Here is a 55,754-nt window from a genome sequence, read left to right on the forward strand (position 1 = left end):
TGTGGGATGAAGTGGATTCGGTGGTGATGACCTCGGCGACGCTGACCGGCGGCGGCGATTTCCAGTCGCTGGCGATCGACAACGGCATCCCCGAAGAGGCCGAGATGGTCTCGCTGTCGTCGCCGTTCGACCTGCCCAACCAGGCCGAGCTGATCGTGCCCAGGTTCCCGGTCACCCCGGACGACCGCGAAGGCCATCCGCGTGAGGTGGCGCGCTACCTGGATACCGAGCTGGATTGGGCCAAGGGCTCGATGGTGCTGTTCACCTCGCGCTGGAAGATGGAAAAGGTGGCCGGGCTGATGTCGGCGGCGCGCCGCAAGCAGGTGCTGGTGCAGGGCGAGATGTCCAAGACCCGGCTGATCGAAGAGCACCTGCGCCGCGTCGAAGCGGGTGAGGGTTCGGTGCTGTTCGGCCTGAACTCGTTCGGCGAAGGCCTCGACCTGCCCGGCGAAGCCTGCACCACGGTGGTGATCACCCAGGTACCGTTCGCGGTGCCGACCGATCCGCAGACCGCCACGCTCAGCGAATGGTTCGAGGGCCGCGGGCTCAATGCGTTCAACCTGATCGCCATTCCGCACGCGCTGCGCACGTTGACCCAGTTCGCCGGCCGCCTGATCCGCACCTCCACCGACACCGGCCGCGTGATCATCCTCGATTCGCGGCTGCTGACCCGCCGCTACGGCAAGCGCATCATCGACGCGCTGCCGCCGTTCAAGCGCGTGATCGGCTGAAAAAAGGGGACGGAGGGGATTAAGTCGTTTGAGGCACAGACGACTTAATCCCCTCCGTCCCTTTTTTTAAGATGCCGGCCAGCGGCCGGCACTACCGGATCGGCATCAATCGCCGAGCAGGGCGGTGTTGCGTACGGCACCCTTGTCGGCGCTGGTGGCGAGCAGGGCGTAGGCCTTCAACGCGCTGGTGACCTTGCGCGGGCGCGGTGCGCGTGGCTTCCAGCCGCGTGCATCGGCCTCGCTGCGGCGCTGGGCCAGCGTGGCCTCATCCAGCAGCAGGTCGATGCGGCGGGCCGGGATGTCGATGCGGATGCGGTCGCCATCTTCCACCAGGCCGATCGCGCCGCCACTGGCCGCTTCCGGCGAAACGTGGCCGATCGACAGCCCCGAGGTGCCACCGGAGAAGCGGCCATCGGTGAGCAGCGCGCACTGCTTGCCCAGTCCCTTCGACTTCAGGTAGCTGGTCGGGTACAGCATCTCCTGCATGCCCGGGCCGCCCTTCGGGCCCTCGTAACGGATCACCACGACGTCGCCCGGTTGTACCTCATCGGCGAGGATGCCGGCGACGGCGGCGTCCTGGCTTTCATAGACGCGCGCGGGGCCTTCGAACACATGGATCGATTCGTCCACGCCGGCGGTTTTCACCACGCAGCCATCGACGGCCAGATTGCCGCGCAGCACAGCCAGGCCACCCTCCAGCGAATACGCATGTTGCAGCGAGCGGATGCAGCCCTCGGCGCGGTCCAGGTCCAGCGCGGGCCAGCGGGTGGCCTGGCTGAAGGCCTCCTGCGTGGGGATGCCGGCCGGACCGGCCTTGAAGAAGGTGTGCAGGGTGTCGTTGTCACTGCGCACCACGTCCCAGCGCTCCAGCGCCTCGGCCAGGCTGGCGCTGTGCACGGTCGGCACTGTGGTATCGAGCAGGCCGGCGCGATCCAGCTCCCCGAGGATGCCGAACACGCCGCCGGCGCGGTGCACGTCCTCGATGTGGTACTTCGGTGTGTTCGGCGCCACCTTGCACAGCTGCGGGACGCGTCGCGACAGCGCGTCGATGTGGGTCAGGTCGAAGTCGACCTCCGCTTCCTGCGCTGCGGCCAGCAGATGCAGGATGGTGTTGGTGGAGCCGCCCATGGCGATGTCCAGGGTCATCGCGTTGGCGAACGCGGCCTGGGTGGCGATCCCGCGCGGCAGCGCGCTCGGGTCTTCGCCGCCGTACCAGCGATGGCAGAGCTCGACGATCAGGCGGCCGGCGCGGCGGAACAGCGCCTCGCGGTCGGCATGGGTGGCCAGCGTAGTGCCGTTGCCGGGCAGCGACAGGCCCAGCGCTTCGGTCAGGCAGTTCATCGAGTTGGCGGTGAACATGCCCGAGCAGGAGCCGCAGGTGGGGCAGGCGCTGCGTTCAAAGGCCGCGACCTTCTCGTCGGAGGCGCTGTCATCGGCGGCCACCACCATCGCGTCGACCAGGTCCAGCTTGTGCTCGGACAGCTTGGTCTTGCCCGCTTCCATCGGCCCGCCGGAGACGAACACCACGGGGATGTCCAGGCGCAGCGCAGCCATCAGCATGCCGGGGGTGATCTTGTCGCAGTTGCTGATGCACACCAGCGCGTCGGCGCAGTGCGCGTTGACCATGTACTCCACGGCGTCGGCGATGATCTCGCGGCTGGGCAGCGAATACAGCATGCCGTCGTGGCCCATCGCGATGCCGTCGTCCACGGCGATGGTGTTGAATTCCTTGGCGACGCCACCGACCTGTTCGATTTCGCGCGCTACCAGCTGGCCGAGGTCCTTCAGGTGCACGTGGCCGGGCACGAACTGGGTGAAGGAGTTGGCGATGGCAATGATCGGCTTGTGGAAGTCGCCGTCCTTCATGCCGGTGGCACGCCACAGGGCGCGGGCGCCGGCCATGTTGCGGCCGGCGGTGGAGGTGCGGGAACGGTATTCGGGCATGGCGGGCGGAACGGGCGGGCCGTACGACGTGGGGGTCAGCCGATCATGGCCAATTTTTTCGGTTGCTGCTGCAACCACCGGGAAGGGAGTGGCAGGGCTGCGCCCTGCACCCGTGGTAGCGCCGGCCGCTGGCCGGCAACCTCAACAGCATCAGCTGGGCTATCCGCGGGACCCAGCCCGCCTTCGACAGTTTCCTGTGGCTGTTGGTAGGTGTCGACCTTGGTCGACACGATGGATCCACGTCATGCGTGGCTGATGGGGAACGACGAAAATGAAATTCCGTTCATCTTTCCCACTTTGCCGATTCCGGTTGTTGGTGAGGATTTGGCATCATTGGGGCATTGATCCGTCGACAGGGCATGAGGCCATGAAACGTTCCCGCACCACCGCGCTGCTGCTGATGAGCGCCGCGCCGCTGCTGTTCACCGCCTGCCAGAAGGAGCCGGAAGTGAAGGTGCAGGAAGGCCTGTACACCTCGGTCGAGGCCTGCACCGAGGCCACCGGCGACCCGTCGTCGTGCCGCAATGCCTTCGCCGAAGCGCAGAAACAGGCCGCCGATGCGGCGCCGAAGTACGCCAGCAAGGAAGCCTGCGAGAAGGATTACAAGCCGGAGCAGTGCGTGCAGCAGCACACCTCGGCCGGCACCTCGTTCATCGGCCCGATGATGATGGGCTTCTTCATGTCGCAGATGCTGAGCAACCGCGGCGGCCTCGCCCCGCAGGCGCCGGCGTCGGCACCGGCTTACCAGGACAAGAACGCTGGCTGGGCGCGCCCGGCACCGGGCGGCACCGGTGGCCTGAACACCGCCAGCGGCATCGGTGCCGGCAAGGCTGGCCTGGCGCCGGTCACCAGCGAGCCGAACCGTGCGGTCACTGCCAGCCGTGGTGGCTTTGGCAACACCAGCGCACGCCGCAGCACCAGCGGCAGCTACGGCGGCTGATCGACCCATGCAGCGCATCCGGATTGCCGAGCGTGCCCAGTGGCGGGCACGCGCGGAGGAAGCGGGTTTCCGTTTCCATACCATCGATGGCCAGCCCTACTGGGATGAAAGCGCGTACTACGCGTTCACCCTGCGCCAGATCGAACAGGACATCGAAGACCCCAGTGCCGAGCTGCACCAGATGGCGCTGGATCTGGTCGGTGATGTCATCGGCAGCGAGCGGTTGATGGACCAGCTGGCGATTCCGTCGCATTACCGCGACTGGATCGCCGACAGCTGGCGCCAGCGCCAGCCGCACCTTTACGGCCGCCTGGACCTGGCCTACGACGGCACCGGTCCGGCCAAGCTGTACGAGCTGAACTACGACACGCCGACCTCGCTGTTCGAGGCCAGCTTCTTCCAGTGGCAGTGGCTGGAAGACCAGCGCAACGCCGGCCGCCTGCCGCAGCATGCCGACCAGTTCAATGCGATCCATGAGGCACTGGTCGAGCGCTTCGGCGAACTGGCCACGCAGCTGCCGCCGCCGCTGTACTTCAGCGCGGTGGGAAGCTCGGAAGAAGACCGTGGCACGGTCGAGTACCTGCGCGACTGCGCGTCGCAGGCCGGCCTGCATGGCCAGGCCATCGCGATCGAGGACATCGGCCTGTCCGAGGACGGCCGCTTCACCGCGCTGGATGATTCGGTGATCGGCACGCTGTTCAAGCTGTACCCGCTGGAAGACCTGATGGCCGAAGAGTTCGGCCGCGCGCTGCCCGGTTCGGGCGTGCAGTTGCTGGAACCGGCATGGAAGGCAGTGCTGAGCAACAAGGGCATCCTGCCGTTGCTGTGGCAGCGCAACGTAGGCCATCCGAACCTGCTGGAGGCGCACTTCGATGACGGCAGCGCGCTGGCGTCGGGCTGGGTGCGCAAGCCGCTGTTCTCGCGCGAAGGTGCCAACATCGAGATGCACCTGGCCGATGGCAGCACCCAGCGCAGTGACGGTCCCTATGACGGCCCGGCGATCATCCAGCGCGCCCATCCGCTGACCCGCTTCGAAGGCGGCTACCCGCTGATCGGCAGCTGGGTGGTGGGTGACCACGCCTGCGGCATCGGCATCCGCGAGGACGACAGCGCGATCACCCGCGACAGTGCGCGGTTCGTGCCGCACGCGATCGTCGACGAGGCGCCGACGCGGATCTACGTCTGATGACGGTGCGGCGTTGGCCTGGCCGGCATGGACGTGCCACGCCCGCGCCGGGCCGGCATTTCGATGACGGGCGCAGCCTGCAGGCCTTCGCCGACCGCGTCGCGGTGCGTTGCCACCGCTGCGATGCCCCCGGTTGGGTGATCGCCCGCTGGGAACCCTATCGATGGACCGCGCGTTTCCGCTGCACCGCTTGCAGCGCTGCATTGGACAGCGGCGACTGGGTGGGTGCAGTCCGCATTCTGGGCCGCCAGCCCTGTGGATTCTGCGGGCATCAGTGGCTGCATGTGTGTCGACCGATTCCCGTCGGCATCCCCGCGCCGGCATCCTTCCCCGCCCGATGCGCACAGTGCGGTCGCAGCACCGAGGTCGCGGTCTCGGTGCGCCCACTGCGTGACGCCGAGCCTGCCGATCCGCATTTCGGTCTGCCGCTGCGCCTGGTCGAATCGATCCGCGCGGGCCTGCTGTGGGCCTACAACGCCGAACATCTGCAGGCACTGCACGAATACGCGGGCGCGACGCTGCGCGAAGGCCGCGGCCATCATCGATCCATGATCTCGCGCCTGCCGCAGTGGATGAAGCTGGCCCGCAACCGGGTGCTGCTGCAGCGTGCGGTGGAGCGGTTGCAGCGGCGCTTGCTGCAGGGGTAGGTAGTGCCGGCCGCTGGCCGGCAGCCGAGCATGGGCTCGGCGCTACAGACAACCCGATCCGTGTAGAGCCGAGCCCGCGCTCGGCTCAGAGCAGCCCTTCGCGCTTCACCGCCAGGTAGCGCTCCACCAGCGCGCCGGGCAGGGCGTCGGCGGTGACGTCCAGCACCATCACCTTCTCGCTGCGCAGCGCTTCGTGCGCCTTCGCGCGCTGCTGCAGGTACAGCGCGGCGGCACCGGCCTGGGTGGCGTCTTCCAGTGTCTGCACTTCGCCCTCCAGCACGCCGTCCAGCTCGCGCTCGCGCAGGCTGGCGACGCACACCAGGTGGCGCCGCTGCAGCAGGCGCACCGCCGCCAGCAGGTCTTCGATGTCTTCATCGCGCACGTTGCTGACCAGCATCACCAGCGCACGTCGCCGCTGGCGCAGCGATACCTCGGTGGCGGCGGCCAGGTAGTCGGTGGCCACCGCGCGTGGCTGCAGATCGTAGCTGGCGCGCAGCAGGTGCTCGACCGTGCCCATGCCGCGCTGCGGCGCGACCCAGCGGCGTTCGCCACCGGCAGCGAACAGGCCGGCGGCATCGCCCTGGCGCAGCGCCAGGTAGGCCACCACCAGCGAGGCATTCAAGGCATGGTCGAAGTGCGAGAGCCCGCCTTCGCTGGCCAGCATGCGCCGGCCACTGTCGAGCATCAGCAGCAACTGCTGGTTCTTCTCGTCCTGGTACTCGCGCGAGATCAGCTTGCGCGCACGCGCGGTGGCCTTCCAGTCCAGCTGGCGCAGGCTGTCGCCGACGCGATACTCGCGCATCTGGTGGAAGTCGGTGCCTTCACCACGGCGGCGCTTCACGTGTGCACCGACCAGCCGCGAGGCCTGGTCGGCACTGAACAATGCAAAGCGCGTGAGCGGCACGAAATTCGGATAGACCCGCACGTCCAGTGCGGGCGGCAGCGTGCGTTGCTGCCACCACAGGCGCCACGGCGAGCGCATGCGCAGGTGCACGCCTTCGAAGCGGAAGTGCCCGCGCTGCAGCGGCTGCAGGTGATAGTGCAGCGTGGAGGCGCTACCGGCCCGCAGGCGCACGCGCTGTGGCAGCGATTCCAGCGGCCAGCCGCCGGGGACCAGGTCGAACACCTGCACCGTCATCGCTTGCTCGGCCTGCAGCCGCAGCGCCGCCTCGCGGCGCACGCCCAGCGCCAGCGCTTCGGGCAGTTCGCGCTGTACCTGCGGCGACGGACGCCGCGATTGCCGCCACAGGTCGAACAGCGCAGGCAACGCGATGGCCGCCGCGGCCAGCGCCCAGCTCCAGCGCGGCAGCAACCCGCCCAGCACCAGGCCGCCCAGGGCGGCCCAGGCCAGCAGCAGCGCCAGCAGCAGCGGGGCAGGCCTCATCGGCGCGGTGCTTCCACCTTGGCCAGCAGTGCGCCCAGCACGTCGTCGGCGTCCTGGCCTTCGATCTGCAGCTCCGGGGCCAGTGCAATGCGGTGGCGCAGTGCCGGGCGAGCAATGTCGCGCACGTCGTCGGGCGTGACGAAGTCACGGCCGGCCAGCACCGCCTGCGCGCGCGAGGCACGCACCAGCGCGATGCTGCCGCGCGGGCCAGCGCCGACCGCGATGCCTGGCCACTGCCTCGTGGCCGCCACAATCCGCACCGCGTAGTCGATCACTTCGTCATCGACGGTGATCGCCGCGGTCGCACGCTGCAGTTCCAGCAGTTCGCCGGCACCGAGCACGCGTGGCACCTGGCTCAGGTCGAAATCGCTGGCGGCACGGCCACTGGTGATCGCGGTCACCATGCGCTTCTCGTCCTCCAGTTGCGGGTAGTCGATCAGCACCTTCAGCAGGAAGCGGTCCAGCTGTGCCTCTGGCAGCGGGTAGGTGCCTTCCTGCTCCAGCGGGTTCTGCGTGGCCAGCGCCATGAACGGCGGCGCCAGGGTGAACGCCTTGCCTTCGATGGTCACCTGGCCTTCCTGCATCACTTCCAACAGTGCCGACTGGGTCTTGGCCGGCGCACGGTTGATCTCGTCGGCCAACAGCAGATTGGTGAACACCGGGCCACGGCGGATCCTGAAGCTCTCGCTCTTCGGGTCGTACACCGCATGGCCACTGACGTCGCTGGGCATCAGGTCGGGGGTGAACTGCACGCGGCCATAATCCAGCTCCAGCGCCTGCGCGAGTGCCCGCACCAGCAGGGTCTTGCCCAGCCCGGGCACGCCCTCGATCAGCACATGGCCACCGGCCAGCAGGGCCACCAGGATCTGGTCCAGTACGTCGGCCTGGCCAATGAAGGCGTGGCCGACGGCATCGCGGATGGCATCGACGCGTTCGATCAGGCGGGCGTTGGCGGCCGCCGGCAGCTCGGGGACTTCGGTCATAGCAGGGATCTCATCTGGAGCAGCAAGCGGATGCGCTCGCGCAGGGCGGAGGAATCGTGCGGCGGAGGCGGCGTGAGCGCGCTGGCAACGCGGCCTTGCGGCCACTTCAGCAGTTCGGCGATGGCCTGTTCGCGGGGGGCGCCCTCCAGTGCGGCAGCCACCGGTGCGCGCAGGCGCAGGCGATGCAGGAACAGGGCGAGCACGGCGTGGTACAGGCGCGCGCCGTGGCCGAAGCGCAGCAGCAGCTCGCCGCTGGCACGCACGTGTTCCAGCAGCGAGCGGCGTTCCAGCACCGGCGACGGCAGGCGGCTGCCGAAGCGTTGCGAACGGCCCCACAGCCAGCCCAGCAGGGCCAGCAGCAGAGGCGCCCACACCGGCCAGCCCTGGTAGAACAGGCGCGCCCACAGCGACGGCGGGCGGCTGGCGTAGACCAGCCAGAAAGTGCCCTTGCCATAGTTCGGATCGAGCAGATAACGGGTCAGGTCGCGGTGCGAGAGATCGTGCAGGCCGTCGCTGGCCTTGCCCGCAGCCGATGCCAGGCGTGCTGCCGGCGAATCCACCTCGCCGCGCATGAACTCCATGTCGGCCAGCACGCTCACCTTGCCCTGCCCGTGGCGCAGTCGCGCGAACACCAGGTTGCGCTCGTTGCCCCAACGCCGTTCGGCTTGTGTACGGGCGGCAAAGCCCAGCGTGAAGCGGCGACCACCGCAGAACTCCACATGGCTGGGATCGTCGATGACGTGGAACGGCTGGCAGTCGCTCTGCTGGTACAGGCTGTCCACGCCGAGCTGGTCCAGCAGCGGTCCCTGCGTACTGCTGGCGTCGTCCTCTGCGGGTGGCGGCGTACGCACCAGCAGATGGCCACCACCATCGACCCAGGCCAGCAGGGCCCTGGCTGCCGGTGCCGGCAGTTCGCTGCTGTCCTGCAGCAGCACCACCGTATCGCGCGGTCCCAGCGCCATCTGCTGCAGGTCCAGTCGCGGCCGCGAGTGCACGTCGATGCCATCGGCGCGCAGTGCCTGGCCAAGCACGTACAGCGGGTTGTAGCCAGCTTCGCCCTGCGGCGGCAGCTGCACGGTCTCGGTCACCCGCTCATGCGTGCGCAGAAAGAGGATCGTCAGCGGTACGCCGAGCAGCACCAGCCCGCCCAGCAACAGCGACCAGAACAGGCGCGGGCTCATGCCAGCCACCGGTACTGCTGGCGCAGCGTGTCGGCCAGTGCATCGAAATCGGCGCGGCTGGGCAGGCGGCCACCGTAGGCGGCGTACTGCCACATGCGCACGATGCGCGCGAACAGGTCACGGTCGGTGGCATCGGGCATGCGCCGCGAGGCGCGAAGGCATTGCGCTTCGGTGGCACCGGGCGGAAGCGCGATGCCGCTGCGCTCGCCCACGGTGCGTACGCTGGCGCGGTACAGCAGGGCCAGCGCCTGACGCGGCCGGCCCTGGTCCCACAGCAGGCCGGCCTGGGTGGCCACGTCCGGCGGCAGCACGACCGGCAGCTCCACCTGTTCCTCCACCACCTGTGGTGCAGCCTCGGCCTTGCGCCGGCCACTGCCGCGCAGCCACGGCAGCCACAGACGGGCGGTCAACAACAGCACCAGTAGCAGGACGCCCAGCAGGCCCCACAGGCCCCACTCGGCCAGGCGCGCCAGCCAGGCAATGCTGGCCTTGCGGTTGCTGCGCTCGCCCTTGTCGCTGCCGTCGCTCTGCAGCGCCTTGTCTTCCTTCTTTTTTTCCTCGGCCTGTTCGATCGGCTTCCAGCGCGTGACCTGGCGGGTCGGGCGCTGCAGCGGATCCTCATAGGCGCGGTTCACCGCCTGGCGGAAACCGGCGGTGTCCACCGGCGCCGCACCGAAGATCATCGCCGGCGTATTGGCCGGATCGTTGGCCGCAGTGGCGGGTTCTTCCGCACGGCCCTCGTCCTCTTCGGCATCGTCGGCCTGCTCAGCGACTGTCTGCGCGTCCTGCGCATGCACTGGCGCGGAGGCCAGCGGCAGGGCAAGGCACAGCAGCAGCGCCAGCGTCGATGCTGCCGGCAGCAGCCGCTCGCGCAGGCGGCGCAGGGCGATCTCCACGTCCCACGCTTCCATCTGCGTACGCCGGTTCAAGTACAGGCCGAAGCCGGCGCCGACATAGAACGGTCCGATCAGCACCGATGCCAGCCAGCACGCCAGGTTGAAGCCCAGCTGCGCCCAGGCAGGCGTGTCCTGGCCGATCATGTCCCATGCGGCACGCCATGATTCGGACATCAGCTCCAGTGGCATGAACATGAACACCGCGCCGATCGCGCCGGACACCAGCACCCCTTCAAAGGCCATGCAGGCCACGGTCAGCACGACGGCGGCGCCCGCAGCACCGGCCGCCACGGCGCGGCGGCGTGCACCGCGCTGGGCCGGCGCGTTGCCTTCCAGCAGGTTCACCGGCAGGCACAGGCTGCGCAGCACGCTGAAGCGGCGCCAGCCCAGGTAGCCCCAGAAGCCTGCATTGCCCCAGCTGCGCTGCGCACGCAGCGCTGCCAGCGCGCCCACCGGCTCACCGAAGATGCCGCGCGACAGCACGTACAGCGGTGCGCGCTCGAACAGCGGCTTGCACCACCACATCGCCAGCCAGGCCCAGCCGAACGCATCCAGCCACCAGCCCAACGCGTTGAAGATCACGAACAGCGGCGCACTGGCCAGCAGCCAGCTGCCCCACACCGCACGTGCGTGGCGGCGCGACAGGGCGCTGCCCAGCTCCATCGCTTCCCAGCCACTGCGCGCGCGCAGCGCCACGTCCAGGCGGTCAATGCGCATTGCCGCCTCCGCGCCCGCCGCGCCACAGCCACAGCAGCACGCCGGCCCACAGCACGCCGGCCACGCTGAACTTGCCCCACGCCGGCACTTCGGCAATCGACGACCAGAACGCTTCGATGAACGCGGCCACCAGCAGCATGAACGCCACGCCCAGGCACAGCCGGGCCCCGATGTGGCCGCCTTCGACCAGGGCATCCAGGCGGCTGCGCCGGCCGGGGGCCAGCAGTTTCATGCCCAGCTGCAGGCCGGCACCGCCGGCGATCACGATCGCGGTCAGCTCGAACGCACCATGGCCTGCGACGAAGCGCCAGAACGGATCGCCATGGCCGATGTGCTGCAGGTGGCCGGCCACTGAACCGATGATCACGCCGTTGAACAGCAGCACCAGCAGCGTGCCCAGGCCGGCCAGCAGGCCACTGGCGAAGGTACGCAGGGCGATGCTGATGTTGTTCAGGATGTAGTGGCCGAACATCATCCAGTCCGTGCCGCTGTCACGCCCGAGGCGTTCGGCCGCTGGATCGTACATGCGCTCCATCTCGGCGATCTGGCGGTTGTCCATCACCATGTGGATCAGGTCCGGGTAGAGCTGCGCCAGCACGAAGCAGGCCACCGCCGGCAGCGCGAACATCGCCAGTGCCACCCACATGCTGCGCGCCTGGCTGCGCACCAGCAGCGGGAAGTCGGCCACCAGGAATTCCAGTGCACCGCGCCAGCGCGTCGGCGGCGTGCGGTACAGCACACTGTGGCCCTGCTGCATCAACTGCTGCAGGCGCTGCACCAGCTGCGGGCTGTAGCCGCGCTCGCGGGCCAGTGCCAGCTGCTGGCACAGGCGCCGGTAGCGCTGCGGGAAGGCGGCGTCGTCCACTGCCAGCGCGCTGGCCTTGCGCCGCGTGCGCCGCGCAGCACCAGCACGCAGCAGCAGCCAGTGTTCCAGGTCCTGCCATTCCTGCTGGTAGCGGGCGACGAACTGTTCCTGCTTCATCGCCGCCCCAACAGCCAGTTGGCCATGGCATACAGGCGCAGTACGCCGACCTGGCCGTGGGTGCCGGTCAGCGGTTCGGCGATGCCGGCCAGTTCCTGCTGGCGGGCCGCCGACAGCCGTGGCGCGCGCTCGGCGAAGGCCATCAGCGCGGCCTGCTCTTCCGGTCGCAGCGGCTGCGGCGGGGCCAGCACGCTGTCGATGGTGGGCGGAGGCGGCAGGTACGGCACGGGCGCATGCACCACCACGGTGCCGGCCACCAGATCGCCCAGGCGACGGCCATGGGGATCGAACAGGCTGCTGATCAGGCCCAGTGCATAGCCGAACGGCAGCATGTCCACGGTGCGCAGCAGGTTGCGGGTGATGGCAGCCATCCAGCCTACCGGCGCGCCATCGCGCGCAAGCACGCGCAGGCCCAGCGCGCGCTTGCCGAGCGTACGGCCCCACAGCGCTTCGCAGACGATCGGGTAGGCCCAGTACACCAGGAACATCAGCACCAGGCCGAGCCCGGAGCCGAACGAATCCAGCAGTGCCAGTGGAATCGACATCACCACCAGTACCGCGATGCGCACACCCAGATCCACCAGCCACGCCATCGCCCGTGGCACCGGGCCGGCTGCCGGCAGCTGCAGCGGCACACCCTCCGGCGTCACCACCTCGCGGTAGGTATCGAGCATCGGTGCGGCCATCAGTGCGATGGCCTTCGTTGTGGGCGCCGGAGTCCTCTCCGGCAGGCAGCCACAGGCATGGGGGTCTCGACAGGTCCTGGTCGGGCCCAGACTTTAGCAGAGCCGCATGGCGGCGTTGGCTGCTCAGCCCAGGTATTCGTCCTTCAGCCGCACGTAGTGGTCGGCCGAGTAGTGCAGCGACTCGATCTCCTTGTCGCTCAGCGTGCGGGCCGGGCGGGCCGGATTGCCCACCCACAGCTCGCCTTCGCCGACCACCTTGCCCGGGCCGACCACCGCACCGGCGCCGACGAAGCCATGGCGCTCGACGCGCGCACCGTCGAGGATGCAGGCGCCCATGCCGATCAGGCTGTAGTCGCCGATCGTGCAGGCATGGATGATGCAGCCGTGGCCGACGGTCACGCCTTCGCCGATCAGGGTCGGGTAGCCGGCCTTGTTGTAGGGGCTGTGGTGGCTGACGTGGATGATGGTGCCATCCTGCACGTTGGTGCGCGCGCCGATGCGCACGTGATTGACATCACCGCGGATGACCGTGCCCGGCCACACCGATACGTCCTCGGCCAGCTCCACGTCACCGATGACGGTGCAGGCCGGATCGATGTACACGCGCTCGCCAAGGACGGGCATCTTGTCGCGGAAGGGGCGCAGCGGGTTCATCGGTGTCTCCGGAAATCAGGACGTTCGCGACGATGATACCCGTGTGGTAGTGCCGGCCGCTGGCTGGCAACGTCAATGGGCGTACCTGGAATTCTGGGGTTGCCGGCCAGCGGCCGGCACGACCGGAAGCAGCTGCGGCTCTTCATGCCGGCGCGTGCTTGGCCAGCACCTGCCGGAACAGCTCATCCAGCCACGCCGCATCACCGTGTCCAACGGGCAGCTGTGGCGCCTGCGCAGTCCGGGTGGCCAGCTCACGATCGATGAAATCGCTGATCGCCGCGATGCGTGGTCCGGCATTGACCTCGGCACTGGCGCGTTTCACTACCAGCAGGGCATCGATGGCTTCACGCACCGGGCCATGCGGCAGCAGTCGATCCAGCAGATCCTCGAAGGCCATCGGCGGAGGTGTCTGCTCGTGCTCGATCCACTGGCAGGCCAGCAGTGGGCGCAGCACGTACAGGTACTTCTTGGTGCGTACCATCTCGCCACGCAGGTACCCGCGATGGTTCGAGCGCGCCATGCTGAAGTAGTGCCACCACGTGCCCAGCGGCGAATAGAAGGACTTTGCGGCCTCCCACAGCTGCGCCACGGCGGCGTCGTCCTGCCGGTACACGATCGGCGAACGCAGCCATTCGATCAGTGTCGGATTGGATTTTGAGACCAGCCGCAGTGCCTTGCGCAGGTCCCAGCCGCTGACGTCGAGCTCATCGTCGATCGGCAGTTCGATCACATCGCGCTGCGCTTCGCCGGGACCGGTGCTCTCGTTGACGCTGAGATACCACGGCTGGCGATGCACGTAGATGAAGCGTGCGTCGTAGTCGCTGTCCGGCGAAGAGAAGCCCCAGCCACGGCTGCCGGATTCGCAGGCCAGCAGCACACGCACATTGTGGCGCTGTTCGATGTCGGCGAGGCTGGAAAGAATGGCGGCGCGCTTGTCCGGCGCGATCGGGTGGATGTCGTCCATGCAGTTGTGTTCTTAATGTCGAGCGTTCTCGACTGTAGCGCAGGTCTGCATCGCTGCGCTCGCCGGGCATGGCCCGGCGCTACCAGAGGGTGACGTTCGTCGACGAGGCATGACGGGGTAGCGCCGGGCCAAGCCCGGCGAACGCGATCACGGTTCGTAGCTGTAGCCCATGCCATACACCGAACGGATCGGTTCGCCTTCCATGCCGGCGTCGGCCAGCTTGCGGCGCAGGTTGCGCACGTGGCTGTCGACGGTGCGGTCGACCACCACGCGATGGTCCAGATAGAGGCGGTCTAGCAGCTCGTCGCGCGCCCAGATCCGGCCCGGCGTGGCCAGCAGCGTGCGCAGCAGGCGGTATTCGACCGGGGTCAGGTCCAGGCCCTTGCCGTTCCAGGTGGCGCGGGCTGCCGGTTCGTCGATATGCAGCCCGCTGTTGGCCCGCGCAGCGGGGTCCGGGCGGTAGCGACGCAGCACCGCCATCACCCGTGCGACCACTTCGCGCGGACTGAACGGCTTGCAGATGTAGTCGTCGGCACCGATTTCCAGGCCCAGCAGGCGGTCGATCTCTTCCACCCGTGCGGTGACCATGATCACCGGCACATCGCTGCTGGCGCGCAGTTCGCGGCACAGGTCCACGCCATCGCGCTGCGGCAGCATCAGGTCCAGCAGCACCAGGTCGGGCTGGTAGCGCGCGAATGCGTCGATCACCTGGCCGCCATCGTCCACCCATTCGCTGGTCATCCCGGCGGCGGCCAGGTAGTCGCGCAGCACCGAGGCCAGGCGTGGCTCATCCTCGACGATCAGGATCTTCGCAGACGCGGCGGGGGACGGGCTCATGCAGGCTCCGGCAGGGTAATGACCACGCGCAGCCCGCCCAGCGGCGAGGGCTCGGCGTGGATGAGGCCGTGGTGGGCGAGGACGATGTTGTGGCTGATGGCCAGGCCCAGCCCGCTGCCGCCGCTGGCCCGGTTGCGCGAGCTCTCCACCCGGTAGAAGCGCTCGAACAGCAGCGCGCACTTGTCGGCCGGCACGCCTGGCGCGGTGTCTTCCACGATCAGCTGCACGCCGGCAGGCACGCGCGCTGCCTGCACGCGTACGCGGCCCCCGGCGTGGGTGTAGCGCAATGCGTTCTCCAGCAGGTTGGCCAGCACCTGCTGCAGGCGCCGTTCGTCACCGGATACCTGCAGCGGTGTGGCGGGCAGGTCCTCCTCCAGTGCCAGCCCCGCCGTTGAGAAGCGCACGCGCATGCCATTGAGCTCGCTGCGCAGCAGCGCCGCCAGGTCCAGCGGCGCGAAGCGGTAGGCCAGGCCGCCGGACTGGGTCATCGACAGGTCGTGCAGGTCGTCGATCAACTTGCCCAGTTGGCGGATCTCGCCCTGCAGGGCACCGAGGTTGGCGCGGTCCAACGGGCGGATGCCGTCCTCGATGGCTTCCAGTTCGGCACGAACCACCGCCAGCGGCGTGCGCAGTTCGTGCGAGATGTCGGCGATGAAGGCACGGCGGTTGCGCTCGGTGTCGTCCAGCGCCTGCGCCATCCGGTTGAAGTCGTTGACCAGTGCATCCAGCTCGTCATCGCTGGTGCGCTCGATGCGGGTGGCGTAGTCGCCAGCGGCGAGCCGGTGGGTGGCCGCCGCCAGTTTTGCAAGGCGCTGGCGCAGCGCGCGCGATACCAGCCAGGCCAGCAGTACCGTCACCAGCAGCAGCGCGATGCCGATCACCCACCACGCACGCATCTGGGTGTTGTAGAAGTTCAGGTCGTTGGTGGCGATGACGGTCTGGAACGGCACCATGCCCAGCCAGCCGACCGTGTGCCCGTCCACCTGCACGGCGTGCGGCTCGTCGTCGCTGGTGGCGTCCGGGTTGCCGGCTACGAACCGATGCTGTGCATCGAACAGGCCCAGGCGGGAGGGAACGCCGGTCTGGTCGGACAGCGGTGGCACGGGTCCCTCGTGCCCATGGGCCAGGTCCGGGCGCAGCAGCCGCGCCCAGCGGTCACTGTCGCCGCGCAGATGCTCCCAGCCGCCGTGCGCGCTGTACTCGCGCTGCAGGTGCGGCATCACCCGCTGCATGCGCAGATCGCCCTGGTCATTGAGGTAGTCCAGGAAGCCGGTCTGGAACGCCACGCGGCTGGCAATGCCGTTCACTGCCAGCACCAGCAGGCAGGCGGTGAAGATCGCGAGGAAGGTCTTCGCGGTCAGGCCGAATTTGAGTCGAATCTTCGCCATCGCCGGGCCATTAGCGGCGCATGCAGCGCCGAAAGCAAGCGCCCGCTGAGCCGGTCGCACAATCTCCATATTCTCTGCACAGTTCCACGGCAGCGTGCACGGGTCAACGCAAGGCCCCCACGCCCCCCATGTCACTCCTGCGCCCGCTGTCCCGTTCTCCCCGTCCGCTGTTGCTGCCCCTGCTGCTGGCCCTTGCGGCCTGCTCGGCGGGCAGGTCCGAGGCCCCGGCCATCCCTGAAGTGGGCGTCATCACTGCCAGCGCACAGCCGCTGGCGCTGCAGCAGATCCTGCCCGGTCGCGCCGTACCGTTCGAGGTGTCCGAGGTGCGCCCGCAGATCGGCGGCCTGGTCCGCCAGCGGTTGTTCACCGAAGGCCAGCAGGTCAGCGCCGGCCAGGTGCTGTACCAGATCGACCCGGCGCCGTACCAGGCCGCCTTCGATACCGCGCGTGGCCAGCTGGCGCAGGCCGAGGCCACTGTGTTGTCGGCGCAGCCGAAGGCCGAGCGCACCCGCACGCTGCTGGGCATGGATGCAGCAAGCAAGCAGGACGCCGACGATGCCACCTCGGCGCTGAAGCAGGCACAGGCGAACGTGATCGCCGCGCGCGCCGCATTGCAGGCCGCGCGCATCAACCTTGACTACACCCGGGTGACTGCACCGATCGCGGGCCGCATCGGCACCTCCAGCGTTACCGCCGGCGCGCTGGTTACCGCCGGCCAGGACGCGGCGCTGGCGACCATCCAGCGGTTGGACCCGGTGTACCTGGATGTCACCCAGTCCAGCACGCAGATGCTGGCGCTGCGCAGGCAGCTCGATGCCGGCCTGGTGAAAGCCATCGACGGCAAGGCACAGGTGAAGGTGCTGCTGGAGGACGGCAGCACGTATGCGCATGAAGGCACCCTGGAGTTCGTCGGCAGCGCAGTCGACCCGGGCACCGGCAACGTGGTGCTGCGCGCGGTCATTCCGAACCCGGAGGGCCTGCTGCTGCCGGGCATGTACCTGAAGGCGGTGCTGCCGATGGCCACCGATGCGCGCGCCCTGCTGGTGCCGCAGAAGGCGGTGCTGCGCAATGAACGTGGCGAGCCGTTGCTGCGCCTGCTCGACGCCAAGGATCATGTGGTCGAGCGCCGGGTCAGCACCGGCCAGGTAGTGGGCAACCAGTGGCAGATCACGCAGGGCCTGAAGGCCGGCGAGCGGGTGATCGTCAGCAACGGCAGCGCGGTAGCGCCTGGCCAGCAGGTGCAGGCGGTGGCGGCCACCACCGCGCAGCTGGCCGCAATGCCGGCGATCGACCCGAATGGCAACACCGACGAAACGTCGCACTGAGGCCTGCCACACATGGTTCGTTTCTTCATCGACCGGCCGATCTTCGCCTGGGTGATCGCCATCGCGGTCAGCCTGCTCGGCCTGCTCGCGATCCTGATCCTGCCGGTGGACCGCTATCCGCAGATCGCCCCACCCACCATCACCATCCGCGCCACCTACACCGGTGCCTCGTCGCAGACCGTGGAAAACGCGGTCACCCAGGTCATCGAGCAGTCCCAGCAGAGCCTGGACCACCTGATGTACATGACCTCCACCAGCGCCTCCGATGGCTCGGCGCAGGTCAACCTGGTGTTTGCCACCGGCACCAATCCGGACACCGCGCAGGTGCAGGTGCAGAACCAGCTGCAGGCGGCGATGGCGACGCTGCCGCAGGCGGTGCAACAGAACGGCCTGACCATCACCAAGTCCAGTGGTTCGATCTTCGAGGTGCTGTCGTTCACCAGCGAGGACGGCAGCATGGACAACTTCGATGTCGCCAACCTCATGGAAGCGCGCATCGACGACCAGATCAGCCGCGTCAGCGGTGTCGGCAACATCCAGCCGATCGGCCAGGAATACGCCATGCGCATCTGGCTGGACCCGGAGAAGATGCGCCAGTACGCGCTGATGCCGTCGGACATCGAGACCGCACTGCAGGCGCAGAACACCGACGTCTCGGCCGGTGAGCTGGGTGGCCAGCCGGCACTGAAGGGCCAGCAGCTGGACGCCACGGTCACCGCACGCAGCCGCCTGCACACGCCCGAGCAGTTCGCGCAGGTGGTGCTCAAGGCCGATGCCAATGGCAGCGTGGTGCACCTGGGTGACGTGGCGAAGATCGGCCTGGGCCCGGAAAGCTACGACAGCATCAGCACCTTCAACGGCAAGCCGTCTGCATCGCTGGGTATCGAACTCAATGCCGGTGCTAACGCCATCGCCGTGTCCAAGGCCATCGAGACCCGCCTGCAGCAGTTGCAGAAGTACTGGCCGCACGGCTACAGCTACCACGTGGCGTTCACCACCACGCCATTTGTGACCATTTCGCTGAAGGAAGTGGTGATCACCCTGATCGAGGCGGTCATCCTGGTGGTGCTGGTGATGTACCTGTTCCTGCAGAACTGGCGCGCCACCCTGATCCCGACCATCGCGGTGCCGGTGGTGCTGCTGGGTACGTTCGGCGTGTTGGCGGCATTTGGCTATTCGATCAACACGCTGACCATGTTCGCACTGGTGCTGGCCATCGGCCTGCTGGTGGACGATGCCATCGTGGTGGTGGAGAACGTGGAACGGGTGATGACCTTCGAAGGGCTGGCGCCGAAGCCGGCCACGCTGAAGGCGATGGGCCAGATCACCGGCGCGCTGGTGGGCATCGTGCTGGTGCTGACCGCGGTGTTCCTGCCGATGGCGTTCTTCAGCGGTGTCACCGGCGTGATCTATCGCCAGTTCTCGGTGACGATCGCCGCCGCGATGGTCCTGTCGGTGCTGGTGGCGATGACCATCACCCCGGCGCTGTGCGGCAGCATCCTGCACCCGATTCCCAAGGGCGGCCATCCGCATGGCGACCACGGCGGCGAGCCGAGCCTGCTGGGCAAGTTCTTCATCTGGTTCAACCACCGTTTCGAGCGCACGTCCAACGGCCTGCGTCGCCGGGTGGATGGCTTCCTTGGCCGGCGCACGCTGGGCGTACTGTTCTACCTGGCGCTGAGCGTGGCCACCGGCCTGCTGCTGTGGCACCTGCCCGGCGCGTTCCTGCCCGACGAGGACCAGGGCATGCTCAACGCGCTGGTGAAGCTGCCGGCCGGTGCCACCCTGGAGCAGACCCGCGCGGTGATGGATCGCCTGAGTGCCGCTGCGGTGAAGGACGACGGCGTGCTGTCGATCCAGGCCACCGCCGGTTTCAGTGTCACCGGCAGCGGCCAGAACGTCGGCCAGGCCTTCATCCGCCTGAAGGACTGGGATGACCGCAAGGATGACGCCGACACCATTGCCGCGCGGTTGACCGCGGCCATGGCCAGCGTGCCCGATGCGCAGGTGTTCATCACCTCACCACCGGCCATCCTTGGCCTGGGCGATGCGGGCGGTTTCACCCTGGAACTGCAGGACGAAGGCGGCGCCGGCCATGCCGCCGCCGTGGCCGCGCGCAACACGCTGCTGAAGGAGGCCGCCAGGGATCCGAAGCTGGTCAACGTGCGCTACGCCAGCCTGGAAGACGCGCCGGTGTATGCAGTGAAGGTGGACGACGCCAAGGCGCAGGCGATGGGCGTGAATCCGCAGGACATCAATGACACCTTGAATGCGGCCTTGGGTGGCGACTTCGTCAACAACTTCATCTACAAGGGCCGCATCAAGAAGGTGTTCATCCAGGGCACGGCCGAAGCGCGCATGCAGCCGCAGGACATCGAGCGCTGGAGCGTGCGCAACCAGGTTGGGCAGATGGTGCCGCTGTCGTCGCTGGTCAGCGCGCACTGGTCCAGCGCGCCGGCCGCGCTGCAACGCTACAACGGCATCTCGGCGATGGAGATCACCGGCCAGCCCGCGCCCGGCGTCAGTTCCGGCGAGGCGATGGCCGAGATCGCGCGCCTGGCCGACAAACTGCCGGAAGGCTTCAGCCATGCCTGGTCGGACATGGCCTACCAGGAACAGCTGTCGGGCAACCAGGCGCCAATGCTGTACGCCATCTCGCTGCTGTTCGTGTTCCTGTGCCTGGCCGCGCTGTATGAAAGCTGGGCGGTGCCGCTCGCGGTGATGCTGGCGGTGCCGGTGGGCGTGTTTGGTGCGGTGCTGATGATGAACCTGCGTGGCCTCAACAATGACGTGTACTTCCAGGTCGGCCTGCTGACCACGATTGGCCTGGCGGCCAAGAACGGCATCCTGATCGTCGAGTTCGCGCGCATCCTTGAACAGCAGGGCAGGAACACCCGCGAGGCGATCCTGCAGGCCGTCTATCTGCGCCTGCGGCCGATCGTGATGACCTCGCTGGCGTTCCTGATGGGCGTGCTGCCGCTGGTGTTCGCCACCGGCGCCGGTTCGGCCGCGCGCCGCTCGTTGGGTACCGGCGTGGCCGGCGGCACGGTCGCCTCGATGGTGCTGGGCATGTTCTTCGTGCCGTTGTTCTACCTGCTGGTGCGCCGCCTGTTCCCGGGCCGCGCGCCGGCCCACGCCGCGGCCCCGGAGGCAAGCCCATGAAGCCGATGCTGCTGCGCGCCCTGGCGGCCGCAATGATCACCACGGTGCTGGGTGGTTGCGTGAGCATGGCGCCGCATTACCAGCGGCCCGAGGCACCGGTGCCGGCACAATTCGGCAATGCCGCCACGGGCGAGGCCGAGCCAGCACTGGCGGTGCCAGCCTGGCGCGAAGTCTTCCTCGAGCCACGCCTGCAGCAGGTGATCGCGCTGGCGCTGCAGAACAACCGCGACCTGCGCGTGGCCATGCTGCAGGTGGAGAAGGAACGTGCGCAGTACCGCATCCAGCGCGCGGCGCTGCTGCCGTCGGTGGATGCCAGCGGCAGTGTCACCCGCTTGCGGGTGAGTGATGCCAACAGCGAGACCGGTGCCACCCAGGTGACTGAATCCGATGCCGTACAGGTGGGTATCAGCAGTTGGGAACTGGATCTGTTCGGACGCATCCGCAGCCTGAAGAACGAGGCCCTGCAGAACTGGCTGGCCAGCGCCGAGAACCAGCGCGCCGCGCGCACCAGCCTGGTGGCCGAAGTGGCCACGGCGTGGCTGGCGCTGGCAGCGGACGAGCAGTCACTGGCGTTCACCCGGCAGACCCTGGACAGCCAGCAGCAGACCCTGCAGCGCACCGAGGCCCGCCACGCCCAAGGCCTGGCCTCGGGCCTGGACCTGTCGCAGGTACAGACCAGCGTCGAAGCCGCGCGCGGTGCGCTGGCCAAGCTGCAGACGCAGCAGGCGCAGGATCGCGATGCATTGCAGTTGCTGGTGGGGGCGCCGCTGGATGCGGCCCTGCTGCCAACCGCGCAGGCGCTGGATGGCAGCGTGACACTGGCGCCGCTGCCGGCCAACCTGCCGTCCAGCGTGCTGCTGCAGCGCCCGGACGTGTTGTCCGCCGAACACGCACTACAGGCGGCCAATGCCGATATCGGTGCCGCGCGCGCCGCATTCTTCCCGACGCTGACCTTGACCGCCAACTACGGCCACAGCTCCACCGCGTTGTCGACGCTGTTCTCGGCCGGCACCCGTGGCTGGTCGTTCGCGCCCAGCGTCACCGCGCCGATCTTCCACGCCGGTGCGCTGAAGGCCTCGCTGGATGCCTCGAAGATCGGCAAGGACATCGGCATTGCGCAGTACGAGAAAGCGATCCAGCAGGCCTTCAGTGAAGTAGCCGATGCGCTGGCCACGCGCGATCACCTGGCCACGCAGATGGACGCACAGCGCGCGCTGGTGGCCGCCAGCCAGCGCAGCTACACGCTGGCCGATGCGCGTTACCGCACCGGGCTGGACGGCTATCTGCAGGCACTGGATGCGCAGCGCAGCCTGTTTGCCGCACAGCAGGACCTGATCGCGCTGCAGCAGCAGGAAGCGGGCAACCGGGTGACGTTGTTCAAGGTGCTGGGCGGCGGGGCCGACGCACGGTAGCGCGTTCGCCAAGGTGGGTGCATCTTCCGCTCCGGTGGGTGCCGACCTTGGTCGGCACACATGCACGGAGCATCGCTATCGGATGATTCGTGCCGGCCAAGGCCTGTACCCACCAGCAGCGGAAGGTCCCGCGTTACGCCACGCGGCCGCGGCGCGCGCGCTCCAGGTGCACCAGCAGCAGTGAGATCGCTGCCGGGGTCATGCCCGGGATACGCTGCGCCTGGCCGATGGTCTGCGGGCGCACCCGCTCCAGTTTCTGCAGTGCTTCGGCCGACAGCCCGCGCACGGTCGCGTAGTCGAACGCCTCGGCGATCGGCGTGGCCTCATGCCGCTGCTGGCGCTCGATCTCCTCGCGCTGGCGGTCCAGGTAGCCGGCGTACTTCACGCCGATCTCCACCTGCTCGGCCACCTTGGCGTCGGCCACGGCCGGCCCCAGCGATGGCACCTGCATCAGCTGCGCGTAATCCAGCTCGGGGCGCTTGATCAGGTCCAGCACGTTGGTCTCGCGGCTGACCGCCACGCCCAGCGTGTCCTGTACTTCGCGGCCCAGCGCATTGGCCGGGGTTGCCCACAGCGCGCCCAGGCGTGCGCGCTCGGCAGCAACAGCGGCCTGCTTGGTCTCGAACGCACCCCAGCGACGATCATCCACCAGGCCCATCTCGCGGCCGGTCGGGGTCAGGCGCTGGTCAGCATTGTCCTCGCGCAGCTGCAGCCGGTACTCGGCGCGGCTGGTGAACATGCGGTACGGCTCGTTGGTGCCGTGGGTGATCAGGTCATCCACCAGCACGCCCAGGTAGGCCTCGTCGCGGCGCGGGCACCAACCGTCCAGCCCACGCACCTGGCGTGCGGCGTTGAGGCCGGCCAGCAGGCCCTGCGCGGCGGCCTCCTCATAGCCGGTGGTGCCGTTGATCTGGCCGGCGAAGAACAGGCCGTTGACCAGCTTGGTCTCCAGCGAAGCCTTCAGCCCGCGCGGATCGAAGAAGTCGTACTCGATGGCGTAGCCCGGGCGGGTGATGTGCGCGTTCTCGAAGCCACGGATGCTGCGCACCATCTCCAGCTGCACGTCGAACGGCAGCGAGGTGGAAATGCCGTTGGGGTAGATCTCGACGATGCCCAGGCCTTCGGGTTCGACGAAGATCTGGTGGCTGGCCTTTTCGGCGAAGCGCACCACCTTGTCTTCGATGGACGGGCAGTAGCGCGGGCCGATGCCTTCGATCTGGCCGCTGTACAGCGGCGAGCGGTGCAGCGCGTCGCGGATGATCTGGTGGGTCTGCTCGGTGGTGTGGGTGATCCAGCAGCTGACCTGCTGCGGATGCTCGTCCACCGAGCCGAGGAAGGACATCACCGGCCGCGGCGAATCACCCGGCTGCTCGTCCATCACGCTGTAGTCCAGCGAGCGGCCATCGATGCGCGGCGGCGTGCCGGTCTTCAGGCGGTCGACCTGGAACGGACGCTCGCGCAGGCGCGCCGCCAGCGTGGTGGCCGGCGGGTCGCCCATGCGGCCGGCGGCGTACTGGGTCGGGCCGACATGGATCTTGCCGGCCAGGAAGGTGCCGGCGGTCAGCACCACGGCCCCGGCGTCGAAGCGCAGGCCGGTCTGGGTAATGACGCCGCGCACGGCGTCGCCTTCAATGACCAGGTCATCGACGGCGGCCTGGAACACGGTCAGGTTGGCCTGGCCTTCGACGATGGCGCGGATCGCCATGCGATACAGGTTGCGGTCGGCCTGGCAGCGGGTGGCGCGTACGGCCGGGCCCTTGGAGGCGTTGAGCGTGCGCCACTGGATGCCGGCGCGGTCGGCGGCATGCGCCATCGCACCGCCCAGGGCGTCGATTTCCTTGACCAGATGGCCCTTGCCGATGCCGCCGATGGCCGGGTTGCAGCTCATCGCGCCCACTGTTTCGATGTTGTGGGTCAGCAGCAGGGTGCGCACGCCGGTACGGGCCGCGGCCAGCGCGGCTTCGGTGCCGGCGTGGCCACCGCCGATGACGATGACGTCGTAACGATGGAAGGACGGGTTCATGGGGCTGTTCAGCTGGGGGGCGGGCGCGGCCGGGGCGGCACCGGGGTGGCGATTTTAGCGCCATTCGGGGCTGGGACGTCGGCGCCGGCCGGCTCCCGTCGAAATCAGCCCTAAAGTTGGCAGGATTTTTGCAGATAACCCAATAGCACCCACCGTGGCTGGCGCCGCAGGCGCCCGTGACCGGAATTGGAACAGGGGCCGGTACAGGCGCACGGTGGGGGAGCAGGGGGCCGGCAGTCGGGGGACTGCCCGGCCCTGTTTTTTTCTGGAGGCTATCGGGAGAGCTCCATCCACGCATGGCGTGGATCTACTGATGACGGGCCTTGGGTAGATCCACGCCATGCGTGGATGCCGTGGCGGCGGCACCAGAACAACGTGCCCCAAAAACAAACGGCCCCGCACTGCGGGGCCGTCTGCCTTCAGAGGTGCCGACATCCGACAGGGCCGGAACAGGGGGGATCCAGATGTTCCTGTCGGATATCGACGTAGAGCTTTTTGCGGCGGCTCGTGTCGTTTTTGTCACTTTGTGACGCGGGCCGTCACTGGCCCCGTAGAGTGCGGCTTGGACCGTGTGAAATGCAAGACGGTTCAACGCTCAACTGTGCGCTGCGTCCCACGATCCATGTTGCGCCAGGGGGAACCGTTCATTCTTGGCGCACTCGGCGCCGGAGCCGGACGGGCCGGCGGCGGGGGCGCAGAGGGCTGGATGTTCGATTGCGGCGGCCGGCGCATCGAGTCCATGTTCCGCCACGGCGAACCGCCGTTGTACGACGGCCGCGACGGCGGTGGCGGGCGGTTCTCGCCGCCGTTGCCGGGTGGGCGCGGTGGCGGGCGGTGGTTGTGCGGCGGGCGGTAGATCGGGCGCGAGTAATACGGATTGCCATAGCCGCCGTAGTAGCCGCCATAGCCGCCGTAGTACGGGTAGCCGTAGTTGTAGGGATAGCCGGCGGGGTAGCGGTACTCCACCGACGGCGCACCGTGGTAGTAGCTGCCGCTGCGGCCACCGCCGACATAGTCGTAGGTGGTGCAGCCGGTCAGGGCCAGCATCAGGCCACCGGCAAGCATCAGGCGCGTTTTCATGGTGGGTCCCCCCAGAGGACGGGTTGTACAGGGAGCTTCATGCGCAGGCGTTGAATCGGCCCTTAACTTCACTGTCCAGGATGAATGGAGGTGAAGGCTGCCATGCTGGCATGACCTGTGCCGGGGTCGCCAGCAGGGAGCCATACGTTAATCTTGCGTCATGAGCGATTCACTGTTGCCCCGTGCCGATGATGTCCTGGCTGCCGCTGCGCGGATCGCGCCGCACGCCAGCGTGACCCCGGTGCTGCGCTCGCGCACGCTCGATGCGCTGGCCGGCGCGCAGCTGGCGTTCAAGGCCGAGCATCTGCAGCGCGGTGGCGCATTCAAGTTCCGCGGCGCCTGCAATGCGGTGTGGTCGCTGGATGCCGATCGCGCCGGCGCCGGCGTGGTCACCCATTCCTCCGGCAACCACGGCGCCGCCCTGGCCCTGGCCGCGCGCACCCGTGGCATTCCCTGCCACGTGGTGGTGCCCGAAGGTGCAGTGGCAGCCAAGCTGGCCAACATCGCCCGCCATGGCGCCACGCTCTGGCGCTGCCCGCCGACCGTCGCTGACCGAGAGGCGACCTGCGCCAAAGTACAGGCTGATACCGGCGCGACCCTGGTCCATCCCTATGCGGACCCGGCGGTGATGGCCGGGCAGGGCACCGCAGCACTGGAGCTGCTGCACAGCGACGGCCCGTTCGACGTGCTGGTGGTACCGGTGGGCGGCGGTGGCCTGGCCAGCGGTACCGCGCGGGCCCTGCAGCTCGCCAGCCCGCAGACCCGGCTGGTGCTGGCCGAGCCGGCCGGCGCGGACGACACCGCGCGCTCGTTGGCCGCTGGCGAGCGCCAGGGGCCGTTCACTCCGGACACGATCTGCGACGGTCTGCGCACCCTGATCGGCGCGCCCAACTTCGAGCTGCTGCGCGCGGCCAACGCCGAGGTGATCGTGGTCGATGACGCGGCGACGATGGCGGCGATGCGCTTGCTGTGGGAGGTCCTCAAGCAGGTGGTCGAGCCGTCATCGGCGACCGTGCTCGCCGCGGTGCTGGCGCAGCCTCAGCGTTTTGCCGGCCTGCGCGTGGGCCTGGTGCTGTCCGGCGGCAACGTCGACCTGCCCGCACTGCGCTGGGGCGCGCCGTGAGCCGCGACCGGCACCGGCATCGCACTGGCCTGCTGGGCTGGCTGTGGCGGTTGTTCGTCCTGCTGGTGATCTGGCTGCTGGGCGTGACTGCCTGGATCGTCTGGGTCGGCGAGCGTGACCAGGCGGCCAAGGCCGACGCCATCATCGTGCTCGGTGCGGCGGCCTATGACGCCAAGCCGTCGCCGGTATTCGAAGAACGCATCCGTCATGGGCTGGATCTCTATGAGGCCCAGTTCGCGCCACTGCTGATCTTCACGGGCGGCTATGGTGGTACCGGCGCGCGCTTTTCCGAGTCACAGGTGGCGCGGCGCTATGCGCTCAAGCACGGCGTGCCGGACGATGCGATCCTGATCGAGACTGCCTCGCGCAACACCGTGCAGAACCTGGTGGAAGCCAAGCGGCTGATGGACCAGCGCAACCTGCACCGGGTGATCATCGTCAGCGACCCGCTGCACATGGCGCGCGCGCTGCGCCTGAGCAAGGCGCTGGGCATCGATGCACTGGCCTCGTCCACGCCCAGCACGCGCTTCCGCAGCTTCCACACCAGCTGGCGCTTCCTGGTGCAGGAAATCTACTTCTTCCACCGCGACCTGGTGCGGCCGCCGCTGAGTTCGCCGGCCAATACCTGAGCGGCTGCCGCGCCGCTGCGCTCGCCGGGCATGGCCCGGCGCTACCATTGGTGCACCCGGCGCGGCCCCTATCGCGCGCCCGGTAGCGCCGGGCCATGCCCGGCGGCTTTCGATCAGGTCTGCTTGCGCCGGATCGGAATCGCCGACACCGGCACTGAGGCCACGTCATGCCCGCCTTCGCGGATCGGTGCGCCCGAGTCCGGTGCCCAGGCATGGGCATAGATCACTTCCCAGCTGCTGGGCAGCTTGCCGTCGGCGCGCCGCATCGGTTCATACGCCGCTGCCGCCGCAGCGAAACGGCCACGCCCGGTCAGCGTGTGGCGGCGATCCACCCGCGCATTGGTCGCGCCCATCGCGCGCAGCTCGCGCATCAACGAGGGCAGGTCGTCGTAGGTCAGGGTGAACAGATCGCGGTCCAGCACCGGGTCGCGGAAGCCGGCCATCATCAACGCATCGCCGAACTGGGCGATCTGCGCGAAGCGGCTCACGTGCGGGCGGTCGTCGGCGGCCGCGAAGGCCTCGTTGAGTTCGATCAGGGTTTCCGGGCCGAAGGTGGAACACAGCAGCAGGCCACCGGGCTTGAGCACGCGACGGAAGCCTGCGAACACCGCCGGCAGGTCGTCCACCCACTGCAGGCACAGGTTGCTGAAGATCACGTCCACGCTGTTGTCGGCCAGCGGCAGCGCGGCGGCGTCGCCGCACAGGCGTTGGAACGGCTTCCACCAGCCGGCCTGGCGCTTGGCCTGGTCCAGCATCGGCAGTGCCACATCCAGCGCGATCACCTGCGCCTTCGGCCAACGCTTCTTCATCAACGCGCTGGCGTGGCCGGTACCCGCGCCGATGTCCAGCACCACCTCGGGCTTGCGTGCCTCCAGGTAGTCCAACGATTCCACCAGCCGCGCCTGCACCTCGCGCTGCAGGGCGGCGGCGGCGTCGTAGCTGGTGGCGGCGCGGGCGAACGCGCGTCGGACATGGCGGGCATCGAAGTGGGACGGCATTGCGAAAGTCTCTTAGAACGTACCGGGGTAGGCGCCGCCGTCGATCAGCAGGTTCTGCCCGGTGAGGTAACCGGCGTGTGCGCTGCACAGGAAGGCGCAGGCGGCGCCGAACTCGTCCGCCGTGCCGAAGCGGCCGGCGGGAATCTGCTGGCGGCGGCGTTCGGCCACTTCGCCGGCATCGCCGTCCTTGCCCGCAGTGTGGGCGAAGTTGGCGCGCAGGCGGTCGGTGTCGAACTGGCCGGGCAGCAGGTTGTTGATCGTGACGTTGTGCGCCACGGTGCGGCGCGACAGGCCGGCGACGAACCCGGTCAGGCCGCTGCGCGCGCCATTGGACAGCGCCAGGATGTCGATCGGGGCCTTCACCGCCGACGAGGTGATGTTGACGATGCGGCCGAAGCCACGCGCGATCATTGCGTCCACGGTGGCGCGGATCAGCGCGATCGGCGCCAGCATGTTGGCGTCCAGCGCGGCAATCCAGTCGTCGCGCTCGAAAGTGCGGAAGTCGCCCGGTGGCGGGCCACCGGCATTGGTGACCAGGATGTCCACCTGCGGGCATGCGGCCAGCGCCGCGGCACGACCGGCGTCGGTGGTGACGTCGGCGGCGACCGCGCGCACCTCAGCGGCACCGGGCAGGGCGCTCAGCTCTGCGGCGGCAACCTGCAGTGCCTCCTCGCCACGGGCCACGATCACCACGTTGACGCCCTCGCGCACCAGCGCACGCGCGCAGCCCAGGCCCAAGCCCTTGCTTGCGCCGCAGACCAGTGCCCAGCGGCCGTTGATACCCAGATCCATGCGTCAATCCCGTGGAATGAGGAAGGCGCTCATTGTCCGCCATCGGCCAGTGACAGGCCGGCAACGAAGTGTTGCAGGGCGCTGGCCACCTCGTCGGCATGGCCGAGGAAGGGCGCGTGGCCGCCATGGGCGATGGTCAGTGCCTGCGCACCCGGGGCCAATGCCGCAGCGGCCTGCATCGCCGCCGGAGACACCAGCCGGTCGCGCTGGCCGGCGATCCACACGCTGGGCCTGGCCAGCGTCGGCAGTGCGCCGCGCAGGTCGGTGCTTTCCAGCAGGCGCAGGCCTTCCAGCAGAGCGCGTTCGGTGGGCGCGCCGCGCTCGACCAGGCGCTGGCGCAGCGTGCGCAGCTCCTCGCGGGCGTGCGCCGAGCCCATCACGTCCAGCGCCAGGAAACGCTCCAGGGTGCCACCGAAATCGGTCGCCAGCTCGCGCCCGAACTGCTCGAACACCGCCGGCTCCACCGCATGCGGCCAGTCGTCGCCGCGCACGAAGCGCGGCGTGGCCGCGATCATCGCCAGCCCGCGCACCTTCGGAAGCGTCGCGGCGGCGTGCAGTGCGAACAGGCCGCCCAGTGACCAGCCGCACCACACCGCCGGCGGCGTGGCCGCGGCAATGGCGTTGACCACGAATGGCAGGCGCAACGGTGTGGTGTCTTCGCGGCTGTGGCCATGGCCCGGCAGATCAACCAGATGCAGGGTGAACCGCTCGGCCAGGCGCTGCACCAACGGTGCGAACACACCGCCCTGCAGGGCCCAGCCATGGATCAGTACCAGGTCCGGCCCCTGGCCGGTGACGTCGATATGCATGGGAAAACGACAGCAGGCTCAGGCAAAGACAGGCAACGGCGGTGGCACGGCGTCACGCACCGCCAGATCCACGCGATCGCGCGCGCTGGCGATCGCGTCCACCAGGCCACGCACCTGTTCCGGCGTGTGCAGGGCGGACAGGGTGACACGCAGGCGCGCCTTGCCTTCGGGCACCGTGGGCGGACGGATCGCACCGACCAGCCAACCGGCCTGTTCCAGTGCCTTGGACATCGCCACAGCGCGATGATCGTCACCACACAGCAGCGGCTGGATCGGCGTTTCCGAAGCCATCAGGTCCAGGCCATGGCGGCGTGCCTCGCTGCGGAACAGCGCGATCAGGTCGGTCAGTTTCGAGCGGCGCCAGTTGTCACGGCGTGCCAGGCGCACCGCTTCCAGTGCAGCGGCGGCCAGCAGTGGCGGCATCGCCGTGGTGTAGATGTAGGGGCGTGCGGTTTCGGCCAGGTGCTCGACCAGATCGTCGCGGCCCAGCACCAGCGCGCCGGAACCGCCCAGTGCCTTGCCCAGCGTGACCAGCTGCAGCGGCACATCGTCCACACCCAGCCCGGCGGCGGCCACGGCACCACGGCCGTCACCGATCACGCCTACGCCGTGCGCATCGTCCACATAGAACAGCGCCTGCTGCAGGCGTGCCACAAGCGACAATGCACGCAGCGGTGCGATGTCGCCATCCATGCTGAAGACACCATCGGTGGCCAGCATCGCCGCACTGTCAGGCGCATGCTTGAGCTGGCGCATCGCGCCTTCGGCATCAAGGTGCGGATAACGGCGCAGGCGCGCACCGGCCAGCCGCGTCGCATCCAAGAGGCTGGCGTGGTTGAGCTTGTCCTGCACGCAGACATCACTCTCTTCGCTCAGCAGTGCCTGCTGCACGGCCAGGTTGGCGGCGAAGCCACTACCGAACAGCAGCGCGCGCGGGTAGCCCAGCCACTCCGCCACTTCGCGCTCCAGTGCGTCATGCAGGGCGTGGTGGCCGCAGACCAGGTGCGATGCACCGGCGCCGGTGCCTTCGCGTGCGGCGGCATCCTGCAGCGCATTGACCACGCTGAACTGCTGGGCCAGGCCCAGGTAATCATTGCTGCAGAAGCCAGTCAGCCACTGGCCGTCCACTTCCAGGCGGACGCCATCACGACGGTTGACCGTGCGCCGCGTGCGGCGACGGCCCTGGGCATCGCGCAGGGCGCGCTGGGCGTGGAGGCGGGCGGTCAGGTCGGGGCGGGCCATGGCGGCTGAATGCGGCGACGGGGCGGCTAGGGTAGCGCGTTGCCGCGACGCCTGCTTGCGGCCTGTCTCAGGCCGCGTGAGCACAGCCACAGCCGGGCGCTTCGGCGCTGATATCGGCGTGCACGGTGCCACCGTGGTCGTGGCCCTCGGCGTCCACCTGCATCGCCATCGGTTGCAGGCCCAACCGCGCGAACAGGGCCAGGTCGCGCTCGCTCTCCGGGTTACCGGTGGTCAGCAGCTTGTCGCCGTAGAAGATCGAGTTGGCACCGGCCACGAAGCACAGCGCCTGCAGTTCGTCACTCATGGCTTCGCGCCCGGCCGACAGCCGCACCATCGAGCGCGGCATGGCGATGCGCGCCACTGCGATCATGCGCACGAACTCGAACGGGTCCAGCTCGGCACTGCCATGCAGCGGGGTGCCCGCCACCTGCACCAGCCTGTTGATCGGCACCGAATCGGGATGCGCCGGCAGCGTGGCCAGCGCCAGCAGCAGGCCGACGCGCTGCGCGCGCGTCTCGCCCATGCCGACAATGCCGCCGCAGCAGGTCTTCAGGCCGGCCTCGCGCACGTGCTCCAGCGTGTCCAGGCGGTCCTGGTACTGGCGCGTGTGGATGATCGAATCGTAGTAGTCCGGCGCGGTGTCGAGATTGTGGTTGTAGTAGTCCAGGCCGGCGTCCTTCAGCGCACGTGCCTGTTCGCCACTGAGCATGCCCAGCGTGGCGCAGGTCTCCAGGCCCAGCGCCTTCACCCCGGCGATCATCGCCGCAACCTTGGGAATGTCGCGGTCCTTCGGTGAACGCCACGCGGCGCCCATGCAGAAACGCGACGCACCGGCGGCCTTGGCCTGGCGGGCCTTGGCCAGCACCGCATCGGTGTCCATCAGCTTCTGCGCGTTCACGCCGGTGCTGTAGCGCTGCGCCTGCGGGCAGTACGCGCAGTCTTCCGGGCAGCCTCCGGTCTTCACCGACAGCAGCGTGGAGACCTGCACCTGCGCCGGGTCGAAGTGCTCACGGTGGACCGCCGCGGCGCGGAACAGCAGCTCGGGCAACGGCAGGTCGAACAGGGCCTGCAGTTCGTCGTGTTGCCAGTCGTGGCGGATGGCAGCAGCCATGGCGGACCTTGGGTACGAGTGGAGCGAGGGCGGCAGTGTGGGTGGGGTGGGGAGGGCTGTCAACCATTTATTGACTGATATGGTTTACCAATTATTGGCGTGTCCTACAGCGAGGAATGCGCCGCATTTCACCGCATCCTGCAAGGCCTCCGGCCACAGTGGCCGCTGCCCGACGCAAGCGCTGGCGCGCAGACTCTTTCCCATGACCGATCTCCATCGCCTCCGCGGCCGCATCACCGCGCTGGTTATCAGCGAAGCCTGGCGCCGCCGTGCCGCGCTCTGGGGCGGCGCTGTGGCTGTGGCACTGGTGGCGATCCTGTTTGCCAAGGCCAGCGATGCGGCCTTCCATCTGTTCCAGCGCATCACCGCGCACTCGCCATGGTGGGCCCTGCTGTTAACGCCGGGCATCTTCGCGCTGCTGGCCTGGCTCACTTCCGGTGTGCTGAAACCCACGCGGGGCAGCGGCATTCCGCAGGTCATCGCTGCGTTGGACAAGCCCGATGAGCCGTTCCGGAAAACCAACCTTTCCCCAGCAGTTTCGGCCGGCAAGCTGCTGCTGACTTCGCTGTCGCTGCTGGGGGGGGCATCGGTCGGGCGCGAGGGGCCCACCGTGCACGTAGGCGCAAGCCTGATGTATCTGTTCGGCCGCTGGTTCGGCTTCAAGGATCCACGCGAGCTCTCGCACTTCCTGCTGGCCGGGGGTGCAGCGGGCATTGCGGCGGCGTTCAACACGCCGCTGGCCGGTATCGTCTTCGCCATCGAGGAGCTCAGCGGCCGTTTCGAGCATCGGTTCTCCGGCACCCTGCTGACCGCGGTGATCGTCGGCGGCGTGGTGTCGCTGGGCCTGCTGGGCAACTACACCTACTTCGGCCATGTGAGCGCACGCCTGCCGCTCGGCCAGGGCTGGCTGGCCATCCTGCTGTGCGGCGTGGTGGCGGGCCTGCTGGGCGGGCTGTTCGCACGTGCGGTACTGTCCAGCGCGGCGGGCCGTCCGCGTTGGCTGGGGCAGCTGCGGCAGCGGCATCCGGTGCTGTTGGCGGCAGGCTGCGGCCTGGTGGTGGTGGCGCTGGCGTTGACCTTCGGCGACGGCGCGTTCGGTACCGGCTACGAGCAGGCGCGCAGCCTGGTGCAGGGGCAGGCGCTGGTCGGCCACGAGTTCGGGTTGATGAAGCTGCTGGCCAACCTGGCCTCGTACGTGGCGGGCATTCCCGGTGGCCTGTTCTCACCTGCGTTGGCGGTCGGCGCGGGACTCGGCCACAACCTGTCAGTGCTGATGCCGGCCGTGGACCCGCGCGCGTTCGTGTTGCTGGGCATGTGTGCCTACCTGACCGGTGTGACCCAGGCGCCACTGACCTCGGCGGTGATCTCGCTGGAGCTGACCGACAGTGGTGATCTGCTGCTGCCGATCCTGGCCACGGTGCTGATCGCACGCGGCGTGTCCGGGCTGGTGTGCCGCGTGCCGATCTACCGCGGGTTGGCGGAGCTGTTGATGGTGCCGAAAGCAGAGCCAGCTGGTAGACCTCACTGATTGCCTTGATCAACAGGACCAATCATCTCGAATCTTCACTCCAGCAGTGAAGCTGATTCCGCGTTGCACCGTCTACCCGATGCCACGCGCGGCACAGAAGATGCGTCGACGCCGGGGCTGCACCCGGACCTGCATCGAGAGCGCGATCATGATCAACTGCCGTATCCGCCGCCTGGCGGCTGCCGTCCTGGCCCTGGCCAGTTCCCCCGCGCTGGCGATGTCCGGCGCGCCCCTGCTGCCCGGCGAGCGCAGCATCGGCACCCTCGAACCGGTGGCGCGTTTCGAAGGTGCCATGCCCACCAGCGTGGCGGTGTCCGAGACCGGGCGGATCTTCGTCAACTTCCCGCGCTGGGGCGATGAGGTGGCCTACAGCGTGGCCGAATGGCGCGACGGCCGCGCCGTGCCCTATCCGGATGCGCGCATCAACCGCAAGGATGGTCCCGATCCGGCGGCCCATTTCATCAGCGTGCAGAGCGTGGTGGCCGATGGCCAGGGCCGGTTGTGGGTGCTGGATACCGCCGCGCCCGGGTTCTCTGCGCCACAGGCCGGCGGTGCCAAACTGGTGGCGATCGACCTTGCCACCAACACCGTGGCCAAGACGCTGGTGTTCCCGGCCAACGTCATCGACGCGCGCACCTATGTCAACGATGTGCGCTTCGATTTCCGTGTTGGCCGCGAGGGCGTGGCCTACGTGACCGACTCGTCGCTGAGCGGTATCGGCGGCATCATCGTGATCGACCTCGCCACTGGCGCCGCGTCCAAGCGACTGGTCGGCCACGTATCCACCTCGGCCGATGCCGCCTTCGTGCCGATCGTGGAAGGGCAGCAGATGCGGCTGCGCAACGCGGATGGTTCGACGCAGCCGTTCACAGTGGCCGCCGATGGCATCGCCCTGTCGCCCGATGGCGCCACGCTGTTCTACACACCCCTGTCCAGCCGTCATCTGTACAGCGTGCCGACCGCGCTGCTGCGCGATCCGAAGGTGAGTGAAGCGGAACTGGCGGCTGCGGTGGTCGACCTCGGCGACAAGGGCGCCTCCGATGGCATGGAGATGGACGCCAACGGGCGGTTGTATGCCAGCGACTACGAGCACAACGCCATCCATGCCCGTGACGCGCAGGGGCGATGGACGACCGTGGTTCACGACTCGCGCATCTTGTGGCCGGATACGTTGTCGATGGGGCCGGATGGCTATCTGTACTTCACCACCAACCAGCTGCACCGCCAAGCCGGATTCAATGGCGGCGTTGATCGGCGGCAGGCGCCGTACATGGTGTACCGCACGCGGGTGGATGCCGCGCCGGCGCCCACGAGGTGAAGTGATCCGTAAACGGGTAAGGATGCCTACGGGTTGAAGGGCGAGCGTCTGATGGCCCCAGGGCCGGGGTGCGATCACGCTGTAGTGCATGCCGGTCCTGTTCAAGTCCACTCGCCTCCTGCAGGCGGCGCTTCGCGTGCTGCTGCCACTGCGCTGCCTGGTATGCGGCGATCCGGGCCATGATGATCTCGACCTGTGCCGCGCCTGCCTCGCCGGACTCCCCTGGGCCGGCCGCGCCTGCCTGCGTTGCGCGCTGCCGTTACCGGACGCCGCCCTGATCGTCTGCGGCAGCTGCCGCGAGGAAGCGCCACCGCAGACGGCCACCCATGCCAGCCTGTTGTACCTGCCGCCAGTGGACCAACTGCTGGTGCGCTACAAGTTCCATCAGGACCTGGCGGCTGGTCGCCTGCTGGCGCAGTTGATGCAGCGCGCACCACCGCCCTGGTCATGCCCACCGCTGGTGCCGGTGCCGCTGCACCGCCGGCGCCTGCGCCAGCGCGGCTACAACCAGGCCGCCGAACTGTGCCGGTTGCTGCCGATGCCGGTCTGGCATGGGCTGTACCGGCGGCGGCATACGGCGCCACAGTCAGAACGCACGGCCGAGCAGCGCAGGGAAAACCTGTTCGATGCGTTTGTTGTACGCGGTCCGGTGCCACCCCGATTGACCGTGGTTGACGACGTGATGACCACCGGCAGTACGGTGATGGAGATTGCCGAAACGCTGCGCTGCGTGGGCGCTGAAGAGGTGCGGGTATGGGTGTGCGCGCGGGTGCCGTGATCGCTGTCTTCATCGCTAGGGGATAGGATGTGGCCGGTTCCGGATCGAAGGAGTGGTCATGAATTCCCTCTTGTCTCCCTTGTTGTCGGCGGTGGGTCGCAGCTGGTGGATCCTGCTGCTGTATGGGCTGGTTGCGCTGGGCTTCGGCATCATCGCCATCGGCTGGCCGCTGTCCGCCGCCATGGCATTGGCGTGGACGCTGGGCGTGATGGCCATCGTTGAAGGCGTCATCAGCCTGTTCGCACTGGTCAGCGGCGGCAGCGGCGCGTCGCGTGGCTGGCTGGCACTGTATGCCATCGCCTCGCTGGGTTTCGGCATCCTGGCGGTGATCAATCCGCTGGCCACCGCCAGCGTGCTGGTGCTGTTCCTGGCGGCGTGGCTGCTGGTGGCAGGCATCTATCGCATCGTGTTCGCGATCCGCGTGCGCAAGCAGATTCAGGGTGAGTGGCTGCTGATTCTCAGCGGCGTGCTGGCGGTGGTGCTGGGCCTGCTGTTCGCGGCCAACCCGTACGCGGGCGTGGCGGTGACCACGCTGTGGATCGGCATTGGCAGCCTGCTGTACGGCCTGCTGCAGGTGCTGGTGGCGTTCAAGCTGCGGAAGCTGAAGTGAGAACGGCGCTTGTGTTGTTGCTGGGCGCGGCACTGGCCGTGGCCGGATGCACGCCGGGTGCCACGCCCGCGGTGCAGGCGGTCGAGGGACACGTACCGCGCGCGGGTGTGGATGTACGCCTGAGCGCGGTCGATGCGGACGGCAAGGGCCGGCAGGCGCAATGGCAAGGCGAAACCCTGGCCTTGCGCGAGCCGCCGATCGCCGGCAGCGCCGACATTGCCGATGTGCGCTACGTGCTGGATCAGGACAAGCAACCTGGCCTGCAGATCCGCTTTCGACACCAAGCGCACCAGCGCATCCACGATGGTACGGAAGCACTGGTGGGCCAGCGCGCGGCGCTCAGCGTGGACGGCCGCGTGCTGATGGTGGCGACGGTGAAAGGCCCGTTCGGTGAATCGATGATGCTGAGCGGGTTGCCGAGCATCGCCGAGGCGCAGGCGTTGGCGAAGCACATCACCGGTCAGTGACGGGCGCGCCAACACCAACGCGTTGCGCGCGGAGGTCGACCAAGGTCGACCGCTACCGGGCGAACCGTGCCTCGATCTCCTCCAGTGACTTGCCCTTGGTCTCCGGCAGCCAGAACGCGGCTACCAGGAAGAACACGAAGGTGCACGCCGCCCAGAACACGAACATGCTGGCGTAGCCGTAATGGCCCACCGTGGGCAGGAAGATGGCGGCGATGGTGGTCGACACGAACTGGTTGATCAACAGTGCGATGCTCATGCCGTTGGAGCGGATGCGGTTCGGCATCAGTTCCGACAGTGCCAGCCACACGCACACGCCGGGGCCGACCGCGAAGAACGCGACGAATACCAGGATGCAGGCGGCCACCGCCCAGCCGTGTGCCGGTGGCGGCACCGGGCCAATGCGGGCCTGCTCGATGCGCAATGGCGCCTGGCTGGCACTGGCCGGGTCGGCAAATGGGTTCAGATGCAACTTGCGGAAGAACGCACCGATCACGCTGTCCGGCTGCACGGTGCCGGTGCGCTCGATGCGCAGTTCGCGATCAATCAGGTTGTCGCTGCGCAGGGCGCGCACATTGGTGAAATCACCATAGGCGTACGACACGGTCAGCTGCAGCGGTCGGCCCTGGCTGTCGATGCCATTGCTCAGGCGTTGCCACTGCGCGTCATCCAGCACCAGCTGCAGGCCGTCGCCGCTGACCGCCGCCTGCAACTGCGGCTGCACATCAGCGCGACCGCGCTCGGCCTGGAAGAACAGCGTGGCCGCGGCCAGCAGGGCCACGCAGATACCACCGCTGCCGAGCATCAGCAGGAACTTGCGGCCCTTGCGGTCGACCAGCAGCAACGCGACCACGGTCATCACCGCATTCAGCAGCTTGATCGCCACGTCGGCGCCGTTGGCCACTGAACCGGACAGGCCGGCCTGATTGAGGATGTTCACCGCGTACGCCAGCACCGAGTTGATGCCGGTGGCCTGGGTGCAGGCCAGCACGACGCAGGCGAGCAGGAACGGCACCACGTAGCGGCGGCTGAGCAGTGGATCGCGCTTGCTGTCGCTGCTGCTCGATTCCGGCGCCTGGATCTGCGCAAGGGTGGGCTCCACATCGGCAGCGGGCAGTACGCGCTGCAGGCTGCGGCGGGCTTCATCGATGCGGCCCCGGCGTACCAGCCAGCGTGGCGATTCGGACAGCCAGAAGATGCCCGCGCAGAACAGCAGGCCCGGCGCCAGGCAGGTCCAGAAGATGGTGCGCCAGGCGTGGTCCTTCACCGTGAACAGCTCCTGCGCCTGCTGTGCCAGCGGCAGCGAGCGCACGGCCTCGGCGGCGGCATCCACCGCATGTGCGTGGTACAGCCCGATCAGCGCGGCCAGCACCAGGCCGATGGTCAGCAGCAGCTGGAACATTGCCGCGCCGCGCCCGCGTCGCTCGGGGCTGAGCACTTCGGCCAGGTACAGCGGAATCACTACGCCGATCAAACCGCCACTGATGCCCTGCAGCAGGCGCCCCAGCAGCAGCGGCGTGTAGCCGGAAGCCAGTGCCATGATCGGAATCGAGGCAGTGAACAACAGGCCGGCCAGCAGCATCGCGCCGCGACGGCCGATCAGGTCGGCGACCATGCCGGCGAACAGCGACGACAGCACGCTGCCCAGCAGTACCGCGGCCACCACGAAGCCGAGCTGCTGGCTGCTGAGCTGCCAGGCGTGGCTGGCAGTCGCTTCAAGATAGGGCAGGGCGCCGGCGATGATGCCGATGTCGATGCCGTACAGCAGGCCACCGAGGCCGCCGATGAAGAGCAGGTAGCGTACGGGCCAGCGTGGAGCGGTGCTTGCAGTCATCGGCAGTTCCTGTGGTAGCGCCGGGCCGGGCCCGGCGGCGGTTCGTCGCAGAGTGCATTCTGTAGAGCCGAGCCATGCCCGGCTGCTTTCCGTTCCGATATCGAGGTTCCCCATGCCGCGCTTCGCGCGGTGAGCCGAGCATGGCTCGGCTCTACAGGGAGCCCGCGCGGCATCCGGGCCGCATCGCTTGCGTCAGGTCAGATCAATCACGCGCCCGCCAACCACCACCTGCTTCAGGTGCAGTTCGGCGTCCAGTACCACCAGGTCGGCGCGGGCGTCGGGCGCGATGCGGCCGCGATCGCCCAGGCCCAGGTAGTCGGCTGGGAAGGTGGAAACACGTTGCGAGGCGTCGGCCAGCTCCAGGCCCACGCGCACCAGGTTGCGCAGCGCCTGGTCCATGGTCAGCGCGCTGCCGGCCAGTGAACCGGTCGCCAGTCGCACGCAGCCGCCGCACTTGTGCACGCGCTGCTCGCCCAGCGCGTACTCGCCGTCGGGCATGCCGGTGGCGGCCGTCGCGTCGGTCACCGCATACAGGCGCGGGATCGCGCGCGCGGCCAGGCGGATCACGCCGGGATGGATGTGCTGCAGGTCGGGAATGATCTCGGCGTACTGTGCATGCGCCAGCGCCGCCGCGGCGACGCCGGGTCGGTAATGGTCGACACCGGTCATGCCATTGAACAGATGGGTGAAGCCGGAGGCGCCGGCCTGCAGCGCAGCCACACCCTCTTCATAGGTGCCGGCGCTGTGGCCGAGCTGCACGCGGATGCCCATCGCCGAAAGCGCGGGAATCAGTGCGGTGTGCCCGCCGATTTCCGGCGCCAGCGTCATCACCCGGATCGGCGCCAGCGCGTGCAGCTGCTGTACCAGTGCCAACGTCGCCTCGATGGTGCGGTTGGGTTGCGCGCCCAATCGCTGGGGGCTGATGAATGGTCCTTCCAGATGCACGCCGACGATGCTGGCGGCGTCGGCATCGGGCGCCGCCATCGCCGCAGCCACGCCCTGCAGCGCGTGCTCGATCTCATCCAGGCCGGCGGTCATGGTGGTCGCCAGCAGCGTGGTGGTGCCGAAGCGCAGATGGGTGCGCGCGATGGTGCGCGCCACGTCGCCGCCCTGCATCAGGTCCACCCCGGCCGCACCGTGCACGTGCAGGTCGATGAAGCCGGGCAGGATCACCGGCAGCTGCAGGTCGTCAGCACCACTGTGGTCATCCACCTGCAGCTGGCGCACGTGTGAATCGAAGTGGACCTGGCCACGCCGCCAGCCCAGCGGGGTGAGGATGCGGCCATGCAGGGAACGGATGTCGGTCATGCGGGAGGCTCGGCAATGATCACTTCGATACCCAGCCGCTGCAGCCCTTCGCGGGTTGCGTCGTCGATGCCGGCGTCGGTGATGATGGCGTGGATCTGGTCGAGGCGGGCGATGCGGTGCAGGCTGACGCGGCCGAACTTGGAGGCGTCGGTCAGCACCACGATGCGGCGCGCGCGCTCGACCATGCGGTGGTTGAGGCGGGCTTCGGCCTCGTCGTGGGTGGTCAGGCCGAACTGCAGGTCCAGGCCATCCACGCCCAGGAACAGGGTGTCGAAGCTGTACGAGTTGAGGCTGGCCTCGGCCTGGCTGCCCTGCAGCGACAGCGACTGCTGGCGCAGCAGGCCACCGGTCAGCAGCACGGTGATGCCCGCGGCATTGGCCAGTTCCCAGGCGATGTTCAGGCCATTGGTCATCACCGTCACGTCGCGATGCGCGCGCAGGTGGCGGGCCAGCGTCATCGTGGTCGAGCCGGAATCGATGATGATGTTGTCGCCCGGCTGCACCAGGCGCGCAGCGCGCGCACCGATCGATTCCTTCAACGGCAGGTTCAGCGCGTCCTTCTCATGGATGTCCTGTTCCTGCGGCGGCGTGCGCACCAGCGTGGCGCCACCGTGGGTACGGTTGGCCAGGCCCTGCGATTCGAAATGGGTCAGGTCGGCACGGATGGTCACCGCCGACACGCCGAAGCGCTCGACCAGATCGGCCACCTGCACCGAGCCGTGCTCGATCAGCAGCTGCAGGATCTGTTGCCGGCGGGAGCGGGTGTTGCGCATGGCCATTCTCGGTGTCGCGGGGAAAGGTAGAGATTAGCCGTTCGCAGCAACGGCGGCAGCCGAACCTGTGTGGTGCGTGCGGGTTCCGGTCTGGTTGGCGCTGCAGGCACGGGCGTACTCGCCCAGGCACAGGCCGATACGGTGCTGCACCAGTGCTGTGGGAGTGTTGGCCAGGGCGCCTTCGCGCACGGCGCGGTACTGCTCCGGCAGGTACTGGCTGAGCAGCACCAGTGGCGGCGCGTGCTGTTCCAGGTTGGCGAACAGGGTCTGCACCGCCTGCACCAGCGCGGGCTCGCCCCAGTAGTAACGGCAGCGGTCGCTGAAGGAGTAACTGCGCAGCAGGCGCAGCGCGGCGTCATCGCCCTGGTAGTAGGACTGCCAGTACTTCGGCTGCGCCACCATCACCTCGTCCAGCACCTGCGGCAGGCGCGAGCACTGTGCCGCCGGCAGCAGTTCGGCCTCGATCGCGGCCAGCGCGAACAGCGCTTCGCGGTAGGCGAAGGTGGCCGCGGGCCCGACCTTGAGGATGGCGAAGTGGTCGCGCACCAGCGCGTGCAGGCCGCTCTCGCGCTGGTAGTCGGTGGAGTGCGCTTCGAACACGATGCGTGGCTGCTGTTCGAGGAAATCGGCCAGCGTACTGGCAGCGGAGGCGTCGTACTCGTGCACGCTGCTGTGGTCGAAGTCGACGCCCGGCTGCACCACCATCGCGATCACGCGCTGCCACGCATCACGCAGCTGCGGCGTGTCGAACGCCTGCTGGTGGATGGCCAGGGTCTGTGCGGCGGCGGCCGGCGTGGTCACCTGCAGGCCCTCGGCAAGCGAGGCTTCTCCACCGGGAATCGGCACCTCGGTACCGATCACGTAGACCGGCGGCGGCAGGCCGTGTTCGGCGGCGGTGCGTTCGGCGATCTCGGCCAGCTCGGCCGAGCGTGCGGCAACGATGGCATCGGGCAGCGGCACCGGGTCGTCGGCGCAGGACATGCTGCAGTCGAGATGGATCTTGTGGAAACCGGCGGCGACGTAGGCTTCGATCAGCACGCGCGCGTGGGTCATCGCTTCGGCCGCCGGGCGCTTCTGCCAGGCATTCGGGCCAAGGTGGTCACCGCCGAGGATCAGCCGCTCGCGCGGGAAGCCTTCCTCATCGGCCAGGGTACCGACGTAGTCGCGGTACTGCGGCGGGGTCATGCCGGTATAGCCGCCGAACTGATCGACCTGGTTGGAGGTGGCCTCGATCAGCAGCACGGTGCCATGCGCCAGGGCGACGTGCATGGCCGCGCGCAGCACCTGCTCGTTGCTGCAGCAGACGCTGTACAGGCCGACGTTGGCGCCGGCGCGGTGGGAAGCAAGCAGGGTCTGCAACGGGGACATGGTCAGGCTCCGGAGATCAGGAAAACGAGGGTTGGCAGGCGAGCAGGGCAGCGCCACGTGCGCCACCGGCATCGCCGAACCGTGGCGGCACGATCGGCGGGACCTGCACGCCATTGAACAGATGGGTGGCGATGGCGGCCGGCAGCTGCTGGTACAGCGGCGCGTACTGCGAGAGTCCACCGCCGAGCACGATCACGTGCGGGTCCAGCGCCAGCACCAGCGCGGCCAGGCTGTGGCCGAGCAGATCACGATGAATGTCCAGCGCCTTGCGCGCGCGGGCATCGCCGGCTTCGGCCAGCGTGATCACCGCACTGGCATCGACGGCGCTGCCTCCGAGGTGGCGTTCGATCATGGCCAATCCGCTGCCGGACACATAGCGCTCCACGCAGCCCTGCAGGCCGCAGCCGCAGTCCAGCAGCGGCAGGCCATGGCGCTGCAGCAGATGGCCGGGCACGCTCCAGTGGCCCCATTCGCCGGCCAGACCGTTGAAGCCGGACAGCAGCCGGCCCTGCAGACAGAAGCCACCGCCGGCACCGGTGCCGAGGATGGCGCCGAACATGCTGGGGTAGCCGTCGGCGGCGCCGCCGTGCGCTTCCGACAGGGCAAAGCACTGCAGGTCGTTGCCGAAATGCAGCGAGCGTTGCAGCCGCGCCTGCAGATCCTGCGCCACGCATTGACCGGTCAGTGCGGGCACGTTCGCGCTGAGCTGGCGGCCGCTGCGGCGGTCACGCACGCCGGGCAGGGCAATGCCGATGGCCGCATCATTCCGGCCCAGCGCGGCGTCGGCCTCGGCCACCAGCGTCACCACGGCCTGCAGGAAACCATCGTAGTCGCCCTGCGGCGTGGCCACGCGGCGGCGCCAGGTGACCTGCATCGCCGCATCGCACGCCACCAGCTCGATCTTGGTGCCGCCGATGTCGATGCCATAGCAGGCGTGGGCGATCAGCTCAGCCATGGTGGATGGTGACGCCCTTGACGACGCGGTTGACGGTGCCATCCGGGAACGGGTTGTCCGGGGTCAGTCCCAGCGCGGCCGAGCGCTGCAGCGCAAACAGCTGCGCGAAGCCCAGCCACACCGGTGCCAGCCACGGATCGTCCAGCGCTGGTACGGTGAGGGTGTAATCGTCATCGGCGCCGATATCCGAATGCGGACCGATCGCCAGCACCTGCCCGGCCACGCCATCGCGGCGCAGTTCTTCCAGCAGGTCCTGCTCGTAGCGGCGCGCGAGCGGCTGCACGCTGCGCAGCACTACCACCACGGTGTTGCCATCCAGCGTCGACTTCGGGCCATGGCGGAAGCCCAGCGGCGTGTTGGCCAGCGCCAGAACGCGGCCAGCGGTCAGCTCCAGCACCTTCAGTGCACACTCGCGGGCCAGCGCTTCCAGCGGCCCGCTGCCAAGGTAGATCACGCGGTTGAACGGGCGCTGCGCAAGCGTTGCCACTGGTGCGTCCCACTGCGCCTGGCCTTCGCGGGCCAGCGCGGCGATCTGCTTCAGGCGCGCCACGCGCGCATCCCACGGCGAACGATCGAACACGGTCAGCGCAGCCAGCAGCATGCAGGTCAGGCTGCTGGTCATGGCGAAGGCACGATCGCAGCTTGCCGAGGGCATCAGCAGGGTGCAGGTATCGGCACGGCCGGCGCCACGGCGGGCCAGTTCGCCATCGGCGTTGCAGGTGATATCGAGGAAGCGCGCGTCGTCCACGTCGCTGCGCACGCGATCCACCGCTGCCACGCTTTCCGGGCTGGAGCCACTGCGGCCGAACGACACCAGCAGGGTCGGTCGGTCACGCTGCAGGTACAGCGCCGGGTGGGTCAGCAGGCTGGTGGTGTGCACCACGCGCACATCGGCTGGCCATTGCGCGTTGATCGCGTCGGCCACCATTTCGGCGATGAAGCCGGAGCTGCCGGCGCCGGTGAACAGCACGCGCTGGTTGGGATCGTTGAGGCTGTCGCCGAGGAAGGCCTGCAGGCGGTCGCGGGCACGCGACAGGTCCTGTGCAAGGGCTTCCCACAGCGCAGGCTGCTGGGCGATTTCGGTAGCGGTATCGGCTCCGCCAAGGCGCTGCCAGGCGGACACATCGGAAAGCAGGGTGACGTCCATTCGGAGGTTCCAGTTGGGCCAGCGCACCATCTGCGTTTTCTTTCGAAATGTCAAATAGCGAAAGTAAAAAGAAAGAAAATGGCGTGGTGGCTTTTCCCGCCAGGGAGTGCTCGGGGAAACGAAAGAACGGGCCGGATGCCGTATCGCACAATGCTTAACAGGCGCCTGCAAGCGATTACACAAAGTGTTGCGACGCAGCAACTTTCGTTTCAATGGAATATATCTTCCTTTTTCCTTTCAATTTGTTGACATCTTTCGAATCGCTGCCCTAGAGTCGGCCCAGTCGCTTTCGAAACGCCCGGTGAACGGGTTGGGAGTCCGCGTGGAAAACTGCGTTCGTCGCTCGCCGCTGATGCTGGCCCTGATGCCGGCCTTGATGCTGGCGTCCATGACGGCCCGGGCCGAGCCGGTCGGCAACCTGCGGTCGGTCAGCGCCAGCGCCAGCCGCGATGGCGTGCAGGGCTGGGACCTGCAGACCGACAAGGGAGCGCGCATCCGCATTGAACTGCCGGCGACCGACATCATCCGCGTGCAGGCCGGCCGCAACGGCACGTTGACCGGGGCCGGCGACAAGGCCGCACCGATCGTGCTGCCGCAGCCCAAGGCGAACGTGCAGGCGCAGCTGGAAGAAGACGCGCAGGAAATCCGCGTGCGTACCGACGCACTGGTCCTGCATGTGCAGCGGCAGCCGCTGCGCCTGCGCCTGGAACGTCTGGACAACGGCCAACCCACCGCGCTGTGGCAGGAACTGCAGCCGCTGGACCTGGAGGCCACGCAGAGCGTGCAGGTGCTGTCCTCGCAGGCCGATGAGGGCTACTTCGGGGGCGGCCAGCAGAACGGCCGTTACCAGTTCAAGGGCCGCGAGCTGGAAGTGTCCTATTCCGGCGGCTGGGAAGAGGGCGACCGCCCCAGCCCTGCACCGATGCTGCTGAGCAGCCGTGGCTGGGGCATGCTGCGCAATACGTGGAGCGATGGCAGCTACGACCTGCGCCAGCCCGACCAGGCCACGCTGCTGCATCGCGAAGACCGTTTCGACGCGTACTACTTCGTCGGCGCCGACCTGCCCAAGCTGATCGAGCGCTACACCCAGCTGACCGGCCGCCCGAACATGGTGGCGCGCTGGGCGCTGTCCTATGGCGATGCCGACTGCTACAACGACGGCGACAACAGCAGGAAGCCCGGCACCGTGCCCGAAGGCTGGAGCGACGGCCCGACCGGCACCACGCCGGATGTGATCGACAGCGTGGCCAAGCAGTACCGCGAGCACGACATGCCCGGTGGCTGGATTCTGCCCAACGACGGCTACGGCTGCGGTTACAAGCAGTTGCCGGAAACCGTGAAGGGGCTGGCCGGCTACGGCTTCCGCACCGGACTGTGGACCGAGAACGGCGTCGACAAGATCGCCTGGGAAGTGGGCAAGGCCGGCAGCCGCGTGCAGAAGCTGGACGTGGCCTGGACCGGCAAGGGCTACCAGTTCGCGATGGACGCCAACCGCCAGGCGTTCAACGGCATCCTCGACAATTCCGATTCGCGCCCGTTCCTGTGGACGGTGATGGGCTGGGCCGGTATCCAGCGCTACGCCGTCGCGTGGACCGGCGACCAGAGCAGCAGCTGGGATTACATCCGCTGGCACGTGCCGACCCTGGTCGGTTCGGGCCTGTCCGGCATGGCCTACGCCAGTGGCGACGTCGATGCAATCTTCGGCGGCAGCGCCGAGACCTTCACCCGCGACCTGCAGTGGAAGGCGTTCACGCCGGTGCTGATGGGCATGAGCGGCTGGTCGTCGAATGCGCGCAAGCACCCGTGGTGGTACGACGAGCCGTACCGCAGCATCAACCGCGACTACCTGAAGTTGAAGATGCGCCTGACCCCGTACATGTACGGGCTGGTGCACGAGGCCGCGCAGACCGGCGCACCGCCGGTGCGGGGGCTGATGTGGGACTACCCGCGCGACCCGCATGCACAGGATGAGACCTACAAGTACCAGTTCCTGCTCGGCCGCGACCTGCTGGTGGCGCCGGTGTACCGCAGCCAGGCCGCCAGCCGTGGCTGGCGCCGCGACATCCACCTGCCGGCCGGGGGGTGGATCGACTACTGGGACGGCCGCCGCGTGCAGGCCGGTGCCGACGGCCGCCAGCTGGACCGCCAGGTGGACCTGGCCACGCTGCCGGTGTTCGTGCGTGCCGGTGCGATCCTGCCGATGTACCCGTCGATGCTGTTCGATGGCGAAAAGCCGCTCGATGAAGTGACCTTCGACCTGTACCCGCAGGGCGATTCGCAGTACACGTTGTACGAAGACGATGGCAACACGCGTCGTTACCAGCAGGGCGAGTCGAGCACGCAGCAGATCCGCGTGCAGGCGCCGGCGCAGGGCAGCGGCCCGGTGCAGGTGCAGATCGACGCGGTGCAGGGCCAGTACAACGGCCAGCTGGCGCAGCGCCGCTACGGCCTGCGTGTGCTCAGCCGGCAGGCGCCGCGTGCAGTGCAGGCCGATGGCCGCGCCTTGCCGGCGCTGGCCGATGCCGCCGCCTTCAACAGCGCCAACGAGGGCTGGTACTTCGACGCGCGGGAGCGCCGCGGCACGCTGCATGTGCGCACCGCTGCCCAGGACATCCGCCAGCCACTGCAGCTGCAGCTGGACTTCGCGGTCGCTGCCGCAGTGGCCGATGATGCCTACCCGGCCGCGCCGGTGCTGGGCCGCGAACTGCCTGCAGACAGCCTGCTGGTGGTCAACCGCCCGGCCGAGGAGCCCGGTCACGCGCTGGAGAACGCCTTCGATGATGATCCCAACACCTGGTTCCGCAGCGTGCGCAACCAGGCCGTGCGCACCGGCGCGCACGAGTGGGTGATCGGCTTCGGCGAGCGCAGGATGATCGATGGCATCGACATCGCGCCGCGCAACGACAAGAACTGGAAGCACGGCCAGGTGCGCGATTACGAGGTGTACCTCGGCGACAGCAATGGCGAGTGGGGCGAGCCGATCGCCCGTGGCCGCCTGCAGCTGAAGGAAGGCGTGCAACGCATCGACTTCCCGGCCCATGCCGGCCGCCTGCTGCGCTTCCGCGTCCTGAGCGTGCAGAACCCGGAAGGCGACGGCGCCAGCAGCACCGACCCGATGGTGACGGCAGCACAGGGCAGTGCCCGCGCCTTCGATGCGTTGCAGCCGCGCGACGTCGGCCCGATCGCACTGTCCACCTTCCACATCCTCGAACACCAGGAACCGGAGCGACCGGCCCGGCAGCGCTATCTCTCCGAGCTGCCGGTGCCGGCCGCGCTGGCCAGCCAGCTGCGTACCGACCAGTCCTTCCGTGGCGACGCCGGTATGCGCATGAACGGCCTGCAGTTCCGCCGTGGCCTGGGGGTCGGCGCCAACAGCCGCATCGACCTGCGCCTGCAGGGCGGCTGGCACCTGCTGCGTGCCGACCTCGGCATCGACGACGCCTGCCGCAACGCCGGCGGCCTGCAGTTCCAGGTATGGGGCGACAACCGCCTGCTGTACGACAGCGGCCTGGTGAAGGCGCCCGGCGTGGTCAAGCCGGAGCTGGACATCCGTGGCCTTTCCACCCTGAGCCTGCGCACGCTGGGTGCGCAGGGCAGCCAACCCGCCCAGGTCTGTGCCAACTGGGCCAACGCCGTACTGATCGGCCAGGAGGGCGACTCCGCCAGCATCGTCGCCCCATGACCCCCACGTAACACCGCTCCTCCCCCGCCCCATCCCGACTACGGCCCTCATGGCCGTGGCCCGGGAGCGTTTTGCCCGCCGAACGCCCACGCGCTCACTCAGTTGCGCCGCACCCCTGCCAGGAGAGAACCCCGATGTTGCCCGCCCGCCACCACCGCCCCCCCTGCCGCTCGATCGCTCCGCTGACGCTGGCCATTGCCGGCGCGCTGTTCTCGCTTGCCGCTCCTGCCTTCGCCCAGGAGAGCAAGGACAACGCCACCGACCTGGCCCGCATCGAGGTCACCGGCTCCAACATCCGCCGCACCGACGTTGAAACCGCCTCGCCGGTGCAGGTGATCAGCAAGCAGGACATCCAGAACATGGGTGCGCGCACGCTGCTGCAGGTGCTCGACAACCTGCCGGCCGCACGCCCTGCGCAGCAGGATGCGCGCTCGCTGTTCACCGGTTCCGATGGTGCCTCGCAGGCCAACCTGCGCGGGCTCGGCGCACAGGGCACGCTGGTGCTGCTGAACGGTCGCCGCCTGTCGTACTACGGTGCGCCGGCCGGCTTCCAGACCCAGTTCGTCAACATCGATGCGATTCCGGCGGCGGCCATCGAGCGCATGGAAGTGCTGACCGACGGCGCGTCGGCCGTGTACGGTACCGACGCGGTGGCCGGCGTGATCAACGTGATCACCAAGCGCAACTTCCAGGGTGCCGAGATCAGCTTCACCAACGACACCTCCTCGCGCATCGATTCCTACGGTGAGCGCCAGGCCAGCATCACCGCCGGCTTCGGTGACCTGGCCGAGAACCGCTTCAATATCTATGGCGCGGTCAACATGTACCGTCGCGACGCGATTCCGCTGAGCGATTTCTACGACAAGCGTCCGGACCAGTACTACGTCAACAACCCGAACTACCTCAACAACCTGCGCCTGGGCGTGGGCAGCAAGCCGGGCGAGTTCAACCCGGGCACCTACTTCGCCTTCGATCCGGTCACCGGCCGCCGCGTGCAGGAAGCTGCGCCGGGCTGCAGGAACGTGCTGACCAGTGAAGCGGCCGGCCCGCGTTGCGTCTGGGAAACCTGGATGAACAACGAGATCGATGCCGGCGCCAAGTCCGAGCGCAACACCGCCTACCTCAACGGCACCTTCCTGGTCGGTGACAACACCGAGATCTTCGCCGAGGCGACCTACACCGACATCGACCTGCGCGCCAACGGCGGCACGCCGCGCACCTACGGCACCACCACCGGCAACCCGACCAGCTGGTTCTCGCGCAACACCGGCAACACCGTCAACCAGTTCCTGTACCCGTTCCTGGGCCCGAACAACGAGTACAACCACGCCAGCCCGCAGTTGAAGGCCATGATGGGCGGCGTGGTCGGCCTGAACTACCTGCTGCAGGATGCCGGCCCGAACTACTTCGGCCAGCGCAATACCGACAAGAGCTACCGCGTGCTGGCCGGTGCGCGTGGCAACCGCGGTGACTGGAACTGGGAGACCGCCTTCGCCAGCGCCGGTACCCACTCCACCACCTACCAGACGATCAACGTCAACACCAAGGGCTTCGAGAAGGCGTTCGGGCCGTACACGATCGATCCTGGTACCGGTCGGGTGATCATCTCCGACCACCCGGCGTACAAGTTCGGCGAGATCAGCGAAGCCAACGCCGCGTTGATCCGTGAAGCGTTCCCGACCTTCGACATCCAGTCGTGGACCCGCCTGCATACCCTGGACGGCAAGATCGAAGGACCGCTGTTCCAGCTGCCGGCGGGCGAGATGCGCGCCGCGTTCGGTTTCAACGCCAGCCGTGAGACCTTCTACACCCCGGGCAACGCCGATGCGGCCAATGGCCTGATCACCCAGCAGGGCGGCTCGTGGTTCGACGGCAAGCGCAACACCTACGCGCTGTTTGCCGAGACCGTGGCGCCGATCACCGACAAGCTGGAACTGGATGCGGCGGTGCGCGTGGACAAGTACCCGAACTTCAGTGCCAACGTGGCGCCGAAGATCGGCTTCAAGTACCAGGCGTTCGATCAGCTGATGCTGCGCGGCACCTATTCCACCGGCTTCCGCGCACCGAGCCTGGCCGAGTCCGGCAACGGCGGCGTGTTCGCACAGCTCGGTGGCTTCCGTGACGAACTGCGCTGCGGCGAGACCAACGCCATCGCCAACCTGCTACTGAAGTCGCAGCGGCCGGGTGACGTCGACCTCGGCAAGACCCTGCTGAACGTCGACTGCAGCCGCACCGTGGCGCGCATGACCCAGCCGAACAAGGATCTGAAGCCGGAGAAGGCGAAGATCGCCACCCTCGGCTTCGTCTACGAGCCGGCAACCTGGCTGTCGGTGTCGGCCGACTACTGGTTCATCTACCGTGACAACGAAATCGTCGCGCCGGACTACCGCCGCATGGAAGACATCATCTCGATGTCGCGCTCGCCGATCACCGACAGCGACCGTGCCAATCTTGCCCAGTTGGCGGCGATGTGCGCCGACCCGGCCAGCGGCGTGAGCTGCCCGGCCACCCTGCCGGGCTACTCCGCCGGCAACGTGGCCAGCGTGGTCGGCCAGTACAAGAACCGCGGCAAGACGCTGATCGACGGCTTCGACATCGACGCGCGCAGCCGCTTCTCGCTGGGCGACTGGGGCAGCCTGAACATCGGCCTGGCCGCCACCATCGCCAACCGCAACCGCTTCTATATGGACGCGGAGAACGGCTGGTACTACGGCGACGTGGTGGGCTACTACAACAACCCGCGCCTGCGTGCCACGCTCAATGCAGACTGGACCTACAAGCAGGTGACCACCAGCATGTTCGTCAACTACGTGGGTGGCACCAAGTGGGCTACCGACCAGATCGACGAAGAGAGCAACAACAAGGAAACCTGCACCGGCGGCTACCTGGCCCTGCAGAAGAGCAAGTGCGATGGTGCACCGTCGTGGTGGACCGCCAACATGAGCGTCACCTGGCGCCCGGACGATGCGTGGAACCTGAGCTTCACCGTCAAGAACCTGTTCAACCGCCTGCCGTTCTACGATCCGAACAGCTTCCTGGGTGACTCCAGTGACTACGCCACCATCTTCGGCCGTGGTTACAGTGTGACCATCGGCTACCGGTTCAAGTGATTCCGTTTGCGTGACCTGGCGTGCCGGCTGCGGCCGGCACGCTGCCAAGAGGAGAGATGTTTGCCATGAAGCGTAGGGAATTCATCGCGGCCAGTGCCGCTGTCGCCGCCAGCAGCCTGCTGCCACAGACCCCGGCATGGGCACGCGGGCGCAAGGTGCGCCTGGCCATGATCGGTACCGGCATGCGCGGGCTGGTGCTGCTGAAGGAGCTGGTACGCCGCGACGACGTCGAAGTGGTTGCCCTGTGCGACATCGAGCCGATCATGCTGGGCCGTGCCACAGAGATGGTGGCGAAGGCCGGCAAGCCCGCGCCGAAGACCTATGGCCAGGATCGTGATACCAACGCGTGGAAGCGCCTGCTGGAACAGAAGGGCATCGATGGCGTGATCATCGCCACGCCGTGGGAGTACCACGCACCGATGGCGATTGCCGCGATGCAGGCCGGCGTGGCCGTGGGCTGTGAAGTGGTGGCCGGCATCACCCTGCAGGACCACTGGGACGTGCTGAAGACCCAGCTGAGCACCGGCACCCCGTACATGCTGCTGGAGAACGTCTGCTACCGCCGCGACGTGATGGCGGCGTTGCAGATGGTGCGCCAGGGCCTGTTCGGCGAGCTGGTGCATCTGCAGGCCGGCTACCAGCACGACCTGCGCGGCGTGAAGTTCAATTCCGGCGATCCGAACCAGCCCTACGACAGCGGCGTGGAGTTCGGGCCCAAGGGCTGGAGCGAAGCCCGCTGGCGCACCGAGCATTCGGTGGAACGCAACGGCGAGCTGTACCCCAGCCACGGCATCGGCCCGTGCGCGATGTACACCGGCATCAACCGCGGCAACCGCTTCACCCACATCAATGCCTTCGCGACCAAGGCACGCGGCCTGCACGAATACACCGTGGCCAAGAGTGGCGGCACCACCCACCCCAGCACCCAGGTGAAGTTCAAGCTCGGCGACATCGTCACCACCACGCTGGCCTGCGAGAACGGCGAGACCATCCTGCTGCAGCACGACACCTCGCTGCCGCGCCCGTACTCGATGGGCTTCCGCGTGCAGGGCACCAAGGGTCTGTGGATGGACGTGAACCATTCGATCCACATCGAAGGCCGCAGCCCGCCGCACCAGTGGGAGGAGTTCAAGAAGTACCAGGACGAGTACGAGCACCCGCTGTGGAAGCAGAATGCCGATACCGCCGCCAGCGCCGGCCACGGTGGCATGGACTGGTTCGTCATCCATGCCTTCGTGGAAGCGCTGAAGGCCAAGGCACCGATGCCGATCGACATCTACGACGCAGTGACCTGGAGTGCGATCACCCCGTTGAGCGAGCAGTCGATCGCCAACAGCTTCCAGACGCTGGAGTTCCCGGACTTCACTGCAGGTGCGTGGAAGCAGCGCAAGCCGATCTTCGCGTTCGATGGTAAGTATTGAGGTTTACACCCTTCCACGCTGTGACGGAGACGCCGGGCACTGCCCGGTGTTTCTGTTTCTGGAGGCATTCGCCTTGTAGAGCCGAGCCCACGCTCGGCTGAATTTCCGACACGTTCCCCCCCCCTGAATCAGAAAACTCTGAAATCCGACCCACTCCACAGTTTCTGACTTGAATGTGTAAACGACATCGGAGATAACGTCCCCCATGCGGTCAGACCGCATTCCGGACCAGGGACGATCCGAAGCATGACGTGGTGAGGCAACCGCCCCACGTTCTCGTTCCTGCCGGTGCTGTGTTTGTCCAGGAAGGAGAACAGGGATGTTGGAACGACTGAAGACCATTTCGTGTGCCGCACTGGCGATGATCGCGCTGGGGAGCTTGGCTCCTTGGGCTGCGCAGGCGCAGGAGGTGCAGAAGAAGTGGGAGAGCTACCTGTCGATGGGCCAGCCGCGAGCCACCGAAGCGGCGGTGCAGAAGGACATCAAGTCGCTCTTTTCCCAGTACGAAAAGGACAAACCCTTCGATTGGCATGTCAAACGCCAACGCGTCCTTGGAAAGAAGGTCATCTACGATTACCGGGTGAGACCCGAGAAGATCGTTACTACCGACTGGGTCTACATCCACTCAGGGCAGGAGTACTCATCCGAAGATCAGATTCGTAGCGTGATCCTCGCTACCCGCGTCAGCGACCCGCAGTGCCCGGCGACTTCACTCACGGAGGATCCTTGGGTGGAGCTCCTCGGACTTGGCAGGGGCGACGACGGTAGCGTCACCAACGAGGAGAAGGATTTTCATTACACCTTGAACTTCTATCATCAGAGCACTCAAGAATGCTCGTCGATAGTGGGGTGGGAGCGTGTGCGCCGGGCCAGAACGGCGCTTTGTCCGAATCGACCGTCCCTGACGTGGAATGAGGCCCTGCAGATGTGCTCTCTGGTCCAGCAGGACGAGCCGCACATGTCGCCCATGCTCTCCTACACAAGCGGGCCGCTGCCGCCGCAGCAGTGTCCTGTTGGTAACCCGTGTGATCCGACCACTGGCGATAAATCCCAGCCTGAGCCGGATTTCAACCTTGGATGGGTGAGCTTCCAACGCCACTATCACTCCCTGACGAGCACGGCGGGCGGCGCGTTGGGTACGGGCTGGACCCATTCCCACAATCTGCGGCTTACCGCAGGCGTAGACGATTCCACCTTCCCTCCCAGCTCCGAACTGAAAGTTGGGCTGATCGGCGCCGATGGCGGGCAGACCGCATTCCAGAAAGTGGGGGCAAGCTACGAAGCCATGGACGGAAGCGGCGATCGCGCGGTCCAGCAGGGCACCAACTGGCAACTTTCACGTGCCGGAGAGCGCATTTATTTTGATGCTGATGGCTTGATGCAGCGCCGCGATTTTGAAGACGGTACTTCGCTGACCTATGCACACGACAGCCGCGGCCGCCTGCTCAGCATCACCCATTCAACCGGCCGACGCGTGGACGTCCAGTACCTCGCGCCGGGCGACGATTCACTGATCTCGGCCCTGGTGATCGCCGGCCAGCCTGTGGTGAGCTACGCCTACTCCCCGGCCGGGGAACTGATCACCGCGACCTATGCAGACGGTGCCAGCCGGACGTATCACTATGAGGACGCCCGCTTCCCAGGCTACCTGACCGGCGTGACCGCCGAAGACACCCGGCGCTACAGCTGGTACGGCTACGACGCCAAGGGACGGGTCACCTGCAGCCGTCACTCCGGCGACTGCAGTCAGGCCGACGTAGGCATTGATGGCGTGCGCCTGGAGTACACCCCGGCAGGAACCACCACCGTCACCGACGCACTGGGCAAGCAGAGCACCTACGCCTTGACCGCCATCGGCTCCAGTGGCCTTCCGCGCAAGGTCAACGGCATCACCGAAAGCAACGGCAGCATCAGTCGCACCTATCTGCCCGAGGGCACCGATTTCCGGCGTCGGCTTCAGTCGGTGACCGATCGCCGTGGCGTTGTTACCAACTACGCCTATGCCGAGGCCAGCGACGCTGTCGCAGGTGCTGTCAGCGTGACCACCACCACCGAAGCGGCCGGTACTCCGGACCAGCGCATCAGCGAAACGCGCGTGGCCATGGACAGCAATCGGCTGGTCCAGCAGACCGTTGGCAACCGTGAGATCCGCATCGCGCGCAATGCGCGCCTCCAGCCGACCACCATCACCGTGCGCGACAGGGTGACCGGTGATACCCGCATCACCACGCAGACCTACTGTGAGGCCGAAGGGCCGGAGTGCCCGCTGGTGGGACTGCTGCGTAGCGTGGATGGCCCACGCAGTGATGTGGCGGATGTCTCCACCTATGCCTACTACACCGCAGACGACGCGGGATGCGCGACCAGTGGTGCCTGCAGTTATCGCAAGGGCGACCTGCGCAGCGTGACCAATGCGCTGGGCCAGACGGTCGAGACCTTGGCCTACGACGCGTTCGGGCGGCCGTTGTCGGTCAAGGATGCCAACGGCGTGGTCACCGATTACACCTACCATGCGCGCGGCTGGCCGACCTCGGTGACCGTGCGCGGTGCCACCACAGCCGAGGACCGGGTGACCCAGATCAGCTACTGGCCGACCGGCCAGGTGCAGCAGGTCACCGAGCCGGACGGCAGCAGTGTCACCTATGTCTATGACGCCGCCCAGCGCTTGACCGATATTGCGGACAACAGCGGCAACACGATCCACTACGCATTGGACAACGCCGGCAACCGCCTCAAGGAAGACACGCTGGATGCAGGCGGCACCCTGCGCCGTACCCTGGCGCGGACGTTCAACACGCTTGGCCAGCTGACCGCGCTGAAGGATGCGGGCAACCACGCCACCGGCTTTGCCTACGATGCCAACGGCAACCCACAGACGGTGACCGATGCCCTGCAGCGCGTGACCAGCCAGCAGTACGATCCGTTGAACCGCTTGGCGCAGACCCTGCAGGACGTCGGCGGCGTCGCGGCGGAGATCCGCAGCCAGTACAACGCGCTGGACCAGGTCACCCAGGTCACCGACCCGAAGGGCCTGCATACGACCTACACCTACAACGGTTTCGGTGACCTGACCGGGCAGGTCAGCCCGGACAGCGGTGCCAGCAGCTTCACCGTGGACGCCGCCGGCAACCGCAAGACGGCTACCGATGCGCGTGGCGTCACCGCCACCTATCACTACGATGCGCTTAACCGCCTGATCGGCATCGCCTACCCGGACCCCAATCTGGACGTGGGCTACAGTTATGACGTGGCGCCTGCTGCGTGTACTGCCGAGGAGCGCTTCGCCAAGGGGCGCCTCGGGCAGGTGCTGCACGCCAATGGCAGCACCCAGTACTGTCACGACCGTTTCGGCCAAGTCACCCGGAAGGTGCAGACCGTCAACGGCGTTGCCAGCACGCTGCGCTATGCCTACAGCAAGTCGGGCCGTCTGACTGCGTTGACCTACCCTGACGGCAGCGTGGCCGACTACGTGCGTGATATCCAAGGGCGCATCAGCCAGATCGGTCTGACCCGGCCTGGCCAGGCGCGCCAGATCGTGGTGAACAACGTGACCTATGCGGCCTTCGGCCCGGCGACCGGCTGGACCTACGGCAACGGCCGCCAGCTGCAGCGTCCGCTGGATCTGGATTACC

42 protein-coding genes (1 of these 42 cut by a window edge) are annotated in these 55,754 nt (G+C 67.9%); 18 read left to right on the forward strand and 24 right to left on the reverse strand.

Translation table 11 applies throughout. The annotated features are described in order from the left end of the window. Window positions 1–731, forward strand: partial view of an ATP-dependent DNA helicase DinG gene (gene dinG, locus AB839_RS08535; protein WP_061479008.1) — the 3' end only. Its footprint begins 1,372 nt before the window's first position; 731 of the gene's 2,103 nt are visible here — the last part of the coding sequence; its start codon lies off the left edge, out of view; its stop codon occupies window positions 729–731. A 105-nt stretch (window positions 732–836) separates the two neighbouring features. Here dinG and ilvD read toward each other — a convergent pair whose 3' ends face one another. Further along, the gene (gene ilvD / locus AB839_RS08540) at window positions 837–2,675 is read right to left on the reverse strand and encodes a dihydroxy-acid dehydratase (RefSeq protein ID WP_061479009.1); all 1,839 of its coding nucleotides are present in this window, start codon (window positions 2,673–2,675) and stop codon (window positions 837–839) included. A gap of 367 nt (window positions 2,676–3,042) precedes the next feature. Here ilvD and AB839_RS08545 point away from each other — a divergent pair, with 367 nt between their 5' ends. Genes AB839_RS08545 through AB839_RS08555 form a run of 3 tightly spaced genes read left to right on the forward strand, consistent with a single transcriptional unit; the run spans window position 3,043 to window position 5,448 of the window. Beyond that, window positions 3,043–3,615: a DUF1190 domain-containing protein gene (locus AB839_RS08545; protein WP_005420172.1), complete on the forward strand. Its 573-nt coding sequence runs from the start codon at window positions 3,043–3,045 to the stop codon at window positions 3,613–3,615. Window positions 3,616–3,622: 7 nt separating this feature from the next. Then, window positions 3,623–4,801 (forward strand): glutathionylspermidine synthase family protein, encoded by a 1,179-nt coding sequence (locus tag AB839_RS08550; protein WP_061479010.1) that lies wholly within the window; start codon window positions 3,623–3,625, stop codon window positions 4,799–4,801. Next, entirely contained in the window at window positions 4,801–5,448 is a 648-nt protein-coding gene (locus tag AB839_RS08555; protein WP_061479011.1) for a hypothetical protein, read from the forward strand. The genes AB839_RS08550 and AB839_RS08555 overlap by 1 nt, the downstream gene beginning before the upstream one ends. Before the next feature lie 85 nt (window positions 5,449–5,533). On the opposite strand, the gene AB839_RS08560 is transcribed toward AB839_RS08555, so the two are convergent. From AB839_RS08560 to baeS, 10 genes are all read right to left on the reverse strand, one after another. Beyond that, the gene (locus tag AB839_RS08560) at window positions 5,534–6,832 is read right to left on the reverse strand and encodes a DUF58 domain-containing protein (protein WP_061479012.1); all 1,299 of its coding nucleotides are present in this window, start codon (window positions 6,830–6,832) and stop codon (window positions 5,534–5,536) included. Beyond that, entirely contained in the window at window positions 6,829–7,815 is a 987-nt protein-coding gene (locus AB839_RS08565; protein ID WP_061479013.1) for a MoxR family ATPase, read from the reverse strand. Before AB839_RS08565 ends, AB839_RS08560 begins: the two co-directional genes overlap by 4 nt. After that, window positions 7,812–8,996, reverse strand: a complete 1,185-nt coding sequence (locus AB839_RS08570; protein ID WP_061479014.1) for a DUF4350 domain-containing protein — start codon at window positions 8,994–8,996, stop codon at window positions 7,812–7,814. Before AB839_RS08570 ends, AB839_RS08565 begins: the two co-directional genes overlap by 4 nt. Continuing rightward, window positions 8,993–10,609 (reverse strand): DUF4129 domain-containing protein, encoded by a 1,617-nt coding sequence (locus tag AB839_RS08575; RefSeq protein WP_061479015.1) that lies wholly within the window; start codon window positions 10,607–10,609, stop codon window positions 8,993–8,995. The genes AB839_RS08570 and AB839_RS08575 overlap by 4 nt, the downstream gene beginning before the upstream one ends. Beyond that, window positions 10,599–11,591: a stage II sporulation protein M gene (locus AB839_RS08580; RefSeq protein WP_061479016.1), complete on the reverse strand. Its 993-nt coding sequence runs from the start codon at window positions 11,589–11,591 to the stop codon at window positions 10,599–10,601. The genes AB839_RS08575 and AB839_RS08580 overlap by 11 nt, the downstream gene beginning before the upstream one ends. Then, on the reverse strand, window positions 11,588–12,277 hold the full coding sequence (locus AB839_RS08585; protein WP_061479017.1) for an RDD family protein: 690 nt from the start codon (window positions 12,275–12,277) through the stop codon (window positions 11,588–11,590). The genes AB839_RS08580 and AB839_RS08585 overlap by 4 nt, the downstream gene beginning before the upstream one ends. 123 nt (window positions 12,278–12,400) lie before the next feature. Then, entirely contained in the window at window positions 12,401–12,931 is a 531-nt protein-coding gene (locus AB839_RS08590; RefSeq protein WP_061479018.1) for a gamma carbonic anhydrase family protein, read from the reverse strand. A gap of 142 nt (window positions 12,932–13,073) precedes the next feature. Then, complete coding sequence (locus AB839_RS08595; RefSeq protein ID WP_061479019.1) at window positions 13,074–13,895, reverse strand: nucleotidyltransferase domain-containing protein; 822 nt, start codon at window positions 13,893–13,895, stop codon at window positions 13,074–13,076. A gap of 147 nt (window positions 13,896–14,042) precedes the next feature. Next, window positions 14,043–14,732 carry a response regulator gene (locus tag AB839_RS08600; protein ID WP_061479020.1) on the reverse strand — a complete coding sequence of 230 codons (690 nt, stop codon included), beginning with the start codon at window positions 14,730–14,732 and terminating at the stop codon, window positions 14,043–14,045. Then, window positions 14,729–16,120, reverse strand: a complete 1,392-nt coding sequence (gene baeS / locus AB839_RS08605) for a sensor histidine kinase efflux regulator BaeS (protein ID WP_061479021.1) — start codon at window positions 16,118–16,120, stop codon at window positions 14,729–14,731. The genes AB839_RS08600 and baeS overlap by 4 nt, the downstream gene beginning before the upstream one ends. Before the next feature lie 128 nt (window positions 16,121–16,248). Here baeS and smeA point away from each other — a divergent pair, with 128 nt between their 5' ends. From smeA to smeC, 3 genes are read left to right on the forward strand one after another with little or no spacing between them, the layout of a single operon-like run. Further along, complete coding sequence (smeA, locus tag AB839_RS08610; RefSeq protein ID WP_061479022.1) at window positions 16,249–17,445, forward strand: multidrug efflux RND transporter periplasmic adaptor subunit SmeA; 1,197 nt, start codon at window positions 16,249–16,251, stop codon at window positions 17,443–17,445. A gap of 12 nt (window positions 17,446–17,457) precedes the next feature. Then, window positions 17,458–20,607, forward strand: a complete 3,150-nt coding sequence (gene smeB, locus AB839_RS08615) for a multidrug efflux RND transporter permease subunit SmeB (RefSeq protein WP_061479023.1) — start codon at window positions 17,458–17,460, stop codon at window positions 20,605–20,607. After that, a complete protein-coding gene (smeC, locus tag AB839_RS08620) occupies window positions 20,604–22,019 on the forward strand; it encodes a multidrug efflux transporter outer membrane subunit SmeC (RefSeq protein ID WP_061479024.1) in 1,416 nt (471 codons plus the stop codon). Before smeB ends, smeC begins: the two co-directional genes overlap by 4 nt. Window positions 22,020–22,152: 133 nt before the next feature. On the opposite strand, the gene mnmG is transcribed toward smeC, so the two are convergent. Further along, window positions 22,153–24,042, reverse strand: a complete 1,890-nt coding sequence (mnmG, locus tag AB839_RS08625) for a tRNA uridine-5-carboxymethylaminomethyl(34) synthesis enzyme MnmG (RefSeq protein WP_049439460.1) — start codon at window positions 24,040–24,042, stop codon at window positions 22,153–22,155. A 588-nt stretch (window positions 24,043–24,630) separates the two neighbouring features. Next, entirely contained in the window at window positions 24,631–25,122 is a 492-nt protein-coding gene (locus AB839_RS08630; protein WP_049415731.1) for a hypothetical protein, read from the reverse strand. Between the two features lie 160 nt (window positions 25,123–25,282). Between AB839_RS08630 and AB839_RS08635 the strand changes: the two genes are divergently transcribed. Both AB839_RS08635 and AB839_RS08640 read left to right on the forward strand, forming a co-directional pair. Continuing rightward, the gene (locus AB839_RS08635; RefSeq protein WP_061479025.1) at window positions 25,283–26,245 is read left to right on the forward strand and encodes a pyridoxal-phosphate dependent enzyme; all 963 of its coding nucleotides are present in this window, start codon (window positions 25,283–25,285) and stop codon (window positions 26,243–26,245) included. Then, the gene (locus AB839_RS08640) at window positions 26,242–26,874 is read left to right on the forward strand and encodes a YdcF family protein (protein WP_005420132.1); all 633 of its coding nucleotides are present in this window, start codon (window positions 26,242–26,244) and stop codon (window positions 26,872–26,874) included. The genes AB839_RS08635 and AB839_RS08640 overlap by 4 nt, the downstream gene beginning before the upstream one ends. 113 nt (window positions 26,875–26,987) lie before the next feature. Here AB839_RS08640 and bioC read toward each other — a convergent pair whose 3' ends face one another. From bioC to bioB, 5 genes are all read right to left on the reverse strand, one after another. Next, window positions 26,988–27,872: a malonyl-ACP O-methyltransferase BioC gene (gene bioC / locus AB839_RS08645; protein WP_061479026.1), complete on the reverse strand. Its 885-nt coding sequence runs from the start codon at window positions 27,870–27,872 to the stop codon at window positions 26,988–26,990. 12 nt (window positions 27,873–27,884) lie between these two features. Further along, the gene (locus AB839_RS08650; protein WP_061479027.1) at window positions 27,885–28,664 is read right to left on the reverse strand and encodes an SDR family oxidoreductase; all 780 of its coding nucleotides are present in this window, start codon (window positions 28,662–28,664) and stop codon (window positions 27,885–27,887) included. Window positions 28,665–28,693: 29 nt separating this feature from the next. Continuing rightward, entirely contained in the window at window positions 28,694–29,473 is a 780-nt protein-coding gene (gene bioH / locus AB839_RS08655) for a pimeloyl-ACP methyl ester esterase BioH (RefSeq protein ID WP_061479028.1), read from the reverse strand. An 18-nt stretch (window positions 29,474–29,491) separates the two neighbouring features. Further along, entirely contained in the window at window positions 29,492–30,715 is a 1,224-nt protein-coding gene (gene bioF, locus AB839_RS08660) for an 8-amino-7-oxononanoate synthase (protein WP_061479029.1), read from the reverse strand. A 67-nt stretch (window positions 30,716–30,782) separates the two neighbouring features. Then, window positions 30,783–31,826 (reverse strand): biotin synthase BioB, encoded by a 1,044-nt coding sequence (gene bioB / locus AB839_RS08665; protein ID WP_061479030.1) that lies wholly within the window; start codon window positions 31,824–31,826, stop codon window positions 30,783–30,785. Window positions 31,827–32,028: 202 nt separating this feature from the next. On the opposite strand from bioB, the gene AB839_RS08670 reads away from it, so the two are divergent. The 5 genes from AB839_RS08670 (at window position 32,029) to AB839_RS08690 (ending at window position 36,527) form a co-directional block, all read left to right on the forward strand. Further along, on the forward strand, window positions 32,029–33,354 hold the full coding sequence (locus AB839_RS08670) for a chloride channel protein (RefSeq protein ID WP_061479031.1): 1,326 nt from the start codon (window positions 32,029–32,031) through the stop codon (window positions 33,352–33,354). A 148-nt stretch (window positions 33,355–33,502) separates the two neighbouring features. Next, window positions 33,503–34,672: an L-dopachrome tautomerase-related protein gene (locus AB839_RS08675; protein WP_061479044.1), complete on the forward strand. Its 1,170-nt coding sequence runs from the start codon at window positions 33,503–33,505 to the stop codon at window positions 34,670–34,672. An 88-nt stretch (window positions 34,673–34,760) separates the two neighbouring features. After that, window positions 34,761–35,450 (forward strand): ComF family protein, encoded by a 690-nt coding sequence (locus AB839_RS08680; RefSeq protein ID WP_061479032.1) that lies wholly within the window; start codon window positions 34,761–34,763, stop codon window positions 35,448–35,450. A gap of 58 nt (window positions 35,451–35,508) precedes the next feature. Next, window positions 35,509–36,060 (forward strand): HdeD family acid-resistance protein, encoded by a 552-nt coding sequence (locus AB839_RS08685; protein WP_061479033.1) that lies wholly within the window; start codon window positions 35,509–35,511, stop codon window positions 36,058–36,060. Next, window positions 36,057–36,527 carry a hypothetical protein gene (locus AB839_RS08690; RefSeq protein WP_061479034.1) on the forward strand — a complete coding sequence of 157 codons (471 nt, stop codon included), beginning with the start codon at window positions 36,057–36,059 and terminating at the stop codon, window positions 36,525–36,527. Before AB839_RS08685 ends, AB839_RS08690 begins: the two co-directional genes overlap by 4 nt. A 52-nt stretch (window positions 36,528–36,579) precedes the next feature. On the opposite strand, the gene AB839_RS08695 is transcribed toward AB839_RS08690, so the two are convergent. From AB839_RS08695 to AB839_RS08720, 6 genes are all read right to left on the reverse strand, one after another. Further along, entirely contained in the window at window positions 36,580–38,358 is a 1,779-nt protein-coding gene (locus tag AB839_RS08695) for an MFS transporter (RefSeq protein WP_061479035.1), read from the reverse strand. A 192-nt stretch (window positions 38,359–38,550) separates the two neighbouring features. Then, window positions 38,551–39,666, reverse strand: a complete 1,116-nt coding sequence (gene nagA, locus AB839_RS08700) for an N-acetylglucosamine-6-phosphate deacetylase (RefSeq protein WP_061479036.1) — start codon at window positions 39,664–39,666, stop codon at window positions 38,551–38,553. Further along, a complete protein-coding gene (locus tag AB839_RS08705) occupies window positions 39,663–40,439 on the reverse strand; it encodes a DeoR family transcriptional regulator (protein WP_049417055.1) in 777 nt (258 codons plus the stop codon). The genes nagA and AB839_RS08705 overlap by 4 nt, the downstream gene beginning before the upstream one ends. A gap of 33 nt (window positions 40,440–40,472) precedes the next feature. Then, the gene (locus AB839_RS08710; RefSeq protein ID WP_061479037.1) at window positions 40,473–41,807 is read right to left on the reverse strand and encodes a D-tagatose-bisphosphate aldolase, class II, non-catalytic subunit; all 1,335 of its coding nucleotides are present in this window, start codon (window positions 41,805–41,807) and stop codon (window positions 40,473–40,475) included. Between the two features lie 16 nt (window positions 41,808–41,823). After that, complete coding sequence (locus AB839_RS08715) at window positions 41,824–42,762, reverse strand: ROK family protein (protein ID WP_061479038.1); 939 nt, start codon at window positions 42,760–42,762, stop codon at window positions 41,824–41,826. Further along, window positions 42,755–43,909 (reverse strand): SIS domain-containing protein, encoded by a 1,155-nt coding sequence (locus AB839_RS08720; protein WP_061479039.1) that lies wholly within the window; start codon window positions 43,907–43,909, stop codon window positions 42,755–42,757. The genes AB839_RS08715 and AB839_RS08720 overlap by 8 nt, the downstream gene beginning before the upstream one ends. 322 nt (window positions 43,910–44,231) lie before the next feature. Between AB839_RS08720 and AB839_RS08725 the strand changes: the two genes are divergently transcribed. The 4 genes from AB839_RS08725 to AB839_RS08740 all read left to right on the forward strand — a co-directional run. Continuing rightward, entirely contained in the window at window positions 44,232–47,591 is a 3,360-nt protein-coding gene (locus AB839_RS08725; protein WP_061479040.1) for a TIM-barrel domain-containing protein, read from the forward strand. A gap of 134 nt (window positions 47,592–47,725) precedes the next feature. Next, a complete protein-coding gene (locus AB839_RS08730; protein ID WP_061479041.1) occupies window positions 47,726–50,701 on the forward strand; it encodes a TonB-dependent receptor in 2,976 nt (991 codons plus the stop codon). 65 nt (window positions 50,702–50,766) lie between these two features. Then, window positions 50,767–52,122, forward strand: a complete 1,356-nt coding sequence (locus AB839_RS08735) for a Gfo/Idh/MocA family oxidoreductase (protein ID WP_061479045.1) — start codon at window positions 50,767–50,769, stop codon at window positions 52,120–52,122. Window positions 52,123–52,441: 319 nt separating this feature from the next. Next, a partial coding sequence (locus AB839_RS08740; protein ID WP_061479046.1) for a DUF6531 domain-containing protein occupies window positions 52,442–55,754 on the forward strand: 3,313 nt, incomplete at its 3' end.

It is taken from the genome of Stenotrophomonas sp. DDT-1 (assembly GCF_001580555.1).
GTDB classification, from domain to species: Bacteria; Pseudomonadota; Gammaproteobacteria; order Xanthomonadales; family Xanthomonadaceae; genus Stenotrophomonas; species Stenotrophomonas sepilia.

Coding starts and splice junctions, on each gene's coding strand:
- bioB (WP_061479030.1), bottom strand. CDS start 31,826: ATGGCTGCTGCCATCCGCCACGACTGGCAACACGACGAACTGCAGGCC.
- AB839_RS08555 (WP_061479011.1), top strand. CDS start 4,801: ATGACGGTGCGGCGTTGGCCTGGCCGGCATGGACGTGCCACGCCCGCG.
- AB839_RS08705 (WP_049417055.1), bottom strand. CDS start 40,439: ATGCGCAACACCCGCTCCCGCCGGCAACAGATCCTGCAGCTGCTGATC.
- AB839_RS08730 (WP_061479041.1), top strand. CDS start 47,726: ATGTTGCCCGCCCGCCACCACCGCCCCCCCTGCCGCTCGATCGCTCCG.
- AB839_RS08630 (WP_049415731.1), bottom strand. CDS start 25,122: ATGAAAACGCGCCTGATGCTTGCCGGTGGCCTGATGCTGGCCCTGACC.
- bioC (WP_061479026.1), bottom strand. CDS start 27,872: ATGCCGTCCCACTTCGATGCCCGCCATGTCCGACGCGCGTTCGCCCGC.
- AB839_RS08715 (WP_061479038.1), bottom strand. CDS start 42,762: ATGGCTGAGCTGATCGCCCACGCCTGCTATGGCATCGACATCGGCGGC.
- baeS (WP_061479021.1), bottom strand. CDS start 16,120: ATGGCGAAGATTCGACTCAAATTCGGCCTGACCGCGAAGACCTTCCTC.
- AB839_RS08575 (WP_061479015.1), bottom strand. CDS start 10,609: ATGCGCATTGACCGCCTGGACGTGGCGCTGCGCGCGCGCAGTGGCTGG.
- AB839_RS08545 (WP_005420172.1), top strand. CDS start 3,043: ATGAAACGTTCCCGCACCACCGCGCTGCTGCTGATGAGCGCCGCGCCG.
- AB839_RS08595 (WP_061479019.1), bottom strand. CDS start 13,895: ATGGACGACATCCACCCGATCGCGCCGGACAAGCGCGCCGCCATTCTT.
- AB839_RS08585 (WP_061479017.1), bottom strand. CDS start 12,277: ATGGCCGCACCGATGCTCGATACCTACCGCGAGGTGGTGACGCCGGAG.
- AB839_RS08570 (WP_061479014.1), bottom strand. CDS start 8,996: ATGAGCCCGCGCCTGTTCTGGTCGCTGTTGCTGGGCGGGCTGGTGCTG.
- AB839_RS08680 (WP_061479032.1), top strand. CDS start 34,761: ATGCCGGTCCTGTTCAAGTCCACTCGCCTCCTGCAGGCGGCGCTTCGC.
- AB839_RS08580 (WP_061479016.1), bottom strand. CDS start 11,591: ATGAAGCAGGAACAGTTCGTCGCCCGCTACCAGCAGGAATGGCAGGAC.
- AB839_RS08590 (WP_061479018.1), bottom strand. CDS start 12,931: ATGAACCCGCTGCGCCCCTTCCGCGACAAGATGCCCGTCCTTGGCGAG.
- nagA (WP_061479036.1), bottom strand. CDS start 39,666: ATGACCGACATCCGTTCCCTGCATGGCCGCATCCTCACCCCGCTGGGC.
- ilvD (WP_061479009.1), bottom strand. CDS start 2,675: ATGCCCGAATACCGTTCCCGCACCTCCACCGCCGGCCGCAACATGGCC.
- AB839_RS08735 (WP_061479045.1), top strand. CDS start 50,767: ATGAAGCGTAGGGAATTCATCGCGGCCAGTGCCGCTGTCGCCGCCAGC.
- AB839_RS08670 (WP_061479031.1), top strand. CDS start 32,029: ATGACCGATCTCCATCGCCTCCGCGGCCGCATCACCGCGCTGGTTATC.
- AB839_RS08695 (WP_061479035.1), bottom strand. CDS start 38,358: ATGACTGCAAGCACCGCTCCACGCTGGCCCGTACGCTACCTGCTCTTC.
- bioH (WP_061479028.1), bottom strand. CDS start 29,473: ATGCATATCGACGTCACCGGCCAGGGGCCGGACCTGGTACTGATCCAT.
- AB839_RS08560 (WP_061479012.1), bottom strand. CDS start 6,832: ATGAGGCCTGCCCCGCTGCTGCTGGCGCTGCTGCTGGCCTGGGCCGCC.
- smeB (WP_061479023.1), top strand. CDS start 17,458: ATGGTTCGTTTCTTCATCGACCGGCCGATCTTCGCCTGGGTGATCGCC.
- AB839_RS08565 (WP_061479013.1), bottom strand. CDS start 7,815: ATGACCGAAGTCCCCGAGCTGCCGGCGGCCGCCAACGCCCGCCTGATC.
- AB839_RS08600 (WP_061479020.1), bottom strand. CDS start 14,732: ATGAGCCCGTCCCCCGCCGCGTCTGCGAAGATCCTGATCGTCGAGGAT.
- bioF (WP_061479029.1), bottom strand. CDS start 30,715: ATGGCCCGCCCCGACCTGACCGCCCGCCTCCACGCCCAGCGCGCCCTG.
- AB839_RS08650 (WP_061479027.1), bottom strand. CDS start 28,664: ATGGATCTGGGTATCAACGGCCGCTGGGCACTGGTCTGCGGCGCAAGC.
- AB839_RS08720 (WP_061479039.1), bottom strand. CDS start 43,909: ATGGACGTCACCCTGCTTTCCGATGTGTCCGCCTGGCAGCGCCTTGGC.
- AB839_RS08685 (WP_061479033.1), top strand. CDS start 35,509: ATGAATTCCCTCTTGTCTCCCTTGTTGTCGGCGGTGGGTCGCAGCTGG.
- AB839_RS08635 (WP_061479025.1), top strand. CDS start 25,283: ATGAGCGATTCACTGTTGCCCCGTGCCGATGATGTCCTGGCTGCCGCT.
- smeA (WP_061479022.1), top strand. CDS start 16,249: ATGTCACTCCTGCGCCCGCTGTCCCGTTCTCCCCGTCCGCTGTTGCTG.
- mnmG (WP_049439460.1), bottom strand. CDS start 24,042: ATGAACCCGTCCTTCCATCGTTACGACGTCATCGTCATCGGCGGTGGC.
- AB839_RS08710 (WP_061479037.1), bottom strand. CDS start 41,807: ATGTCCCCGTTGCAGACCCTGCTTGCTTCCCACCGCGCCGGCGCCAAC.
- AB839_RS08550 (WP_061479010.1), top strand. CDS start 3,623: ATGCAGCGCATCCGGATTGCCGAGCGTGCCCAGTGGCGGGCACGCGCG.
- AB839_RS08675 (WP_061479044.1), top strand. CDS start 33,503: ATGATCAACTGCCGTATCCGCCGCCTGGCGGCTGCCGTCCTGGCCCTG.
- smeC (WP_061479024.1), top strand. CDS start 20,604: ATGAAGCCGATGCTGCTGCGCGCCCTGGCGGCCGCAATGATCACCACG.